This is a genomic window from Salinisphaera sp. RV14, from assembly GCF_052044135.1.
GTDB lineage: Bacteria > Pseudomonadota > Gammaproteobacteria > Nevskiales > Salinisphaeraceae > Salinisphaera.
In genome coordinates, this window is sequence record NZ_JBQDYF010000019.1 from 1 (window position 1) to 57671 (window position 57671).

Below are 57671 nucleotides of genomic sequence, written 5' to 3' on the forward strand. Positions count from 1 at the left end.
GGATTTAGCCATGAACCTGGCCGCCTGTGAATGATGGGGTTTGTGGATCGCTTACGATGGCTCGCGGGGTCATCAGTTTTGTTCAGGTGTCGGAGACGAGCTGCATGCACGATATATCCGAGGCACTCAGACTTCCCAACCGCGAAACGCTCCCGCCGAGGATTGCCTTCCTTCGCGAGCATTACCCGAAATCGCGATGGCAGGTGCATGGGAATTACGGCGAGCTTGCCGCGTTCTGGCTTGAGGTTCATGACAGCCTGCGCGCACAAGGCGGTGCCTTGCAGCGCATGACCCGCGAGTTCCGGGAAGGCGAAAGCGGGGGCGCCAGCGCGTTCCAACGTTCATTCATGCCCCGGCTCGGCCGTTACCTGCAGCATCTCGAGGGACACCACCATATCGAGGATGGGCATTATTTTCCGCGTTTCCGTGCCCTGGACAGGCGTATGCGGCTCGGCTTCGACTTGCTCGAGAACGATCACGAAATCATCCACGCAGCGGTGTTACGTGTCGCGGACAGCGCAAGGGCGTTCATGCAGGCCCTGGCGCGGGGTGAGGATGCGGGGCGCTTTGCCGCCGACGACTATATTGCGGGTGCCGATCGATTGCTCACATTGCTCGGCCAGCATCTGACCGACGAAGAGGATCTGGTGATCCCCGCCATGCTCGAACATACCGAGCAGCCGTTGCGGTAGCGCCTGAACACCCGGGGGAGCGGTCACATTATTTGGCGACCGATATGTTATTTTTATTTGCGCTCATTCGCGTACATTTGCGGACAAAATGCCCTTCTTATTCAGTCAGCTGAGTGTCGTATATAATCAAAGGCCAAGCACCCGACTGATGCTTCCGCTACGACGATTCTGAAGGGCGGCCGGGGACGTCGTCAGGGGTTGGTCGCCGTCTGGCCCGGGCCGGGCGCCGCCACGAGACGATTATTCTCGCGCCGCAATCGGGTCGGGATGTCCATCGACAGCGCTTCGAGACCGCCGGTTTCACGCAGCAAGTCGTCGACCGGTGCACGCTCGGCCGGCGCCAATGAGGCATAGAAATCGATGGCCCGTTGCAGCATCCATTGCGGATAGGGCATGAGGGCGCGCTCGGCTTCAGTGCCATTCAACCTGAAACGATGGCTGCCGATTCGCCGTGGCAATCGTTCCCCGGGATGGGCCTGCGCCCACGCGGCCACCGTGGCCACGGTATCCCGAAGCACGGGAAACTGTTCAGCGAATTGCCGGCGCAGGATGGGCAAGAGCGTTTTCGGAATCGCGTCGCCTGGCATCCAGGTCCCGCAGGGTGGGTTGAAGTCGAACATGCGCTCGACCCAGCGAGCCACCGCGGGTGCCCGTTGGCGCATCAGCCGGCCCGGTGCGGGGTCGCGGTACAAATGGGCGTAGAGCGGCGCGATCAGGCCGAAATCGGCGAGGGAGGCGCGGTCCCCCAATGCATAGCGGTGCGCGGAGAAATGGGTTTCCAGGTCATCCAGCAACGCTTCATAGCTGTGCTCGATCGCCGGCACGGTTTCGGGATGGATGCCGAGCGCGGGCAGCATCCCGGCGAACCGGTCGGCATGGCGGCTGGCGATCAGGCGGCGGAGAAAGGCTGGCGCCCAGGGCAGGGCAACGCGGCCAAACTCGGCCAGCAGGAATTTCCGGTTCTGGCGGGGATAATTCCAGCGATAGTGCATGGCCGGAATCAATAGCCATTCGTCGGCGTATAGCTCGAGCAGCAGCGCGGTCAAACGCTGTTTAGGGGTTGGCGGGTATACCGAGCGTGCCGGTTCGCGGGCCTCGATGGTATCGATGATGGCGGTCGTATCCTGAATGAATCGGCCCTCCGGCGTTTCGACCACCGGTATGAAGGCCACACCGGTCTTCGGCACGATGATTCGTTTGTACACCCGTAATGTCGACAGGCGCTCGCGGTAGGCGAGCCCCTTGTATCGCAGGTAGGCCCGCGCCTTCCCGGTATAAAGTGAAAACGCCGTGCCATAGAGCGTGTATGCGGAATCATTCTTTGCCATATCGGGTCCGTGCGTCTTGCGAGGGGGCAGGCCTGCCGTGAAAGCCCGGATACGCCCGTCCGAACGGGCACGGCCAGGCTGGCGGCCGTACCCGTTCGGGCGCCCGGGTGCGGAGCGAATCAGCGCTTGCGATCGGCCGCGTAGGGGTGACCGATGGCGTGCGCATCCGGTCGGTGGAACAGCAGTGTCAGGATGACCGACGATACCGCCAATGCGGTCAACAGGAAGAATGCATCGGCGAAGCTGCCCTGGCTGCCGACCACCCACCCGGTGATGGCAGGTGCCAGGAAGCCGGCAATCGCGAAGCCGAAATCCATGATGCCGAGCGCAGTCGCCGAGCGATCGGGCGCGATATCGACATTCACGGCGTAATAGGCGGAGTTGGCGCCCATCGAAGCCGCCAGCGCGATGGTGATCAGAATGAGTGACAAGGTCAGACTGGATGAGAACGCGACCGGCAGGATGGCGACCGCCGCAATGGCCTGCGTTCCGGCGATCAGATAACTCCGGGCCGGTCGGAGGCGGCGGCTGCGTTTAAGCAGGCGATCGGAAACATGCCCGAGGCTGAACAGCACCACCGCGGCCGCGGCCCACGGAACGACCGAAAACCAGCCGACCGCCGATACGCTCAGGTTAAAGACCTTTTCCAGGTAACCGGGGAGCCAGGTCATGAAGAAAAACAGAAAATAACCGAAAACGAAAAAAGCCCAGTAGTTCGCCAGCAAGGTCGGATTGGTCATCAAACGGCGCCAGGAGGTCGAGGTGGCACCGTCGGCCTCGGCGGGCGCGGTGTCGTCGTTCTCGTCGGTCGCCGAATTGCTGTGCTCGCCCAGGCGGCGTATCTCTTTCAACTCGGCTTCGTTGACGAAGCCGGATTGTTCCGGCCGGTCGCGGAACAGCAGCCACCACAACGGCAGCCAAAGTAAGCTGATTACGGCCAGCACGAAGAACATGCCGCGCCAGCCCAGCCACGCGATCAGGCTGGAGACCACCGGTGCGCCGATGGCCAGCGAGACCGGTACGGCCGTCAGCGAGGAACCCATCGCCCGGCCGCGTTCGCGCGGCGACAACCAGCGGCTGATTGCGCCGGTCATGCCGGGAAACATCGGGCCCTCGGCCAAACCCAGCGCGGCCCGAGCGACCAGGGCCAGCGTGAAACCCTGGACCAGGCCGGTGCCGCCGATCGAGACGACCCAAAGCGCGACCGAGATCGCCAGAACGATGCGCGGGCCGAAGCGATCGACCAGTATGCCGCCAAGGAAGGTGGTCAACGCATAACCGATGCCGAACGCCCCGAGCACCAGACCGCGCTGTGAATCGCCAATGCCGAGTTCCTTCGCCATCGGTCCGATCGCATAGGAGATCGCGGAGCGATCGATATAGTTGATGATGATGATGGCGAAAAGAAGTGCGACCACCACCCAGCGGTAGTGGGTGGCCGCGGGCGCACCCTGCGCTGCCTGTGCCTGACTCATGTCCTGTTCCCGTGTTGGTATCTAACGTGATGAATGGATCACGTACAAGATATCAGCGGGTGGCGACGTGGTGGTTGATTCGGACGCATCTGCCGGCTGCAGTCGCCCGTTCTGTCCGTTGCCTGGCCCCGGACCTGTCGGCGGTCGCGGCGAGTCGCTTGCGCCGTCGCGTCATGACGGCGTGCCGGGCGCGCACTGCAAAAGGCGCCCGGCGCGTGGTATCGACCCCGGCCCGGGCGAGCGCCGCCGCTCACGCCGCGCGATCGGAATAGGCGCTAAGGGGTGATGGCGATCTTGAGCACGCCATCCTGCTGATGCGCGAAGAGATCGTAGGCCGCCTCGATGTCATCCAGCTTGTAGCGATGCGTGACCAGTGGCGCCAGGTCGACGCGTCCCGACGCCACCACGTTGAGCAGGCGGCGCATGCGTTCCTTGCCGCCGGGGCAGAGCGTGGTCACGATGCGGTTATCGCCCAGACCGGCACTGAATGCGCCCAGAGGGATGGTCAGATCCTGGGAGTACACGCCGAGGCTGGACAATGTACCGCCGGGGCGAAGCACGCTGAGGGCAGACTCGAAGGTGTTCTGTGTGCCCAGCGCTTCGATGGCCACATCCACGCCGCGGCCATCGGTCAGCGAGCGGATGGTCTCGATCGGATCGTCCTGGTTGAAGTCGATCACCGTGTCGGCGCCGAGGCGACGGGCGACGGCCAGCCGTTCCGGCACCGTGTCCACCACGATGATTCGCGTGGCGCCCTGCAGACGTGCGCCCGCCGTGGCACAAAGCCCGATCGGGCCCTGGGCGAATATCGCCACGGTATCGCCGATGCGAATCCTGCCGCTTTCCGCGCCGGAAAAGCCGGTTGACATGATGTCCGGGCACATCAGGACCTGCTCGTCGGTGAGGTCGTCGGGAATCGGCGCCAGATTCGCCATGGCATCCGGTACGCGGACGTATTCGGCCTGGCAGCCGTCGATGGTATTGCCGAAACGCCAGCCGCCCATCGTCTTCCAGCCATGCGGCGCGCCGCAGCCGCATTGCGAATGACAGCCATCCAACGAGGCATAGCTCGTACCATCGGGCGTGATTGCACCGGCGATGACCCGCTGGCCTTCGGTATAGCCGGTCACCTGGGCCCCGAGTTTCTCGATCACGCCCACCGGTTCATGGCCGATCGTCAGTCCGCGGGCGACCGGGTATTCACCCTTGAGAATATGTACGTCGGTGCCGCATATCGTGGTCGTCGTGATGCGTATCAACGCATCGAGCGGGCCAATGTCGGGGATCGGCTTGTCTTCGAGTACGATACGGCCGGGTTCGACAAATACGGCGGCTTTCATCTGGCTCATGGCGGGCGACTCCGGGTCTGTAATCGGCAAACACGCCGACAGGGAGTACACGATGCGCGCGATTGCGCCCGCCGCATGTTGATCTGCGTCATCTCGCGCCATGATCGGGCGGCAGTAGCGGCCACGCGGCGTGGCGCCCAGTCGCAGCATCCCGGGGGTTACAGCCCGTCGCCGCGCGTCCTGTCTGGCGCAACATCACGCGGGCGGCGGCGCGGAAACTTACGTTACAGGGCATCAGCCCGAGCCGGTCGGACTGTCCCTGCCAGCGCACAGTGGACGCGGGCTTGCCCGGCCATCGCTCGTGTTATCGCATCAAGCCGCGTCGGCGACGTCGGCGGCTGTGTTTGTCACGCGCCGGCGGCGACGTCCGGGCAAGGACATGCGCAGAATGCGTCGTGCCACACCACCGGCCTGGCGTGCCAGCGAGCCCGTGTTGTAGTTGATGCCGTACTCTGCGCAGAGCGCCTGGACCCGCGGGGCGATCTCGCGATAGCGATGCGAGGGCATATCGGGAAACAGGTGATGCTCGATCTGATAGCTCAAATGGCCGGACAGCACATGAAACGGTACCGAGCCCGTCAGGTTGGACGAGCCCAGCAATTGCCGCAGATACCATTGCCCACGGCTCTCGTCGGTGGCTTCGGCGCGGTCGTACATCTCGACTTCGTCGGTGAAATGTCCGCAGAAGATGATCAGAAACGACCAGATATTGCGTGTGAAATTGGCCGAGAGATTACCCGCCAGAACCGGCGCGAACAGCGGGCCCGCCAGAGCCGGGAACAGCAGGTAGTCCTTGAGCAACTGGCCGCGCACCTTGGCGAGGATCTGGCCGGCCTGGGCGCGCATGTCCTTCCAGCTCTTGTCGCGGCCCAGGCGCTCGAACTCCAGGTCGTGCAGCGCCACGCCCCACTGGAAGAACGCCGCCAGCAGCAGCGCGATGCCGGGCTGGGCCAGGAATCGTGGCGCCCACGCCTGATCTTCGCTCACACGCAACAGGGTGTAGCCGAGATCGCGGTCCAGATCGACGATATTGGTGAACGTGTGGTGCACGTAGTTGTGCGAGTGCTTCCACTGTGCCGACGGGCAGGTGTTGTCCCATTCGTAGGTGGCCGAATCCAGGGCCGGATCGTTCATCCAGTCCCACTGTCCGTGCATGACGTTGTGCCCGATCTCCATGTTCTCGAGGATTTTCGACAGCGCCAGCAACGAGGTCCCCGCCAGCCAGGCCGGCGGCAACAGGCCGGCGAACAGCAGCGCGCGGCCCGCGACCTCGCTGGCACGCTGGGTTCGTAGCACGCGAAGGATGTAACGCGCGTCGCGCTCGCCGAGATCGCTCATGACGTCATCGCGAATCTGGTCTAGCGCCTGACCGAACGCGCCCAGGTCGGCCTCGCTCAGATGGGTGGGCTTGCTCATGACAAAGTGTCCCCGAACGCGCCGGGCGTTCCGTGGTGAAAATGTGAGAAGAAATATTGGCGGATCAGAAATCGATCGCCACGTCGCCCGCGGCGGCGTGGATACAAAGCTGGAGATCGGTGTCGCGCACCTGCCGGACGCGATCGGTGCGCAGATCCCGCACCGTGCCCTCGGCGATACGACATTTACAGGCGTGGCATATGCCCATTCGACAGCCATACGGCGGCGACAGACCGGCGCGCTCCGCGATTTCCAGCAGCGAGCCGTGTTCGCCCGATGCCGCGATATCGCTTTTCAGGAACTGCACCGCCCCCTGGCCGTGTGCGCTGGCCCGTCGGCTGGCCGCGAACTGCTCGCGATGCAACGGCGCGCTCGAACGTGCGGCGATCAGGGTTTCGGCGGTATCCATGAAACCGGCCGGCCCGCAGAGCCAGGTCTCGCGCTCGGCCAGATCCGGCACCCGGGCATCCAGTGCGGCGCCATCGAGTCGCGCGCCGCCGGCGCCGGTAAATACGGTAATCGACTGCAGCCGCGCGTGCTCGGCCGCCAATGCCTCGAGTTCGTCCGCATAGATCATGTCGACCGGCGCGCGGGCGTAATGCAGAAAGACAATGTCGGTCGACGCGCCGTGTGAAAGCCATGTCCGCAGCACACTCATCACCGGGGTGATGCCGCTGCCGGCACTCAACAACAGCGCCCTGGCCGGCGCCTGCGACGGCGGACAGAAATCGCCTTCGGCCGGGCTCAGATACAGCAACTGGCCGCGCTGCGCGTGGTCCACCAGATGGTTGCTGACGCGGCCGGCGCCGTTTCGCTTGACGGTGATTTCGATCAACGGGTCGCCCGGAGCGCTGGCGATAGAAAAACAGCGGCTGTGGCGCACGCCGTCCAGCGTCAGGCCGACCAATACGTGCTGACCGGCGTGATGGCCACGCCAATTGCTGTTCGGCTCGATCGCAAGCGTGACGCTGTCGCGCGTCTGGCGCACGGCGTGCACGACGCGTCCGCGCGGCTCGGCCAGCGATAACCGATCGTCGATCAGCGCCAGGTAGTCGTCCACCGAGGACGGATGGGCGAGGCCCCGGGCCAGCGCACTGCCGAGCATCCGCTTGACGATCGGATTCAAGGGTTTTGCGTCATGTGTGTGTACACATGTGCACATTAAGCGCAATGTCGTGCCGCGTCAATGCGCGTTACGAGGGCGGCGACATCGAGCTGCCGCGCGCGCCGGATGACAGCCGCCGCAATGCCGGCACGCGCCCGTTTGAGGCCTTGCGGGCTCCGGTCACGGCAGCCGGCCGTACCGAAACCGCGCCCGCCGAATGGTTGAAATCCGGCCACGTTGCGCCCGCGATCGATCGGGCCCCGGCTGGCCTGCACGCCAGCTTGATTGACCGCGGCGACCGCATGCCGGGCCGGGCAAGCGGTAAGGGCGGGTTCAGTCGCTGGTGTTGTCGGCTCGATCCAATACCTGGAGCAGGTTGGCGAGTGTGGCGCTCGGATCATCGCGCCGCCAGGCAACGCCAGTGTCCAGTTGTGGCGGATGGCAGGCAAGCGGCACATAACGAATACCGGTGCGGGCCAGATGGCGCAGCGACTCCGGTACCAGCGCGATACCCATGCCGGCGGAGACGAGGCTGATGATGGTCTGCATCTGAATTGCGTGCTGGGCGATATCGGCCGGGCCGCCGCACTCCAGATAATAGTTCGTCACCAGGTCGTGGAACGACGGCGCGACCTGGCGCGGAAACACGATCAACGGCGACGTGACCACGGCCTCCGGCGAAAGCTGTCCCCGGGTCAGCATCAGCCGCCCATTGGCGAGCCATTGCTCAGGCACGGCCGCCATCAACGGCTCCGACATGAGCCGGCGATAAGCCAGCCGGCCCGGCAGCGCGGCATGCGCGGGCGGGATGAGTATGCCGGCATGGATCTCGCCGCCCATCAGAGCCGTGATCTGTACATCGCTGGTGGCTTCGGTCAGCGCCAGGTCGACGTTGGGGTAGAGCGTGCGGAAACGCTGGACCAGAGCCGGCAACAGGCTGTAATCGGCGGTGCTGACGAACGCGAGGTTCAAGCGGCCCGTTTCGCCGCGCCGGATGCGACGCGCGGTTTCCGGCAGCGCGTCCACCGCCGCCAGCGCCCTGCGCACGGGCTCCAGCCATGCCTCGCCGAAAGGCGTCAGCGCCACGGACCGTTTGGTGCGCATGAACAGTGCAGCCCCGAGTTCGCGTTCGAGCGCGCGGATCGACTGGCTGAGCGGCGGCTGCGTCATATGCAGCCGCTCGGCCGCCTTGCCGAAATGCAACGTCTGGGCAACCGCCACGAAATGCCTGAGCCGTCGCAAATCCATCTGTCATATCCTGTGCGACTTAATAAAGCATAAATAATATATTTCAAAAACCGACGAGCGGAAAATAGCATGGCCGGGTGCGATGAACCGGAGGAACATCATGCCCGTCTATCGATCCCGAACCAGTACCCACGGCCGCAACATGGCCGGTGCCCGCGCCCTCTGGCGCGCGACCGGCATGGGCGACGACGATTTCGGCAAGCCGATCATTGCCATCGCCAACAGCTTCACCCAGTTCGTGCCGGGGCATGTGCACCTGAAAGATCTGGGCCAACTGGTCGCCGGGGAAATCGCCGAAGCCGGCGGCGTGGCCAAGGAATTCAATACCATCGCGGTGGACGACGGCATCGCCATGGGCCACAACGGCATGCTGTATTCGTTGCCGTCGCGCGAGTTGATCGCCGACAGCGTGGAATACATGGTCAACGCGCACTGCGCCGATGCGCTGGTGTGCATTTCCAATTGCGACAAGATCACGCCCGGCATGCTCATGGCCGCCATGCGGCTGAATATCCCCACCGTGTTCGTCTCCGGCGGGCCGATGGAAGCGGGCAAGGCCGTCATCAAGGGGAGCAGTCGTTCCTTCGACCTGGTCGATGCCATGGTGGTCGCGGCCGACGACAGCTACAGCGACGAGGACGTCGCGACCATCGAGCGCTCTGCCTGCCCCACGTGCGGCTCCTGTTCGGGCATGTTCACTGCCAACTCCATGAACTGTCTGACCGAGGCGCTCGGCCTGGCGCTGCCCGGCAACGGCTCGGTGCTGGCCACCCACAGCGATCGCGAGGCGTTGTTCCGCAACGCCGGTCGGACCATCGTGGATCTGGCGCGCCGTTATTACGAACACGACGACGAAAGCGCCTTGCCCCGCGGCATCGCCACACGTGCCGCGTTCGAAAACGCCATGAGCCTGGATATCGCCATGGGCGGGTCGACCAACACCGTCCTGCATCTGCTGGCCGCGGCCCGGGAAGGCGAAGTGGATTTCTCCATTGCCGAGATCGACGCACTCTCGCGTCGCGTGCCGTGCCTATGCAAGGTCGCCCCGGCCAAGGCCGACGTACATATGGAAGACGTGCATCGCGCCGGCGGCATCATGGCCATCCTCGGCGAGCTCGACCGCGCCGGCCTGCTGGATACGTCGCGGCCAACCATCCATTCGCCGACCCTGGGCGCCGCCCTCGCGCAGTGGGACATCATGCGCACCGAAGACGAGGCGGTGCGCAAGCTGTATCGCGCGGGCCCCGGCGGCATCCCGACCCAGACCGCATTCAGCCAGTCGACCCGCTGGGAAACGCTGGACACCGACCGCGAGACCGGCGTCATCCGTTCGGCGGATCATCCGTTTTCCGCCGACGGCGGGCTCGCCGTGCTGTTCGGTAACCTCGCGCCCGAGGGCTGTATCGTCAAGACCGCCGGCGTGGATGACTCGATCCTCAGCTTCACCGGCGCGGCTCGTGTCTATGAAAGCCAGGATGCGGCCGTGGCCGGCATTCTGTGCAACGAAGTCGCCGCGGGCGAGGTGGTCGTCATTCGCTACGAAGGCCCGAAGGGCGGCCCCGGCATGCAGGAAATGCTGTATCCGACGAGTTATCTAAAATCCAGGGGGCTCGGCAAGGCTTGCGCGCTGATTACCGACGGCCGTTTTTCCGGAGGTACTTCGGGCCTGTCGATCGGCCACGTCTCACCGGAGGCCGCCGAAGGCGGGCTGATCGGTCTGGTCGAGACCGGCGACGCCATCGCCATCGACATCCCCAATCGCACGATCGAACTCCAGGTCGACGACACCACGCTGGCGGCTCGGCGCCAGGCGATGGAAGAGCAGGGCGCGGGCGCCTGGAAACCGCGCAACCGTCTGCGCAAGGTCTCACCGGCGCTCAAGGCCTACGCTGCCCTGGCGACCAACGCGTCGAAAGGTGCGGTACGCGACGTCAGCCAGATTACGTTGTAGATACAAGCGGCCATGGTCTCGACCCCAGAGCGCCGAGACCGGCCGGCTTCAATGCGAGCAGGGTACCGCTGCCCGCCGGCGGGTCGCTCCGAGCCGGCGTTTGCGCGCACAATGCGCGACTTGCGTGGTGTGTGCCGGAAGGGAAATTCATGGAACAGACGGTCCTGTTGCTGATCGCAGCCCTGGTCGTGGGCATGTCCAAGGGCGGGTTGGCCTCGGCGGCGGCGATCTCGGTGCCGATGCTGTCGCTGTTCATGAACCCGATCCATGCTGCGGCGCTCTTGTTGCCGGTGTACATCGTTACCGACTGGGTCGCGGTGTGGCTGTACCGGCACGAGTACTCGGGCCGGAATCTCGTGATCCTGATTCCGTCCATGCTGCTCGGGGTTGCTGTCGCCACGGTGGTCACGCCGTATACGCCGGAAAGTCTGTTGTTGATCGTCACCGGCCTGATCGGTCTGTGGTACTGCCTGCGCACCTGGCTCCGGCGCGGCGTGGCCGAGCGGACCGAAGCCCGCGTGTTGCCCGGTGTGTTCTGGGGCACCATCACCGGGATCACCAGCTTCATCACCCATTCCGGTGGGCCGCCGGCGCAGGCTTATCTCCTGCCGCAACGGCTGCCGAAACTGAAATTCGCCGGAACCATCGCGATCGCGTTCGCGGCCTGCAATCTGGCCAAGTTGCCGGCGTACTGGGAAATCGGTAATCTGCACGACCTGAACTGGCAGACCACGCTGGCGCTGGCCGCGACCGGGATCGTCGGCACCCGTATCGGGCGTGCGATCTCGCTCGTACTCTCCGAGAGCAGTTATCGGCGGGTGATCGAAACCATGCTGTTTCTGCTATCGATCATCCTGCTGGGCAAGGGCGGCTGGATGCTGCTGCACCCAACGCTCGCCTGAGTGTGACACCCGGCGTCCAACGACAGGATTCCGCGGCCCGGCCCCGAACGATGCGGTCGTCGCCTGCCGGAGATGCAGACTTGCAACGTCGCATCGGCGAATGGGTGGCCAAACCGCGGCGACTGGGGTGTGAGGCCGTGTCGTTCCCGATGCCATCGACCCTTTCTGGGGTTTGAAGGATACGGGTGCCGCAACGAAGGTTGACCGCTTATTGGGACGGGTTCGTGACGTCCGCTCCGGGGCTGGCACGCCTGCGTTTGGCCAGCCGGACCACGACCACCGTTGCGCTGGCTCTGGGTGCGACCTATCGAAAGGCTGGCCGATCGAATCGGTGGAAAACAACAACTACCGGCGAGAAAACAGCAGTTGCCGCGCAACGTCCGATCGGCTCGCTTGGAGCACGAGAGGGCGCAGCAATAGGCTGCGCGAGCGGCCTTGCAGCGTATCGATCAGATCGTGCCCAACCTGGGGCGTGATTTTTTCAGCCGCTGACTGCGGGGTTTTCCTGCGTTGCGGCATCGCCGCGCTGGGCGCGCACAGGCCGGGCCGGGTAGGCATCTCCTGTCGATCCTGGATTACCGGGCCGGTCTATGTCGCGAAAAGCTGGCCGCGATCCTTGAACGCCTTGAATTCGAGCGCATTGCCGCAGGGGTCGAACAGGAACATCGTCGCCTGTTCGCCGGGCTCGCCCTTGAAGCGGATATACGGCTCGATCACGAACTCGGTGCCGAGCGCGCGCAATCGTTCGGCCAGCGCTTCCCATTCGGCCCATTCGAGCACGATGCCGAAGTGGGGCACCGGCACGTCGTGGCCGTCGACGGCATTGGTATGGGCGTGTGCCTGGGCGGGCGTCTTCGGGTGCTCGTGAATCACGAGCTGGTGGCCATAGAAGTCGAAATCCACCCACTGATCGCTGGACCGGCCCTCGCTCAGGCCGAAGGTCTCGCCATAGAAACGGCGCGCGGCGGGCAGGTCGTGAACCGGTATCGCCAGGTGAAAGGGGGAGAGCGCCATGTTGCCGCCTCGAGTTGACTGGGCCTCTGAGTGTAGCCGCAAGTCAGGGGCGCGACACGAGAACACATGCGTCGATCGGCGCGCTCAGGCGATCTTGGCTACGATGTCGTGAAGCACTTCCCCGGCTCGGGCCACGCGGTCCGCGCCGTTGGACATGTGCCGATACACCTCGCGGCGTTTGAGGATTTCCAGAACGAAGCCGACCGCCGAGCTCACGGCCGATGTTTCCCGCGCATTCAACTCGCCGGTCAGAACCGCCAGCGCGTCGGCGCTGCGTTGTTGTTCCGGTGTCAGGGTTGCTCGGTAGTGCTCGGCGTCGAACAACTCACCGAGAGCGCGGCGATAGACTTTTTCGGTGGCACGCTCGGTTTTTCGAGCCGCGTCGGCATGCTGCTCGGCCGTCAGCGGGTCATCGGCAAGGCAGGCAAAGCCCTGCTGCAGCGCCAGTGCACCGCGGTGCATCAGATCGGCCATGGCACGAGTGTGTTCGTCCGGCTCGAGCTGGAGCACGCGCATTTCCTGAACCGTTGCCTTGGCATAGTTGAGGATCTCATCGATCGCGGCAATCGAGCGGTACACATCCTCGCGATCGATGGGGGTGGCAAATGCGCGATGCAGGGTGGTCATGTTGTCGGCCTTGAGCGTGTCACCTTGCTTTTCCAGGGCGAGCACACGCCGGGCGACGTCTTCATCGGCGCCTTGCATGTAGGTGACGAAGACTTCGGTTGCGGCCACGGCAAGGTCGCATTGGGCATTCAGCCGGGCATAGAAATCCGGGGTGCGCGGGAAAATGCGCGCCAACCAACGGCGGGTCCGAGATTCCGTATCATTGCCCATGATCGTATGTCGTTGCGCTCAATGTATAACCGTCAATGCCAGCCAGCATACGCTGGCGCCAGCGAGCGCCGCGCCCGGCAGGGTGATTACCCAGGTAAGCACGATTTCGCGTGCCTTGAGCCAGTGTACCCGGCGCACGTGCTCCGACGCGCCGATGCCCATGATCGACGAATTCACCACGTGTGTCGTCGACACCGGCCCGCCGAACAACGACGCGCCGAACACCACCGCGGAGGACGTCATCTGGGCGTCCAGGCCGTGGATGGGGCGCAGCTTGTAGATGCCGAAACCGACGGTGCGCACGATTCGCCAGCCGCCGAGGACCGTGCCCAGGGTCATGCACGATGCGCTCAGCGCGATTACCCAGACCGGCACCCGAAACGCCGGCAACACGCCGGCCAGCACCAGCAGCAACGTAATGATGCCCATGCCTTTCTGGGCGTCGTTGGCGCCATGCGAGAAAGCCAGCGCTGCGGCCGTCAGCCATTGGCCCTGGCGTAGTCGTCGATTGACCGAGGGATGTGCGGCCCGCAGCAGAAATCGCATCAGCCGATGAACAAGCCAGCCGATGAGGAAACCGGCCGGCGGTGACAGCAGCAGGGACAACAAGACCTTGGTCACCCCCATCATCTGGCCGTGTGCCAATGCGTCCATGCCCCAGTTGACCGCGCCGGCGCCGGTGCTGACCCAAACCGCACCGACCAGACTCCCGACCAGGGCGTGCGTGGATGACGACGGCATCGCCCACCACCAGATGATGACGTTCCATACCACCGCTCCCAGGACGCCGCAGACGACCACGAGGACACCGAGCGAGCGCGGCAGGCCGCCGAGGTCGACGAACCCGCCGATCGTATCGGCCACCGCGGTGCCGGCGACGATCGGGCCGGCGAATGTAAACAGGCCCACCAGGATAACGGCCTGCAGCGGCGTCATCGCCCGCGACGCCACCAGGGTCGCGACCATGTTGGCGGCATCGTTGAAGCCGTTGGTGAAATCGAAGGCGAGTACCACGGCAATACCGGCGACCAGGAGTATCGCGAGCGTTGTCATGGGCTCCTGTGGCGGATAACCGGCCGGCTCGGGGCGACGGGGAGCGCGTCGGGTCGACATCCGGGCCGCGATTGGCGACAGCGCGCCCGCCGGCGCGCCAGTGCCGCGCAAGCCTTGGCGTTCTCAGTTCGCAACACGGCGGGTTTGGCGAGCGATGGCGGCTTGCTTGCGGGGCATCAGGCCGCGATCATGCCGTTTTTCAGGCACGCTTCATCGTAGGTGAACACCACATCGGGATTGGGTAGAACCAGGCTTTCATCCTTGCCGTCGTAGTCCAGTCGCAGCAGCAGATCCTTGATGACATTGAGGCGCGTCACCCGCTTGCGGTCAGCCCGAACAACGGTCCACGGCGTCAGCGGCGCATGGGTGCGCGCGAACATTTCATTGCGCGCCTGGCTATAGGCGTCCCAGTGCCGGACTGCCTCGGCGTCGATCGGGCTGATCTTCCACTGTTTGAGCGGGTCCCGGCGACGCTCGTCCAGGCGTTCAGTCTGCTCGGCCTGACTGATATCAAGATAGTATTTGAAAAGTTTGATTCCCGAGCGGACCAGCATGTGCTCGAAATCGATGACCGTGGCCATGAATTCCTCGTACTGGTCGTCGTCACAGAACCCCATCACTGTCTCGACACCCGACCGGTTGTACCAGCTGCGGTTGAACAGAACGAATTCTTCGGCGATCGGCAGATGTGCCACGTAACGCTGAAAATACCAGGCACTGCGATCGGCCTCCGACGGGCGCCCCAGCGCGACAACGCGCGTCTCCCGCGGGCTCAGGTGCTGGACGATGCGCTTGATGGTGCCGTCCTTGCCCGCGGCATCGCGGCCCTCAAAGATAACCAGAATCTTGTCGTGGTAGCGAATGAAGTGGCGTTGCAACTTCACCAGTTCAATCTGCAGGCGGCGCAGCGTGTGCTTGTACTCTTTCTTGGGGATCGCCGCGACCGCCGGTGCGGTCGGTCGGGCCGGAGAATGCTTTGTGCTCACGAACTCGCTCCCTTCACGGCGCGTTGTGCGCGGTATCACGAATGCCGTGTGCGCTGGCCGTCAGGTTCGATCATAAGCGACGCGCCGCATCGACGTCTTCCCGGCGCGACTCACCCCGGCACCGAATAGCCCGCAGGGCCGGTCTTACCCGGTGGCCGGATATGGGTCACTGGGCATTTTCGGCCTCGCGCGACGGCCCCGCGCCCGTGACAAGGGCCGCCTTATCTGCCGGCGGATGTCAGTGCGTTGCCCGGTCGTCGCGACCGGGCGCGGGCGATGCGGCCTCAATATTAATCCGGCATCAAAACAGCTGACTTCATCCGCTGTTTTCAACGCCTTCAAAAATAAAAGCCGGCGCCTGTCCGTCTTTTATTTTCAGAGGCTTCGCGGCCAATGGCCGTGGCGAGCATGCGGTCGCATACGCGCGCTATTAACCCAAAAAATCATCTATTTTTGTGCCGGACTAATAGTAGCCGTAGGCGCCCAGATCCAGGGCGAGGGCGTCGGCGATTCGGCGATTGCCCTCGGCATAGTGTCGCCGGATGGTTTCGGCGGTATCGGCCCGCAGTTCAATCGCGGAACCGCGCCCGGTCAGCCTGGGGGGTATGGTGATTTCGAACTCCCCACGCGGCGACTTGAATGCCAGCAGTGGCCGTAGCGCCCAACGGTCGCGCCCCATCGAACGGGTATTGGAAGGGCGCCGGTTGAGTTCCGTGTCGATCGCCGGCGCATTCAGAAATCGCCGAACCGTGTGGGCGAATTCGTCAAAGGCGCTCGCCATGCGCTCAATCGGCAGGAAGCACACGTCCTCCGCTGGCAGCACGCGGGTCAGGCATTCGTGCAGCGTTGCATACTCCATCGGATAGAACATGTTCCCCGCGCCGGCCGGTCGGCCGGTGAGCAGACGCGCGACCCGGCGTTCGAAGTCTTGTTGCGATGCGCCGATGATCTTGCGGGACAACTGCACATAGCTTGAGGCCAGCAGCAGATCCTGGCGCCGAATCATCAGCAGGATGCGAACGCGCGCGAAACCCAGTCGGCGCGCTCCCTGGTCGAATGCCGCGAGATTGTCGCGCAACCGTCCGCGTTCGAACGCATCCGGCATGGCGCGGATGCCGAAATGATTGAGCCGCGTGATCGCCTCCTCGGAGATCAGCACCGATCGTTGCGCGCGCCCCTGTTTGAGAAAGGGCGACAGGAATTGCTGCAGAAAGGCGTCGCCGTGGTCGCGCCAGAACCCGGGGTCCTTTTGAAATGCATCGGAGAATCGGCGAACCCCGTAGCGATTGCGGCGATAGCGATAGGCCGGGAGCCTGGCGTTTTGCGCCCCCGGCATCAAATACTGCCCGGGCATGAGGTGGGGGAAGACGTTGCCGTGCAGATACGAACTGGCCGCCTTGGGCAGACCGATATGCAGATACAGTACCGGTTCGGATGGTGGCCCGCTCGCGTCCGTGGCGGCGGTGTGCTGACTCGTCGTATCGGCGTCCATGCAGGCGGCCTGCGCCAGGGACTGGTCGCGGTTCATTTTTACCCGAGGAAAAGTCGATTATCAATTTTCGCGATTATCTCAGCCATGGGTGTGCGCGATGTAACAAAAAAAAGACGCAATAAACTGAAAATACGGCAGTTATATGGTAGTTACATTTAAACCTGCGAAGATGCGATGCCACGTTTCAGGCTGCGATATCCCGTGTTGCGCCCGGATGTCTGGCCGGATATATCAGAAGGCCTGCGCGCCGGCACAACACGCGTGACGCTGTCGTGGCGGTCGCCGATGGACGCATTGGGCGCCGATCACGCAACACGAGCCCATGCGCGATCGACGCGCATGGGCGGCGTGAAGGAGAGTCTGCTTGTGGCTCAGCGCGCTTTCTTGTCGCGGTACATCGCGGCATCGGCGTGATTCAATAGCGACTGCTCGTTCGGGCCGTGCTGCGGGTAAATGGCGATCCCGATGCTGACACCGAGCGTCACCCGCTTGCCGCCCAGGAAAAACGGCTGGCTGAGCACACGGCGAATGGCGCCCGCCACGCTCTCGGCCTGGTCGACGTGGTCGCTCCCGCGCAGCAGCACCACGAACTCGTCCCCGCCATAGCGGGCGACAATATCCGATTCGCGCACGCAGCGCAGCAGGCGTTTGGCAGCCAGACGAAGCACACGGTCGCCCGCGCCGTGGCCGTGAAGATCGTTGATGGGCTTGAAGCGATCGAGATCGAGATACAGCAGTGCCATGTTTCGACCGCCGTTGCAGGCCGCACCGAGCAATGTCTTGAAGCGCTCATGGAAGAATCCGCGGCTGACCAGGCCGGTGAGCGGGTCGTATTGCGCCATGCGTTGCATGCGGTCCAGCATCTGTTTACGTTCGATGGCGCTCGCGATCTGCGTCGAGACGAATTGCAGCAATGCCCGTTCGGTGTCGCCGTAGATACTGCTATCGCCATGGCTCTTGATCACGAGTACGCCGATGGGCCCCTGGCTTGCCGCCAGCGGCACGCCCAGCCAGTAACGTGCTTCGCACTCGGCGGCGGCCTGAAGGTGCGCCGGCAGCCCGGCCCGCAAGTCCGGGGTGACCAGCAATTCCCTGCCGCTGCGAATCACTTCAGCGATCAGCGAATCGGGCGCCAGTGGCCCGATCGGCGCTGCCGATTCGGGTTCGTCGACATGATACGGGAAGGTCACGCTGTCATCCTCGGCGTCGTACAGGGCGACGAGAAAGTTGGGCGTGCCGAGCAGTTCGTCGATGATTGCGTGTATGCGGCGTAACAGGTCGGTCAGATCACCCGCAGCATGCGCCGCCTCCGAAATCGCGTAAATCGCTGTCTGGCGCGACTCGGCCTGCTTGAGTTGGGTGATGTCCCGCGCCAGCCCCACGCGCACCTGGTCCGCTTCCGACCAGCGCGCCGACCACATGATATGCGCGATGCTGCCATCCTTGCGCCGGTAGCGGTTTTCGAAATGGGGCTGGAGGGCCCCGTTCATGATCCGCTGCGCGATTTCACGGGTGCGCTCGCGGTCTTCGGGGATCACCAGATCCAGTATCTGGCGCCCTGCCAGCTCCGCGGGGGTATAGCCGAAGATCCGCTCACATGCCGGGCTCGCCGATACGATGCATCCCTGCGCGTCCACGATGCATAAGGCATCCAGCAGCAAATCGGAATAGTTCATCACGCCGGCTTCACACCCCGAACGTTTATGCGGCATGACAAAATCAGTCCTGCCGTGTGTGCCGAAGGCAGCACATGGGGTGCGATGTAGCCACGACGAACGGCGCGATGAATCGCTCCGGGCCGCGAGCAGCGGGTACTCTGCAAACGGTCAAACCCATCCCCCGGAACGATATGATCGAACGCGGACCATTGAGCGGTGCGCCTCCAGCTTAACCCGCGGCGCCGCTCCGGTGAAGATTGCCGGCCTGGGTTTTCGATGAACGGGGCCGTGCGGTGCGGCGCACTCACGACCCCTGAGTTGGTCCACAATCCTATCCATCGGCGCGGCATTGTTGCGCGCCGCGCGGCCCGAATTCGCATAATCTGGCGCGTTGGCCGGGCCCGGCGTGGATCGCCCGGCCGGCAGTGCTAGGCTGGTGCATCTGCGAGGCCAACCGGTGCGGTAAGCGGGATTTTATCCGGGCTTCGAGCCGTCGACGCCCGGGCGGCCTGTCTCAATTCGGCGCGAGAACCAGTCATGTCCATTTACGACATCCAGGTCGCCACCATCGACGGTCGGCGTATTCAGCTCGATACCTACCGTGGCTGCATTATGCTTATCGTCAATGTTGCCAGCGAATGCGGCTTCACCCCGCAGTACGCCGGCCTGGAGGCGCTCTACCGGCGCTACGCCGACGACGGTCTCGCCGTACTCGGTTTCCCCTGCAACCAGTTCGGGCAACAGGAGCCGGGTGGTGCATCCGAAATCCGGAATTTCTGCGCAACACGCTACGACATCACGTTTCCGCTATTCGCCAAGATCGATGTCAACGGATCCAACGCGCATCCTTTGTATCGGCACCTCAAAGCCGAGCGACGGGGTTTGCTCGGCCGGCGGATCAAATGGAATTTCACCAAGTTTCTGGTCGATCGTGACGGCGATGTACGTGAGCGTTATGCGCCTACCGACAAGCCGGAAAAGATCGAACACGACATAAAAGAGTTGTTGGCCGGCAATCGATGAAACGATCACTCGATCCACAGTGACGTTTCGCCGCGCCAGCCGCGTGGCGAAACGGCCCGCACCGAATAACGGCCCCGCTGGCGAATTGCCGGCGGGGTCGCCTCAACGGGCTATCGAGCAGCCTTCAGCAGATCCCGCAGGGCCTCGCCCACGCCGGTGGCCGACTGGGGGTTCTGCCCGGTGACCAGTCGACCGTCGACGACCACCTGAGTCGCCCAGTCGTCGGCCGGCTCATGCACCGCGCCGCGCTCGACCAGCCGGCTGGCCAACAGGAACGGTACGACGGTCTCCAGCCCGACCGCTTTTTCCTCGGCGTCGGTGAATGCGCTCACGCGCCGGCCATCGACCAGATGGCGACCATCGCCGAGCGTCACGTCCACCAGCGCCGCCGGCCCGTGGCAGACCGCGCCGACGACGCCGCCCGCCTCATAGATCGCGCGGGTCTTGTCGTTGACCGCCGGGTTGCCCGGGAAATCCCACATCGCGCCGTGGCCACCGGCGAAGAAAATCGCCGAATAGTCGGACGGATTCACGTCCGCCAGCTTTTGCGTACTGCGGATCGCCGCCCGAAACATGGGATTGTCCCAGTAGCGCCGGTTGGTCTCGTCGTCGAGGTCGAAGCCGTCGACCGGCGGCTCGCCGCCCTGGATCGAGGCGAAGGCCACGGGGATATCCGCCGCATCGAGCACCGACACGGGGTGGGTCACCTCGCCGAGAAAGAAACCGGTCGGATCGCCCGATTCGCCCTTGGTGCCGTGACTGGTCATCACGACGAGTACGGGTTTGATCGATTGTTCTGTGTTCGCCATGGAATGCTCCACTGGTTCGGCCCGGACAACCACCGGGTCGTGAAAGACAACGCTCAAGAGATGGCGTCGATCGCCGCAGAATCAACCGAAGCGGCCCTGGCCGGTTCGGTTTGGCGTGGCTTGGTCGATCCCGGCCTCGGATGCGGGCGAGGGCATGGCCGGCATGATGATTGCCGCACCGGCCGCTCCCTCAGGGCAGGACTTCGGGGCTCGATCTGCGCCGCCATATGGCTCAAACGTCAGTGTCACGGGTTTGATAAACCGTGGCTGTTACCCCGCAATGTCAGCAGACATGTCCCGGCCGGGTGCGCGTCGGCCGGTGGTTTGCGCGCGGCTGGGTATGCCCCCATATCCGCGACTGGGAGCCTATTGCTGCAGGCTCTGAAACGGCTGGTTGCGATGGGGCGCCGGCGCCTGTCGCGGTGCGATACGAGGGCCTAAACTACACGACATGTTCGATTTTCTTCAGGGGTTTGCATACGGGCTGTTTTTGTCCTGTCTGCCGTGGTTTCTCGCCGGCATGCTCGATCCGCGACTTGCCGTACCCGCCGAGCCGCCAACGCGCTGGCGCGTCATCCTGCGTTATGTCTTCGGTGTTCCGTTTCTGGCGTTCGTGCTGTGGCTGACCTCGCTCTGGGGCGGCTTCTCGCCGAGCTTTCTCGGCTGGGTTGCCGGGTTGGCGGCGCTGGCGGTGGAGATCCCGGCGGAACGCGGTTGGCGCCGTTGGCGCGCCCGGCGCGAGGCAAGACGGCGTCAGGCGGTGGCACAAGCCCGGGCCCGCGAGCAACGCGCCGATGCCGAGCGCGCCCGGCGCGAGGCGGGCGTTGCCGAACTGGATCCGGCCGCGCCGCCGGCGGACGCCGACGACGTCGTGCTGGCCCTGTGTGGCGCCAAGCGGGCGCTGCTCCACGCCCGGCGCGCCGATCTGGCCGGTCATGCCGATCGTGTGTATACGCGCTACACCCGCGTGCTCGACGTGCTGGCGGATAAATTCGATGCACGCGAGGTGACCTTCGATCGCTCGCGGGCCATGGTGGTGCAGGTTGGGCTGACGGCGGCGGATAACCTGCGCGCCATGGGCGCGCTGGCGGCCGGCGTGGCCGGTATCGATGCCGCCTATGTGCGCCGGCGCCTGGCCGAAATGGGCCCGCGCGGCGTCGCCGATGAACGCGACGCGCTGCAACGCCGGCTCGATCTGGTGGCCGACACCGAGCGCCGCCTGGCCGAACGGGCGGCGACCAACGAAACCGCACTGACCACACTGGACAACGCAGTGGTGGTGATGTCGCGGGTGAACACCGACCGGCCGCGGGCCGAAGTTGGCGCCGAGCAGGCGCTCAACGATCTCAAACGCTTCATCGACAAGGCAGAGCGCTATGGACACAACACCTGATCGAGACCGTGGCGCGCATGCGCCGCGCAGCCCGCTGAGCCTGTCGCTGCCGGTCGACGAGATCGCCAGCGAAATCGAATCGGAAAGTCGGCCGCGCCCGGAAGCCGAGGCCGAGGACCCCGAGTTGGCGCGCACCGCGGATGCGTTCGTGGCGGATGTGCTGGCCATGGACGAGGCCGAAGCCGCGAGCGCGCAGGCCAAGCGCGAAGCGGTGGACGGGATGGGCGCCGAGGTGCAGCGTCAGGCCGCCCACCGCAGCGCCATGCTCGACACGCCGATCCGCCAGCTCGCCGGGCACGGGCGCGACGGCGGGCCGGTCGCCCAGGCACTGGTCGGGCTGCGCACGCGTATGGAAGCGTTGAACCCCAATCGCCACAAGCTCGCCGATGGCCGGCTTGCGCGTACTTTTTCGTTCATCCCCGGTGTCGGTAATCGCCTGGCGCGTTATTTCCAGAAGTTCGAGACCGCACAGGAAGCCATCGATGCCATTATCCGCGACCTCGAATCCGGTAAGGATATGCTGCGCCGGGACAACCTCACGCTGGCCGACGATCAGGATGCGCTGCGTGAAACACTCGGCCAGCTCCAGCGCCAGATCGAGCTCGGCCGACTCATCGACCGGCGCCTGAAAGCCGCGTCCGAGGAACTGTCCGAGGACAACGCCAAGCGCCGGTTCATCGAGGAGGAGCTGCTGTTTCCCCTGCGCCAGCGCATCGTCGACCTGCAGCAGCAACTCACCGTCAGCCAGCAGGGCGTGCTCGCGCTCGAGGTGGTCATCCGCAACAACCGGGAACTGATGCGCGGGGTGGATCGCGCGCTCAACGTCACGGTTTCGGCGCTCAACGTGGCGGTCACGACGGCGCTGGCACTGGCCAACCAGCGGCTCGTGCTGGACCGTATCGAATCGCTCAACCAGACCACCTCGGACATGATCGCCGGCACGGCGAAACAGCTGCGCTCGCAGGGTGTGGACATCCAGAACCGCAGTGCCTCGGCCATGCTGGACACGGCGCAGCTCGAAAACGCCTTTGCTGATGTCATCGGCGCCATCGACGAAGTCTCGCGTTACCGGCGTGAAGCGCTGCCGAAGCTCGACGAACAGATCCGGCGGCTCGAGGACATCGGCCAGCGTGGCAAGCAGGCGATCGACGAACTCGATCGCGGCAACGCCGCGGCCCGCGCCGAGAACGCCGTGTAGTCGCTGTCATCGGGCCGCTCCGTGCGCCGCGCGTTCCGAATCGGCGCCGCTGGCCGGCTTCGCGCCGACAAAGGCCGGCGATGCCGAGTACGTCGCGGGCCAGGGCAGGGCCCATCGCTTACGGCGTTTTGGGTTTCGGCCTGGGTTTGCCCTTGTTTTTGGACGCCGCCTTCTTCTTGGCCGACTTCTTGTGGCGCGGTTTGTCCTTGGCGCCGGCCGGTTTCGCCCGCGGGCCCGGGGCGGCGCTGCCGAAGCTGTTCTTCACCCGGCTGATCTCGAGCTGGCGATTGGCGACCCAGACGGTTTTCAGATGCGCGAAGACTTCTTCCGGCATACCCCCGGGCAGGTCGACGAGGCTGAAGTCGTCCCGGATTGCGATCCGGCCGATGTCCTTGCTGTCCACGCCGGCTTCGTTGGCGATTGCGCCCACGATGTTGCGGGGCTCGACCCCGTGTTCGCGACCGACCTCGATGCGGAAGGTTTCCATGCTCAGGGCGCCGGCCACGGGTTGTTTCCGGCGTGCCGGCCTGTCGCTGCCGTCGTTGCTCTCGTGAAAGGCCTGTCCGGCCGATTTGGCGACGGGCGCGGCCTGCAGTGAGAGCGGTTCCCCGCCCTGGGCGAGCCGAGCCAGGGCGGCTGCCAGCCGGGTCGGGTCGACGTTGTGTTCCTGGCGGTAGGTTTCGACCAGTTCCGCGAACGGCTCCAGGCCGCCCGCTTCGAGGGTCTCGGTGATGCTCTGCTTGAAGCGTTCGACGCGCTGCGCGTTGACGTCGGCCATGGTCGGTACGTCCATCGGCTCGATGGCCTGGCGCGTGGCCCGTTCAATGTTCTTGAACAGGCGTTTCTCGCGCATGGTCACGAACAGGATCGCATCGCCCTGACGGCCCGCGCGCCCGGTGCGGCCGATGCGATGCACGTAGGACTCGGTGTCGTGCGGGATATCGAAATTGATGACGTGGCTGATGCGATCCACATCCAGTCCGCGCGCCGCGACATCGGTGGCGACGATGATATCGAGCTGCTTGTTCTTGAGCTGGGTGATCGTGCGCTCACGCTGCGCCTGGACGATATCGCCATTGAGCGCGGCACAGGCATAGCCGCGTGCCGAGATCTTCTCGGCCAGCTCGTCGGTGGCCTTCTTGGTCCGCGCGAACACCAGCATGGCGTCGAACGGTTCGGCCTCCAGCAGCCGGGTCAGCGCCTCGAGCTTGCTGATGCCGCCGCCCACGATCCAGTAGCGCTGCCGGATATTGTCGGCGGTGGTGGTGCGGGTCTTGATCGTGACTTCCTGCGGATCGCGCAGGTGTGTCTTGGCGATCCGGCGGATGGCGCTCGGCATGGTGGCCGAGAACAGCGCCACCTGCCGCTCGGGCGGCGTGTTTTCAAACACCCATTCGACATCGTCGATGAAGCCCATGCGCAGCATTTCGTCGGCTTCGTCCAGCACCAGCCATTCCAGGCTGTCCAGTCGCAGTGTGCCGCGCTTGAGATGATCGATCACGCGGCCCGGCGTGCCCACCACCACGTCCACGCCGCGCTTGAGGGCGGCCAGCTGCGGCCCGTAGCCCTGGCCGCCATAGATCGGCAGCACATGGAAGCCCGGCATGAACGAGGCATAGCGCTGGAATGCTTCGGCGACTTGAATCGCCAGCTCGCGCGTCGGTGCCAGCACCAGCGCGCGCGGTTGCTTGCCCGCTTCCTTGCCAAAGGGCAGGTTCGACAGGATCGGCAGGGCGAACGCCGCTGTCTTGCCGGTACCGGTCTGCGCCTGGCCAAGCACATCGCGCCCGGCCAGCAGGGGGCCGATCGTGGCGGCCTGAATGGGCGAAGGCGTTTCGTAACCGACGTCGGCCAACGCCTTCATGACCGCATCGGAAAGGCCCATGGCCGAAAAGGGTGTGCGATCGTTTTCTGGTGTGCTGGGGGAGGACATTCAAAGCCTGCAGACTCGGGCGCCGTGTCGCGCCGGGAAACCGCCGCGCCGGTTCGGCGCGGAAGCGCCTAGTTTAACGGCTCCGGCGCCGCCGCGTGTGTAATGTTCGCACGCACCCCATGTCGCCGCGGCCCTGCAAGCGTCGCGCGGCGGCCTGGTCCGGGATCACGCCCCTCTTCGTCGCGCGCACGGCATTGTGCGCGGGCCCGGCACGACGCTGTGGTAGCCCGCTGCGGTTGTCATCATCCGTACCGGCGTGGCCAGCTGGCATCCGTGAATTCGGACATTGACGCCAGAGCGCCCGTCTGTCGTGATCACGCCAGTCTGGACACCGCCCAAACGACGGGGCGGTATACGGTCCGCGTCGACAGCGCGGCCTCGGCGACCGGTCGGCGCGAAGGATTCGGGCTGCCCTGCGATCCGCCCCCTTTCCTGTCGAGGGGCGTTGTATCATTCCCGGCGTGTTTGTCGTCGCCGGCCAATCCCCCGGCCGGGGGGCGGCCGAGCGCCGACCCGGGACCCGCGAACCCGGCGGGCCCGGCCCCGGGCCGCGTCCATTGCGCGCCGAGCGCACCTGAAAATAGAAGGGCGGGATCAGGTCTTGTATCGTCAGCCTACGGCCGGATGGCACGGGGCCACGCTCTATTGTTTGCGATTTCGGGGTAACGACAATGCCGAGGTATGTTGCGAATGGACGTTACTTCCATACCGCGGTTACGACCATGCTTTCGCTGGCCCTGTTTGCCTCGGCCAGTGCCACGCTGATGAACGTGCTCAGCGCCCCGCATCGCCCGCTGGATCTGATCGTCCCGCCGGTGATGTGTGCGCTGTTCGCCGGACTGCTTATCGCATTGCTCCGGCGTCCGCGGTGGTTATTGACCATCGCCCGAATCGCGCTGCTCGCTTCGGGTGCCGCATTGATCATGCCGACGTGGTTTTACACCGCCCAGGCGATCATGACCTCCGGGCTGCAACTGGTCACGACGCTGCCGCCGATATCGGCTCTTCTGCTGGTGCTGATCGTCATGGTGATGATCTTCTTCCCGGGGCGGCAGGCGATCGGCATGGCTTTGCTTGCCTGGATCCTGGTCGGGGGCCCGGTTCTGCTGTATTTGTTCGGCCATCCCGGTGAGATGTGGACGCCCCGCGGTAGGGCGCTGGTGATGACCTATGGCCCGGCGGCCGTCATGCTCGTGGTCCTGTTGCCGATCCTGCGCGGCATGAGCGGAACGATAGAACGCCTCGTCTCCGACCGCGTATGGATGGAGGCGCTGATCAACCAGGACCCCTTGACCGGCATCCACAACCGGCGCGTGGGCGAGCAGATACTGCGCGACTGTCTTACCAAGCAGGCTGGGGCAGGTTTGATCATGTTCGACCTGGATCGGTTCAAGGCAATCAACGATACCTACGGCCACATCATCGGCGACCAGGTTCTGACCGTCGTCGCCGACCGGTGCAAGCAATTGTTGCGAGCCGACGCCTGTGTCTCGCGATGGGGCGGCGAGGAATTCCTGGCCGTTATCCCGGGTGCGGATATCACGGGCGTATGCCGTTTGGCGGAACGCCTGCGCGAGGCGATCGCCAACGCCCCGATCGGTCCCGTGCCGAGCGTGACCGCGTCTTTCGGCGTCACCATGCTCGCTCCCGGCGACACGCTGGCCATTGCGGTGGAACGCGCCGATCGGCGGCTGTACGAAAGCAAACAGCGGGGCCGTAATTGCGTGGTGTCGAGCGCGGCGCTATCGGCGGGTGCGCAACCCACGCCGGCGACACCCCTGGACGGCGGCAGATAGATCCGACGGCGACCGGGTACGTCGCAGGCCGCCGAATCGCGGTGATTCGCACCCCCGGGGCCCGCGTGTCCGATCGTGTTGCAGCAGAAGACAACGCGCCTGAGGTCGCCGCCTGCCTTGAAAAACCGGTCGGTTAACGGCAGGTAGACAGGGAACGCATTGGCGTACGGTCGATCATTGTCGACCCGCTTCGCGCCCAATCCAAAATTCTGGAGTTCCGTATGACGGCCACCGTCAAGAGCATCAATCCGGCCAATGGCCAGACCATCCGTGAATTCGACACGATCACGGACGAACAACTACAGCAGAAGATCGAGCAGACCCATGAGGCGTTTCTCGACTGGAAACAGCGTTCGTTCGACGAGCGCGGTGCCATCGTCCGCAAGATCGGCGAACTGCTCGTCTCGCAAACGGATCGATTGTCGCGTCTGATGACCGACGAAATGGGCAAGCCCATCAGTCAGGCGCCGGGTGAGCTTGAGCTCTGCAAGGGCATCTGTGACTACAGTGCCGACCATGCCGCCCAGGTGCTGGCCGACGAGCCGCGCGACCTGCCCGGCGGCCGCGCAGTGGTCACGCATCAGCCGATCGGCGTCATCTTCGGCATCCAGCCCTGGAACTTTCCGTTCTATCAGGTGATTCGCTATACCGTCGCCAATCTGATGGCCGGCAATACCGTGTTGCTCAAGCACGCGCCCAACGTCTGGGGCTGCGCCGAGGCGCTCGAGCAGATCTGCCGCGAGGCGGGGCTGCCCGAGAACGTGTTCAACGTGCTCTATATTCACGATGAACAGGCCAGCCAGGTCACCAGGCATCCGCGTGTGCGCGGTGTCACCTTCACCGGCAGTGCGGCGACCGGCCGCAAGATTGCCGCCGACGCCAGCCAGCATCTGAAGAAGACAGTGCTGGAACTGGGCAGCAACGACGCTTTCCTGGTGCTCGAGGATGCCGATATCGACAAGGCTGTGGATGCCTGTGTCACCGGTCGGATCAACAACAACGGCCAGACCTGCGTGGCAGCCAAGCGCTTCGTAGTGGTCGACGCGGTGTACGAGAAGTTCCGCGATGCTTACGTCGAAAAGATGAAGCAGGTGGAATTCGGCGATCCGGCCGACGAAAACACCCAGCTCGGCCCGCTCGCGCGCGAAGACCTGCGCGACAAGCTGCACCAACAGGTCAAGGAATCGGTCGCCAATGGCGCGACCTGTGCCATCGGCGGCGAGGTACCGGATGTCGAAGGTTTCTTCTATCCGGTCACTGTGCTGGAAAACGTCAAACCCGGCATGCCGGCCTATGACGGCGAGTTGTTCGGCCCGGCCGCCTCGCTCATCCGGGCGAAGGACGAAGCCGATGCCATTCGTATTGCCAACGACTCGGTCTACGGCCTGGGCGGCGGCATCTTTTCGGAAGACGAAAAGCGTGCCGAACGTCTGGCGCGGGACCATTTCGATACCGGCATGGTCAGCATCAACGGCTACTACATCGCCCAGCCCAATCTGCCATTCGGCGGCGTCAAGGACAGTGGTTACGGCCGCGAACACGGCGGCTTCGGCATGCGCGAATTCATCAACAGCAAGTCGCTGATGATCGCGCAGTAGTCGCGGGCCAATACGCCACTTGACCCGGTCGCTGCTTTCGGCGACCGTCGCAAAACCCCGGTCTTCGGCCGGGGTTTTTTTGCGTTGGACAATCAGGCCGTCAGGGGTGGCTGATTTCCCTTGCAGCCCAAGCTTGTTTTTCGACGTGACAATGGTTCGATTGTGACGTATCGCCCCGCGAGCGGCGGGCGCTGTGTCTGTTCACCTGCGGCGGGCCTGCGATGAGCGCGGTCTGGCGCGAAATGTCCAACCGGCGCCGGTTGAGGGCGAACCGGCGGCCGCCGGTGGACACGGCGGCATGATGCCGCGCTGGCCGCCGTGGGCAACACCATCAAGCGCGGCGAGGCCAACGTCGATATGCAGCGACTGACGCGTTAGCGGGGACAAAGCGGGGCGTGGTGTGCCTGGCCCGGCGCGAGCCGAGCGATCATGGCCTGGACGAAAGCCGCCCCGATGGTTTTGTCGCGATCCATTCGTTCGGCACGTGCGCGCTTATCGAACCCGGATACGGGCCAATAGCGGGCCAGAATGCCCTGGGCCGCGGCTCGCTCGGTGGCCCTGGCTCGCCACCGGCGTTTGTTCTGGCTTGGCAATCGATTTGCACGAAATCGACCACAGCCGAATTCAATTCGCCTATAGTTATCGCAAGGCCGCTTTCTATCAGGCGTGCCGTTGGGAGGGGGGTAATCCGGTTCCTTACCGTCCGGCCTCGATGTGAGGGGCGGCCTCCTCCTGCGTGTCGTCTCGGGTACGTGCCCGGATATTCGACAGGCAATTCAAGCCGGGTTAACAAGCCGGGTTAACTAGAATGAGATCAATCGAGGAGAACAACAATGCGCAAATCATTAATGGCAGCACTGCTGGTGGCCAGTGCCGTGCTGCCCGCCGCGGGTCTTGCCCAGGCCAATACCCTGACCATCGGCTTTACCTCGTCGGAGACGGGCAAGCTCAACGCCGACGCCACCCCGCAGCTGCGCGGCTTCGAGATGTGGCGCGATCAGGTCAACGCCAACGGCGGCATCAAGGCTGGCGGTACCGACTACAAGATCAAGCTCAAGTACTACGATGACCAGTCCAAGGCCGGCCGTGTGCAGCAGCTGTATAGCCGGTTGATCCTGCAGGATAATGCCGACTTCCTATTCAGCCCGTATTCCTCGGGCCTGACCTCCACTGCGGCCGTGGTTTCCGAGCAGTTCGGCAAGATCATGCTGACCACCGGGGCCGCCGAGGGCAAGACGTACAAGCTCGGCAACAAGTATCTCTTCCAGATGTATACGCCGGCCGCGCAATACCTGAAGAGTGCGCTGGAGGTGGTCAAGGCGAACAACCCAAAGGCGAAGATCGCGCTGGTCTACTCCAACGACGGTTTCTCGCAGGGGGCAGCCGCCGGCGCGGCGGATGCGGCGAAGTCGATGGGGCTGAATATCGTACTCAACCAGTCCTATTCGCCCGACACCACGGACTTCGGCCCGATCATCAACAAGATCGTGTCCTCGGGCGCGAATGTGTTGATCGGCGGCGGGCACTATGCCGATGGCAGCACACTCGCTCGCCAGCTCTACGACAAGAAATCCAATCTGGAATTCATTTCCCTGCTGGTGGCGCCGGACATTCCCAAGTTCGCATCGCTGGGCGAAGCGGCCGAGGGCGTGACGGTGCCGTCGCAGTGGGAGCCCAGCGTGGCCTATAAGCCGGATTTCGGGCCGACCGCGTCGCAGTTCACCACGATGTTCCAGAACAAATACCACACCAAGCCCGGCTATCATGCCGCCGGCGGTTACGCGGCGGGTCTGGTGCTGCAGCATGCCATCGAGCAGGCAGGTTCGATCAAGACGGATGCGGTCGCCAAGGCGCTGAATGCGATGGATGCGACCACGTTCTACGGTCATATTCATTTTGCCACCAAGCCTGACGAGCACGGGCTGCAGATTGGCCACGACATGGTGCTGGCACAGTGGCAGCAGGGTAGCGACGGCAAACTCGAAAGCAAGGTGGTCTGGCCGAAGTCGGCCAGCAATGCCGCGATCGTGTATCCGCTGAAGAAATCGCACTAAATCCGGTTTCGGATCCGGGTCGGGGCCGGTGCGGGCCCCGACCCGGTGGCGTCATCCACGGCAGAGGCCGTCACAATGTTCTATGACTTGATCGCTTCGTTGGTCAACGGGGTGCTCGTGGGCGCGATCTATGGGCTCGCGGCCATCGGGCTCACGCTTATTTTCGGCGTGATGAACGTGATCAACCTGATGCACGGGGCCACGATCGCCCTGGGCATGTTCGCGCTGTATTTTCTGGCAACGGCGGCCGGACTCAATCCTTATTTGTCGATTCCCGTGGTGCTCGCCGGCGGATTCGTGTTCGGGGTGGGGGTGTACTGGATTGCGGTCCACCGGGTGATTGGCGGTTCCGATCTGATGACGCTGCTGGCGACCTTTGCCGTGAACATGATCATCATCGGTATCGGCACCGCGGTCTGGAGCACCAGTCCGTACAATGTCGACGTGAGCGTGCCGCAGCTGACGGTGAGCCTGCATGGCTACACCATTCCCGGTACCCAACTGGTAGCGGCGGCACTGGCCGTGATCCTGGCCGGGCTGCTGTACGCCTTTCTTTATTACACCCGGCTGGGTAAGGCGATCCGCGCGGTGGCCAACAACCGCCAGGCCGCCGAGCTGATGGGCATCAATACCCAGTGGGTGCTGGCCATCTCCTTCGGGATCGGCATTGCGGTGGCCGCAGCCGCCGGGCTGCTGATCGCCACGCTGTTTCCGTTCACCATCCTGTCGGGCGCGAATTACGAGCTCAAGAGCTTCGTGGTGGTCGTGCTCGGCGGTTTGGGCGATCCCGCCGGCGCGTTGCTGGGCGGCATCCTGCTGGGGTTGATCGAGGGCGTGAGCGCGCCATTCGTCGATGTCAGCTGGACCCCGGTGATCGAATTCACGCTGTTCGTGCTTATTCTGGTGCTCTTCCCGAAGGGCCTGTTGCGTTTCGGGCGGGGTAAGCGATGATTCTCAAGCGACCCACATTTTGGATCATCCTGCTGGTTGCGGCGGCATTCGCGCTGATCCCCGCGGTCACCGGTGATATCGCCCTGCGTGAAAGCCTGTTGCTGGGCGCGGTGTACATCATCCTGGCGTCGAATCTGAACCTGATGATCGGCTACACCGCCTACGTCAATTTCGGCAATATCGCGTTCTTCGGCCTCGGCGGCTATATCGGTTTGTATGTGGTCAACACGCTGCATTGGTCGCTGTGGCCGGCATGCCTGATCGCCGGTTGCGTGGTGAGCCTGTTGGCGCTGGTGCTGGGCAGCGGCATCCTGCGGCTGCGTGGTGCCTATTTCGCGCTGGCCACGATCGGCGTCAACGAGGCGGTCAAGGCGTTCGTCACCAATTTCCAGCCGTTCGGTGGCGCCAGCGGGATGTATCTGTCGTTTTCGAGCTTCAACGCGTTGGGTGGGGCCCGGCACGCGCTGTGGCTGGCCTATTTCGCCATGATTGCCCTCATGGCGCTGTCCATGATCCTGAGCCTGGTGATCAAGCGTTCGCGCTTCGGGCTGGGCCTGTTCGCCATCCGCGAGGATGAGGACGCGGCACAGGTTCTGGGTGTGAAAGCCCCGCTGTACAAAAGCCTGACCTACGCCGCCTCCGCCTTTATTCCCGCCATGGCCGGCACGATCTATTTCTTCAAGAACGGGGTGATTCTGCCGGAGCAGGCGTTCGATCTGACGTTGTCGATCGAGGCCATCGTGATGCTGATGCTCGGCGGCCAGGGCACGGTCCTCGGGGTGGCATTGGGCGCGTTCGCCTACGAGCAGTTCCGCGGCTATCTGCTGGTGTCGTCGACTTTTTCTCAGTTCCAGCTGGTGGTGGCCGGCATCCTTTTGCTGCTGATCGTGCTGTTCCTGCCGGAAGGCTTCATGGGCTGGGTCTATCGCCGCGTGCCCCGGTTACGGAAGGTGATTGAATGAGCGCGATACTGCAAGTCAGCGGTCTGAGCAAACGCTTCGGGGGCGTTCAGGCGGTCAACGGTGTCGATTTCGAGATCGCCGAAGGTGAAATATTCGGCCTGATCGGTCCGAACGGCGCCGGCAAGACGACGTTGTTCAATCTGATCAACGGTGTCATTCCGCCGGACACCGGCGAGGTGGTGTTCAAGGGCGAGACGATCACGGGTATGGCGCCGTATAACGTGGTTCGCAAAGGGCTCGCTCGCACGCATCAGATTGTGAAACCGCTCAACGATATGACGGTGCTGGACAACGTCACCGTCGGCGCCTGCTTCGGGGCCGAACATCTGTCGCTCAAGGCGGCGGCCAAGGCGGCCCGCGAGAGCCTTGAAACCGTGGGGTTGGCCGATCGGGCCGAAATGCTGGCCGGGCATCTGAACATCGCCAGCAAGAAACGGCTGGAAATCGCGCGCGCTCTGGCCGGGCGGCCGCAGTTGTTGCTGCTCGATGAAACCCTGGCGGGTCTGAATCCGACCGAAGTCGAACACATGATCGGCGTCATCCGGCGCATCCGCGAGGAGCGCGGTATCTCGATCCTGATGATCGAACATCTCATGCAGGTGATCATGCAACTGTCGGATCGGATCATGGTATTGAACTTCGGCGAGAAACTGGCCGAAGGCCAGCCGGAGGAAATCGCCCACGACAAGATTGTTATCGAGGCCTATCTCGGCGATGCCGACCTGGCCAACCGCCTGATGGAGGAGTCGTGAGCAAAGCCCTATTGCAACTCGAGGATGTGGAATCCGGTTACGGCGAGCTCCAGGTGCTCTGGGGCGTGAGCCTGCAGGTGCAGCCGCATGGCATGACCACATTGGTCGGCGCGAACGGCGCCGGCAAGACCACATTGCTGCGTGCGGCCACCGGTAGTATCAGCGCCTGGCGCGGTCGGGTGCGTTTCGATGGCGAGGATGTGACGCGTCTGTCGGCGCACGACAAGGCCAGCCGTGGGCTGATTCTGGTGCCCGAAGGCCGGCAACTGTTCAATGACATGACGGTCGAGGAAAACCTCGAACTGGGCGCCTACGCCAAGCGTGCGCGGCAGAAATTCTCGGCCAGTCTGGAGCGTGTGTATAACTATTTCCCGCGCCTGAAGGAGCGCCGCGACCAGAAGGCGGGCACGTTCTCCGGCGGCGAGCAGCAGATGCTGGCGGTCGCCCGGGGCCTGATGGCTGATCCCAAGGTGCTCATCATCGATGAACTGTCGCTCGGACTGTCGCCGTTGCTCACGCAGCAACTGTTCGGGACCCTGCGCGAGCTGAAGTCCGAGGGGCTGACCATTCTGCTGGTCGAACAGAACCTGCACCTGGCCCTGGCGCTGTCCGATTATGCCTATGTACTGGCCGAGGGCCGGCTGCACAGTCAGGGCCCGTCGCGGGACGTCGCCCGCGATCCGGAGGTGCGCAAGGCCTATATGGGGGTGTGATGGGTTGCCTGGCCTGCGTAGCGGGGCCTTCTGGAAGAACGTTGCTCGGTGCGGACACGCACGCCGTGCGGCCATGACCGGCGCAACAGTTCCGGCGGCCGTGTGCATAACCCGATTGCTTTAATGGCGCCGTGCCCGGGAGTTGGTAGGCTGGGTTGTGCGGACAATGCCAACCCGAGACTGACCGGTGCGACAAGGCGAGCGTTCGGAAACGTCGCTTGTCCAGGGTTTGATTTCGACAGTTAACGGCCCGGATTCGAGATTCAGCCATGCAGCCAGAACAACGCGCCGAGCAACACGACGACATACTCCTGGAAGCGTGTGACGACCGGGGGATTCTCCGGCTGACATTGAACGATGTCGCTCGCCGCAACGCGCTCTCCGAGGCCATGCTCACCCGCCTGCGGGAGACGCTGGACCGGGCGGCGGCGCACGAATCGGTCCGCGTGATCGTGCTGGCGGCTCATGGCTCGGCCTTTTGTGCCGGGCACGATCTCAGGGAGATCACGGCCGCGCGGCAGGCGCCGGATCGTGGCCGCGCCTATTTCGACGGCCTGATGGCCCGGTGCTCCGGCGTGATGCAGGCGATCGTAAACAACCCCAAGCCGGTCATCGCCGAGGTCACGGCTGTGGCCACCGCCGCCGGTTGTCAGTTGGTTGCCAGCTGCGATCTCGCGTACGCGGGCCCGCAGGCGCGTTTCGCCACGCCCGGTGTTCATATCGGCCTGTTCTGCGCCACGCCAATGGTCGCGCTGTCGAGAAATGTGGCGAACAAGCACGCGATGGAGATGCTGCTGACCGGCGATCTGATAACCGCCGAAAGGGCAGCCGACATCGGGCTGGTCAATCGAGTCATTTCGGCGGATGAGCTGACGGCGCACGTGGATGGCGTGGCGCGTCAGGTGGCTGCGAAATCGGGCCTGACCGTCGCGATCGGCAAGAAGGCGTTCTATCGCCAGCGCGAGATGCCGCTGGCACAAGCGTACGAATACGCCGCGGGTGTGATGGTCGGCAACATGCTGGAGCACGACGCCGAGGAGGGGATCAACGCCTTTCTCGACAAGCGCGCCCCGCAATGGTCCGACCGATAGTGCCCAGGCCCAGGAGCGATGCCGTGACTCACCCCTTCAATATCGATCTCGACCGCAACCCGGCCAATTTCCAGCCGCTGACACCGCTGACCTTCCTCGAGCGTGCAGCGAGCGTGATGCCCGATCGCCTTGCCATCATTCATGGCGATTTGCGCTACACCTACGGCGAGTTTTATAGCCGCGCCAGACAGCTCGGCTCTGCATTGTCCGGAAAGGGCGTGGCCCGGGGCGATGCCGTTTCCGTTCTGCTTCCGAACGTGCCGGCGATGCTCGAAGCCCACCACGGCGTGCCGATGTGCGGCGCCGTTTTGCATGCGATCAACACACGCCTGGATGCCAAAACGCTGGCGTTCCAGCTCGACCATGCGGGTTCGCGCGCCCTGATCGTCGACGGCGAACTGTTGCCTCTGGCCCGGTCGGCGCTCGATCTCACGGTGGCGGTGAAGCCGACGCTGATTGTCTACGATGATCCCGAGGCACCCGGCGCGACGGAGAATACGTCGAACGCGCTCGACTACGAGTCGTTTCTTGCCACCGGCGACGCGCACTACGAATGGCTCATGCCCGAAGACGAGTGGGACGCGATCTCGATCAGCTATACCTCCGGAACCACAGGCGATCCCAAGGGCGTGGTCTACCATCACCGCGGCGCCTATCTGCTCGCCCAGGGCAACGCCCTGATCTCCAACATGCCGCGGTATCCGGTGTATTTGTGGACGCTGCCCATGTTCCACTGCAACGGATGGTGCTTCCCGTGGACGATGTCGGTAGTCTTCGGCACGCACGTATGCCTGCGCCAGGTCCGCGCGGAACCCATATGGCGGGCGATCGCCGAACACGGGGTCACGCATATGTGCGGGGCGCCGGCCGTGATGTCCCTGCTGGTCGCATCGGCGCCGGGGCGGGCGCGCCCGGGCGGGCAAACGGTGGAATTCTTCACCGCCGCGGCGCCGCCGCCGGAGAAGGTGCTGGCCGAAATGGAGAGCGCCGGCTTCAACGTGACGCAACTCTACGGCCTGACTGAAACCTATGGCCCGGCTGTGGTCAACGAGTGGAAGCCGGACTGGGATGCGCTCGATCCCAGGGCGCGAGCCGCACGAAAGGCCCGCCAGGGCGTGCGCTACCCGCCACTCGAAGGGCTCGAGGTGATGGACCCGGAGACGATGGAAATCGTCCCGCGGGATGGTCAAACCGTCGGCGAGGTGATGTTTCGCGGCAACGCGGTCATGAAGGGCTATTTTCGTAACCCCGAGGCCAATCGAAAGGCGTTTTCCGGCGGCTGGTTCCACTCGGGCGATCTCGGCGTCGTGCACCCGGATGGCTATATCCAGCTCAAGGATCGATCCAAGGACATCATCATCTCCGGCGGAGAAAATATCTCGTCAATCGAGATCGAGGAGGCCCTGTACAAGCATCCGGCGGTCGCGGTGGCCGCCGTCGTGGCGATGCATCACGACAAGTGGGGCGAGACGCCCTGCGCGTTCATCGAATTCGCCGCGGGGCAAACAGCCACCAGCGAGGAACTGGAACAACACTGTCGAAACACATTGGCCTCGTACAAGATCCCGCGCCGCTTCATTTTCGAAGAAGTGCCCCGAACCGCCACCGGCAAGATCCAGAAATACGAATTGCGCAAGCGCCTGACCGGCGACCCCGAAACATAAACCGCGCCACGGGCGTTGCCGCCGCCGAGGCGGACATCGACGCCCGCCGGTAAGCATCCCGTGCTATGACCGAATCCGGCCCGGCAATACAAACGCATGTCGGCGCGCGGTCGGCTCCCCGGGGCTCGCGCGCCCGCGCTGGCTACCAAAAGCTATAGCGCTTATCCGCAGCCAGCGCGACCAGCGGGGCCCGGGCTACAACGCGCGGCCCCAGTTTCACGACCAGGTGCCCGATCGATTGCCCTTGCTTGACGGGCGCCATGATCGAACCGGGCAACTTCACGCTCGCCTTCAGCTGGGCGTATTGCCCGCGCGGTACCGTTACGTAAAGCGTCTTTCGCAGCCCCAGCGGGACCTTGTCCTGGTCTCCGTGTTTAACGGGCGCCTTGAATACGGACTGTCCCGCCGCGTACATCTTGTGCGTGGCGTAATTGTGGAAGCCATAGTCCAGCAGCGAGCCGGTCACCTGTGCCAGGTTGATGTAGTTCGCCGCACTCGATGCCTTGGGCTTGTCTGCGCCCATCACCACACCGATCAGCCGCATGCCATGGCGCTTCGCCGAAGCCGCCAGGTTATATCCCACCGCGCTCACATAGCCCGGTTTCAATCCATCGACACTCGGATCGCGCCACAACAGCTTGTTGTAGTTATTCTGATGGATGTTGTTCCAGGTGAATGATTTCAGGGCAAAAAAGCGCGCGTATTCGTCGGGGAACCGGCGAATGATCGCGCGCGACAACTTGGCCAGATCGAGCGCCGAGCTATGCAGGCCGGGGCGGGGCAGGCCGTTGGGGTCGGTGTAATGCGTGTCGTGCAGGCCGAGCTGGCGGGCGTCGCGATTCATCCGGGCCACGAACGCCTGCTCGCTACCGCTGACACCTTCGGCCAGCGTCATTGCCGCGTCGTTGCCCGAGGGCACCAGCATGCCTTTCAGCAGATTATCGACGCTCACGTGCGAGCCCACCTTGAGGAACATCCGCGAGCCGCCCTCATGCCAGGCCTTCTTGCTCACGCGGAACTTCGTGTCGAGCGTGATCTGCCCACGCTTGAGTTCCTGGAACACCACGAACGCGGTCATCAGCTTCGTGGTACTCGCGGGCGCCAGCTCCTTATCCTTATTCTTCGCGGCCAGTATCCGGCCCGTTCGATAGTCCATCAGCACATAGGACTTGGCGTCGAGCGGCGCCATATGCGGCACGATCACCGGCGGCGCGGCCGGCGTATCGGCCGCCTGCGCCGTTCCGGTGACGACAAAGACAAAGAGCAGGCACGAACAGAGAACTGACTTCCGCATGAGGCGATATGACCGTAAAAATGAAGGGGTTGAGGGGGGCGTGGATAATCGTCGGAGCCGGGGATTCTACATTCACGCCGCGAGATGTACCGTAAGCGTCCTGATCGGTCGCTGGGATAGCCGCCCAATATCCTCTCGCTCGGCGGTCGGCAGCGCCGGATCCGGCCGAGCGATCCGTAGGGTATGCGAGCCGGCGCAGCGGGCGAGTTGTGAGCTGGCCGAAAAATCAGGCCTCGGCGCCGAGTGCGTCCCCGCGTGCCACGCTTCAGTTGCTTTGCGAGTTGTCCAACGGAAACTGCCCGGCGATCATTGCCACGCGTTCGCCATAGCGGCGTGCCGTTTCGAGATCGCCGGGTGACATCGCGGCGGGTGGTGCATTGGCATGGTCAGTCTTGCTGCGTCAACGCGCGCGATGCGTGCCGGACGGTGAACCTGCGGACAAGGCATGGCCGCACGCGGCGCGAATCAATGGTGCAGCACGCGGGCGAGGAACGACTGCGTGCGTTCGCTCTGCGGATCTGAAAAGAGCTGCTCGGGGGTACCTTCCTCCACGATGGCGCCGTGGTCCATGTAAATGACCCGTTCGGAGACCTCGCGTGCGAAGCCCATTTCGTGGGTCACCACGATCATGGTCATGCCGCTCTTGGCCAGTTCGCGCATCACGTCGAGCACTTCGCCGACCATTTCCGGGTCCAGCGCCGACGTGGGCTCGTCGAATAGCATGACGTTGGGATGCATGGCCAGGGAACGCGCGATCGCAAGCCGCTGCTGCTGGCCGCCGGACAGCTGGCCAGGATATTTTTCCGCCTGATCCTGAATACCCACGCGTTCGAGTAGCTCCATGGCTTCCTGGCGTGCCTCCTGCTGCCCGCGGCCGCGCACCTTGATCGGCGCCAGGGTGATGTTGTCGATGCAGCTCATGTGCGGGAACAGATTGAACTGCTGAAACACCATGCCGGCGTCGCGCCGAACCGAGCGAATCGATTGCTGGCCACCGGCCCCCATCTTGCCGTGGGGCAGGAGTTCGATGCCGTCGACCACGATGCGGCCGGCCTCGAAATCCTCGAGTGCATTCACGCAGCGAATCAATGTCGATTTGCCCGAACCGCTGGCACCGATGACCACCACCACTTCGCCCGTGCTGACCGTCATGTTGACGTCGCGGAGCACATGTAGGTCGCCGAAATGCTTGTGGACGTTCTCGATCTGGACGATGGGGTCGGCCATGAAGTATTCCCGGAAGTTGATATAGGTTTCGATCGTCGCGCACCGGTAGCCGTGCTCGGCCCGAATCATCGGTGGTGCGCTTCCCCTTGACGCATCCTATCGTTTTTTGCCGCGCACGGTGGGGGATTACCGCCACCGGGTGCGGCGGTCGATGTATGCAATACTGGAAAAGGGGATCGTCTAGAGCGATCAATTCAGATCAAATAGCGCGACGTTGAACGCCGCCGCTGCGCGACTACGCGCCAACCAGGGAGATCGTCCGCGTGAGTTTTCCGATCAGTATCAGCGATATCGAATCGGCAATGCCGCTCCTGCTGCAGGGGCTGCAGCTAACGCTCGAGATTACGGTCTTCGGTCTGATTCTGGGGTTTGTCATCGGCTTGTTCGTCGGCCTGAGCACACTCAGCCCGACGCGCTGGCTACGCTGGCCGGGTACGGCCTACATGGAGTTTTTCCGCGGCACACCGATACTCGTGCAGGCGTTGTTCATATTCTATGGTCTGCCCGACGTCATCGGCCATCCAATTCCGGCGTTCGCGGCCGGCGTGGCGGCGATCGCGCTCAATTCCGGGGCCTATATCTGTGAGATCGTTCGCGGCGGGGTGAAATCCATCGAGAAGAGTCAGCGCGAGGCCGGGCTGGCGGTCGGGTTGTCCAACGCCCAGACCTTTCGCTACATCATCTGGCCGCAGGCGCTGCGTCGCATCGTGCCGCCGCTGGGTAACCAGGGCATCATCAGCCTGAAAGACACGTCGGTTTTTTCGGTGATCGGCGTTGGCGAACTCGTGCGCCAGGGGCAGGTGTACATCGCCGCCACTTTCAATGCCTTCGAGATCTACTTCGTCGTGGCGATCATGTACCTGATCATCACGCTCACGTTTTCCTTCTTCCTGCGTAAGTTGGAGAAGCGACAGAACCGAGGATATGCCTGAGACGGGATAGGGCCGCATAAAAAAGGCCGCGCAAAAGCGCGGCCTTTTTCATTACCCGCCCGGGGCAGGGTTACTGGGTCAAGTCGGCCGGCGGTGCCTTGTCGAACCATTTCTTGTAGATCTTGGTGAACGTGCCGTCTTTCTTAATCTGCGTCAGCGCCTTGTTCACCGGCTGTACCCACTTGCTGTTCTGCGGGAAGGCGATGCCGTACTGCTGTCCGGCATACGTCGGGCCGACCGCCTTGACCTTGCCGTGCCCCTTGGTCTTGATGAAGTACAGCACATTGGGCACATCGTAGAACGCCGCGTCCACGTTGCCGCTGATCAACGCCATATACATTTGCGAGGTGCCCGGATACGGCACTACCTTGCCGATCCCCGGGACCTTGTGCGTCAGATAGTCGTAGCTGGTACTGCCGATCTTGGTGGATACCGACTTGCCCTTCAGATCCTTGATCGTCTTGATGGTGTTGTTGTCGGCGCGCACCATCAACTTCAAGCCCGAGTCGTAATAGGGATTGGAGAAGTCGACCTTCTGGGCCCGCTCCTTGGTGATCGTGATGCCCGCGATGGCCATGTCCACGCTCTTGGCCTGCAGCGCCGGGATAATGCCGTTGAAATCCATCGTCCGCAGATGGACCTTGAAGCCGGCGCGTTTCGCGATCGCATGGATGATATCGATATCGTAGCCGACGTGCTTGCGCGTCTTGATATCCAGCGACTCGAAGGGCACGAAGCTCGGGTCGGTGGCGACCGTCAGCGTCGGTTCGGCCGCCAGGGCCGAAGGCGCCGCACAGAACACGGTGGCAGCGGTCACCGCCGCAGCGAAGGCGCCGCGCAGACATCTTTTGATGGGCGTCATTATCAATAATCCTCGTTGTGGTTTTTGTATACCCCAAAGTCCGCGGGTGCGGACCATTCCTTACGAACAATGACCAGCGGTCAAAGCGCGTGTCAACTGACGCGCCTAGCCGCAAGAGCCGAATGCCGGCCGAGCTGGCGCAATTCAGCGTTGGAGAAATAATACGCCAGCGCAGGTAAAGCAACGCAGCACGATCTCAAGTGTGCCGCAAGCGGGCACGTCATCCTGGCTGGCGAAGACGGCGGCGTCGGACGAAGAGCGCCGGTCGATACAGCGCGCGCTTTGCCGGGCGTTTCAAACCGTGAGTTGAAGCGAGGTTCGCTTAACCCGTACGTTGAGGATGGCGGAGAATAGGCGCACGGCGTCGAGTGACCGACCTACGCGGAAACTCGGCCCATCTATACCCCGGGGCTGTTCATGGGTAAGTAGTGAGCGCTGCCGATCCCGGCAGCGGCGATCCGTGTGCTTCGGGTCGCTTCATTATTAACCCGGCACAAAAATAGATGATTTTTCGGGTTAATAACGCGCGTATGCGACCGCATGCTCGCTGCGGCCATCGGCCGCGAAGCCTTTGAAAATAAAAGACGGAAAGTCGCCGGCTTTTATTTTTGAAAGCGTTGAAAACAGCTGATGAAGTCAGCTGTCTTGATGCCGGATTAATAGGCTTTTGCTCTGTCCGGGCCGGATGCCTGTCACTGGTCGCATCGGCGTCGGTTTTGTTTCGGATCGTCCGGCGGCGTCTGCTCATGGTGTCATGGCCAATCGTGTGTCCGGCCTGTTGATCGGGCCGGCGTTCAGGACAAGCCGCGTCGCCCGGGCGGACAGGCGGCGGCAAGGACCAAATTGCGGCCGCCGATCGAGCGCACTACACTACTAGTGCCGCACCCCCGTTTCGGGCCGGGGGATCTGACGAGGACACGTTTCCAAGTCGCCGGCGGCGACCTTGTGAGTCGTGCCCGCCGGCGAAGTTGCGGCCCGGCGTATCAACCGGAATTGGCGGTACCGTAATCCATGTTGCGCAAGTCCTGCATGAGACCAGGCCCGGTCGGCGTCCAGCCCAGCCGGTCGCGGGTCAGTGTGCTCGAGGCCGGCAGGTCCATGGCCACGAAGGCGCCAAGCCAGCCGAAATGCGCTGTGGCCTCGTCGGTCGACAAGGATTTTACCGGCACGCCGAGCCCAGCGCCGATGGCCTCGGCGATGTCTCGGGCCGGCACCCCTTCCTCGGCAACCGCGTGCCAGCGGGCACCTGCCGCATGCTTGTCGAGGGCCAACCGGTAGAGCCGGGCGACATCATGTACATGCGCCGCGGGCCAGCGGTTGGTGCCGCCGTCGATGTACGCCGAGACGCCTTTCTCGCGCGCAAGCGCGATCAGTGGCGAGATCAGCCCCTGCCGAACCGTGTCGTGAACCTGCGGCAGGCGCACCACAGCAACGGATACGCCGCGCCCGGCCATGTTCTCGCCGGTCAGCTCGGACAGCCGGCGCGGATTGGGGTTATTACGGTCGAAAACATCTTCGGTGGCCGTCGCGCCGGGCGCGGCGCTGCCCATGCCCGTTCCGGAGGTAATAATCAGTGGTCGGTCCGAGCCGGCCAGCACGCCCGCCATCGCTTCGATCACGCGACGGTCTTTCTCGCAATTCTCGGCGAACCGCGAAAAGTCGTGGTCGAAGGCAGTGTGGATTACCGCGTCCGCTGCCGACGCACCGCGCGCCAGGCTGTCGGGGTCTTCGAGCGTGCCACGGTGCATCCCGGCGCCAGCTTGCGCAAGCCATCGCGCGCCGGCATCGGAGCGCGTCAGCCCGAGTACCTGATGCCCGGCGTCGATCAGTTCGTGCACGATCCTGGAGCCGATGAAACCGGTCGCGCCGGTGAGGAATACACGCATGGGAGGTCTCCTGTGTTGTCTTGGACCTCATGCTGGCTGATATTCGCTCCTGTTAAAGTAGTGATCGTATCCCGGTATAAGAACCAACAGGGTCACCATGGCTGCCACGACCGGCAATAGGCTCGGCACGTATCTGCGCGACCGCCGAAGCCGCCTCGATCCTGCCGCGTTCGGCTTTGTAACCGGTCGTCGTCGTACACCCGGTCTGCGCCGCGAGGAAGTCGCGCTGCGCGCGCATATCAGCCCCACCTGGTACACGTGGCTGGAGCAGGGCCGTGGTGGCGCACCCTCGGCCGACGTGCTCGACCGGATCGCAACCGCGCTGATGCTGACCGAGCCTGAACGCGAGCACCTGTTCATGCTGGGGCTCGGACGTCCGCCGGAGGTTCGCTACAGGCCGGTTGACGGCGTCAGCCCGCGCCTTCAGCGCGTGCTGGACGCGCTGGAGGTGAACCCCGCCATCGTCAAGACGGCCACCTGGGATGTCGTAGCCTGGAATCGTGCCGCGGCGATGGTGTTTACCGACTACGCGAAACTGCCATCCGGCCAGCGCAATATCCTGCGGCTCATGTTTGCCCATCCACAGGCACGGAGTCGTCAGGAAGACTGGGACAGCATCGCCCGTGTCGTGGTGGGCTCGTTTCGCGCAGACGTCGCGCGTGCCGGCGCGACCGCCGCCATCACCGAGCTTGTCGACGAACTGTCGCGAACGAGCCCCGAGTTCGATGTGCTCTGGCGCGACCACGACGTGGTCGCACCCGGCGAGGGGGTCAAGCGCCTCCACCATCCCGACCTCGGCTTGCTCGAGCTGGAGTTCTCCGCTTTCGCGATCGATGGCCGGCCGGAGTTGGGCATGATCGTCTATAACCCGGCGACCGACGCGCTGGCGGCACGCATACGCGCTCATATTGCGAAGTGAGCGAGAGCCATCGCATACCCATCATGGGACGGACCGAGACCCGCGGCGCTTATACGGTGCTCCGGGTCACTGGTATTGGCGGCACGTCAAGGTCCGATCGTGCTCACTGGCGGATACGCTTCAACAACCGGCTTCGGTTTCGCGCGCTCCGAAAGGCGAATAGTCGGCTCCAAACGGGCCGTCTAAAGCGAATTTTTTGTCGATCATGTGAGGGTGTAGACAAACCCTTATTCCGTTTGCCGATTGTAAAAACAATGCCTTGGCGGCAGGTCGGAGTAGCGCGCAGCGCATAATCCGACGCTCAATCGGCGAGTTCCGGGGATCGGCTGTCGGATTACGGTGCAAGCACCTGATCCGACCCACGTAAGGATCTGATATTGCGTTTATCACCGGCGGTTGATTTGTCGACACCCTCTGTGCAAAGTTCGGTCAACGGCCTGACGCCGCGATTGGTCTCGCACCTGAAGCAGCATAGCCTTGATCTTCCTGATTATTTGCATTCATTCGCGTGCATTGGTGGACAAAATGCGCTCTTGTTCAGTCCGATGCGTGTCGGGTCTGATCAAGATCGGTTTTGCATGCTGCTACTCAATACCGACCCGGGCGCCACGACGCCAAATCCGCTCCGCGCTGCTTTTAGCGGCGGCGGGTGGCCGTGAGGGCTGAGTCCACGTGTGGCGTAGGCCCGGTCATGTCGTGAAGGTGAACATGACAGCGAGCAGGGCGAGGCCGAACACCGAGACCGCGAGCGCAAAGAACGTGGCCAGATAAGGGCCGTGCCGCGCCGGTAGCTTGTAGCTCCGTTCGTAGGCCCAGGCGTAGCGCACAAAGCGGAGACCCGTGACCACCGACATCAGTACACCGAAGCTCACCAGCGCCAGGCCGCACCAGCTGGATAGGTCGTTCGAATGGACCAACGAACCGGGTGGCTTGCCCGGCAGCCGTGAGATCAGCAGGCTGAATCGGTCGATTGCCATGCCAAAGACCATCAGGGCGAGCGCCGTGCGGATCCAGTTCGACAGGGTGCGCTCGGTATTTTGATAGCAGCGTTCGGCGGACATCCTTGTACGCTGGGCCGACATGGCGACCAGCTGATGCATGAGTCTGATCTGTTCGGGCTGTTGCGGCTGCTCGGGTGGTTCTTCTGCCATGGTCTGAATATTGTAAATGTGGCGATCTCCCCGCTTGGATCACGAGTGTACATCGGAGGCGACACCACGGTCAGGTCTCGATCATGCGTGCGCAGTGGCGGGATTCGTGCCCGAGGTTCGCGATACAAAGCGCGATCTGACCCCGCGGGCTGCAAGTCCACCTCGCAGAGCCGCCTGTGAAACGGCGCCGGGCCGCGGCCGGTGCGACGAAGACAGCGGCGCTTCATGTCATCTGTGCAATTCGGGGTCGCGTACCACGAGTACCGGGCAATGCGCATGTCCCACCACGGATCCGGAAATACTGCCCAAAAACATATCGGCCAGCCTGGGGTCGTGTGCGGCCAATACAACCATGTCGGGATGTGTTCTGTTGATTTCGTCGATCAAATATCGCGGCATACGCCCGATGAGCACGCTCGTGGCGGAGTCGAGATCGGCCGGGATGTGCTCGGCCGCCACCTCGTCCAGTCGATCCTGAGCGGACTGACGCGATTCCTCGGTGGCCCGTACCGCCACATACGGATACATGCCGGCATTAATGTCCGGCAGTACGGTCACCAGGTGCACAAAGGCATCGCGCGCTCTGGCCCACTGCACAGCATAGGGCAGGGCCATTGCAATGGCATCGGGCTGGGAAAGATCGAGCGGCACGAGTATTTCGCGTGACATGGCAGTCTCCGTTGCAGTCGCCGGTGCAAAGACGAAAGGCGATTACGCCTCCCTGTCTGCAGCATGGCGCCGTCTAGGCGTCAGCGCCTTGACACAAGTCAACGAACGGGCCCGGGCGTTATTCGCGGCTAACGATAGGTGTTATGGGGGCATGCGAGCGGCAGACGGAAACGGTGCCACGCCAAGCACCACAAGCACCTGTCGGCGGCAGGCCGATCGCGGCGTGCATCCGTATCAAATCGTAACTTCAAGGCGTGCAATGACAGCCGTGGATGCGCGGCAGCACGCCGATATATCCTAACCCGGCGCCATTCGGGCCTGTCCGTCGTCATTTTGATGTCGGGACAGGCACTGTCGCGCCATCCGGCGCCAGTGTGCCTGCAACAAGCGCTGGCGATGCCCGCGCATATCGTCTCCGTCCCGATCGGGTCGTGGTTTACTGCCCTCGAAACCCCGCCACAGCTCGCGGTTATAGCTTGCGGTATTGAGCTGGTCCTGCACCTTGAAGTCTTGATCGCGCATCGTCGTCGCCCAGTACGTGGCACTCCGGCGCGACTGCGCAAAACAGTGATCCAGAATGCTCGCCTCGGCCGATGGCGGCTGTGCGTCGCTCGGAGCCGCGGGCACAGCCGTCTTCGGCAGGGGGAGTGTGGTACGGCGTAAAACGGCAGGCACAACCGCGTGGTAGGTCCAGCGTTTCTGATGAATGTCGAAAACCGCCGTCATGGGGGCGGCGAGTTCGTCGTTCAGCCCCATGGGCTGGAAGCCCAGGACATCCTCGATGGTCCGCAGCATGTTCACCGTGGTGTAACGCCGGGATACCACCGCGCCCTGTTTTACGTACGGACCGACCACGAAGGCCACGCTGCGGTGGGCGCTGACGTGGTCCGCGCCGGATTGCGCGTCGTCCTCGACGATGAAGACCAGCGTGTTGTCTTTATACCGACTATGCGCCACCCGCTGGACAAGTCGCGCCACGGCATAGTCGTTATCCGCCACCTGAGTAGCGACGGTATTCACGCCATCGATGGCGCTGGAAAAATTGCCGGTGTGGTCGCGCATCAACCGAACCTGTATCAGGTTGGGAAGATTGTCGTGGGCCACGTACTGGCTGAATTCCCGCGCCCATTCCTGCTCGCGCCAGTAGTCCGGATAACTGTTGTCGAAGCCGCGGAAATACGGGTCGCTATATTTCATCAGGGCCGGCTTGGTCGGGAAAAACTGGCGAACGCCGGCCGCGTGAGGATGTCGTGCCAGCGGCACGAACGCGGGATTTTTCGGCGATACGTAATAGCGCGACAGGTCGCCGAAAAAGCCGTAGTTACGAAGTGTCAACCCGGCCTTCAAGGCCTGATTCCAGATATACCCCTGGCCGTTATCGTGGTCGGTATCGGGCCCCGGGCCCTCGAGCGCCGCCACATCCACGGCGCCGGGCAGGAGGTTGGGTTTGTCCGGGACCGCGGGATTGAACTGCTGGCGTTTGGCCAGCGTCGCCAACCCGACGTTGACGTTACGGTTGGTGCCTTCCTGGTCGTAGGTAAAACCGCGGCCGGCATAGTTCATCGGGCCGGTCTTCTCGGTGTAGTCGTTGGTTCGCGCGGCTGTCGACCAGTCCCAGCCCATGTTGCTGCTTTCGCCGCTGTCGTAGAAATTGTCCAGGTCGACGAACTGGCGGGCCCAGCGGTGGTGGTTGGGCATGTAAGGCGCCAGAAACGCCAGGCTCGGGTCCCCGTTGCCCTCGGGCAAATCCCCCAGAACCTGATCGTAGGTGCGATTCTCCTTGACCACATAGATCACGTGTCGGATGTGGCGATGCAGAAACCGCATCACGGCTCGTTCCCGCCCGTAATCTTTCTGGTTCATGAAGTGATCGTTGTAAGCCACCTGGCGGGTGAGGCGGCCCAGCGCCCGTGGGTTGGGCGTGGGCATTGACAGCAAACCGGCTTTTTCGAGTTGCCAGACATATTCATTGGACCGGTGACAACTGCCGGACGGATGCGTGTTCGGTTTGTGCCCGCAATGGTCGGCATTGCCCCCGGGGGCGCTTTTGCCGTTGGCAATATACAAATGGCGACCGTCCGCACTCACGTTGACCGACTCGGGATACCACCCGGTGGGAATAAGCCCGATCACGCGACTCTGCTGATCGTGCGCATCCGTGGCATCTGCATACGATGCGGTGCCCGGGTCGTTCCCGGGTCGCGCGTCAGGCGTGTCGTCGCCCGGTCGAGCTCGCCGTGTCGGGCCCAACCCCGCGCCGGCCAGTTGAATGACGGCCACCGAATTCATGCCACCGTTGGTCACGAAAAGCCAGTGCCCGTTGGGCGAGAGCCGTACGCTGTTCGGCCCGGCCCCCTTGAATCCACCGCTGTTCTGGAAAACATGCGGCGGCGCCACCGTGGGAATGCTTTGCACGATATGGTCGGTCGCCGTATCGATGACCAGCACGCGATCGCTGTTGTCACTCGCGACATACAGGCGGTTGCCGCTCCGGTTCAGCACCATTTTGTTCGGCTGGCCCCGTGTTGGAATACGGGCGCGTACCCTCAGCCGCGGGGCATGCCGCGCGATGGCGAGCACGTCCAGCTCGCGGTCACGCTGGCTGCTCACATAAGCCTTGTCGTTGCCGTCGAACTGCACGGCTACCGGATATTCACCGCCGGGTACGCCGCTCCGGGCCGGGTCGATGATGCCGGGCCGCAGATCCTGCTCCGCGACCACCGAACGCGTGGCCAAATCGATCAGGCTGACGGAATCGTTTTCCAGATTGGCGACAAGCAGCCGTGTGCCGTCCGGACTCACCGACAACCCGGCCGCCATCGGCCGCACCTTGCCCAGTCCGTTGCCCCGGGTATGGCCCAGTTTGATCGGCGCGCCACTCGCCACGTACTGCCCATCCCGAAGCGTGTAAGCGTGAATATCGTCATCCACGCCGCCCGACACATAGAACGTCGGCCGTCCGGACTTCGGTTTCGGGTTCCAGGCGATGCCGAGAAAAGTATTGGCGACCTTGATCACCTGTGTCTTGCGTGGCATGCCCTGGCTGATGTCGTAGACGAACACGTATTCATCGGAGGCCGAATCGATCCGATGCCCCTTTGCGTCGTCCAGCCGATCATAGCCGCTGGTCAGCACCAACAATGTTTGCCCATCGGGGCTGATCGCCGTACTGGCCGCGTGATCGACTCGATAAGCGGGGTGGTCGGCCAAGCCAGGGTTGAGCTCATGGAATGCAGCGCCTCGCGCGGCGGTGGGTGTAATGGCGTAGCCGGTCGGCAAATACTGGCCGTGAATGAGGCCATCGTCCGGCGAGCGCGGGTGCGAAACGTCTTGCACCTGCGCCGTCGCGTAGCCGCAAACGGCCAGTCCGCCGACAAACAACACAGCCCAGCGGGCTGCGCGGGTTTTGCGTCTATATTTCATTTGCGAGTGTCCTGCCGGCAACGCGTCTGCAACTGATACCGGAACAGTAATAGCCCGACGTGACGCGGGTGTGATCAGGAAAGAGTGTTTTTCCCTGAGGACAAAAGCGGGATAGCAGGACCGTAACGATCGGCCGTGGTCTGCCGATATCATGGTGAGTGTTGTGCCGAGCATGTGACGCCGTGCCCGGTATAGTCGAGGTGACGAGTGGCGACCCTGTCGAAAGCCCCGCGTGCCGCGATCATCATTATTACGGCTATAAAACGCGCATTGAACGACAACGATTACAATACCGGGCTGCGGCGCACTCGGCAGGCGTCGCCGCAACATATCGAGCAAGGTCGCGAACAAGCCCGGTGCAGAATGCAGGGCTGTCGTGTGAGCAGTGTCCCAATCAGATGATGACGATATTGATGATTAGTATGCGCAGTGGTTTGCTGGCAATCGGTCTGACGCTTCCGGCACTGTTTTCGACCGGTGTATTCGCTACGGTTTCGGCAAAAACTGCGACGTCCACGGCGCCCGAGCATGACTCGACGTGGCAAACGATCAGGGTTCGCCGCGGCGGTACGCTGTCCGGCGCTTTCGCCAAAGCCGGGCTCGGCACGCAATCCTGGCGGCATGTGCTCGCGTTGGGCGGGCCCACCCAGTCGTTGACGCGACTGCACCCCGGCGACCTAATCCGGCTGAAAAAGAACAGCGCCGGCGAACTCACCCATCTGCGCTATCGCATGGGGCGACTCAAGACGCTGAGGGTCGACCGCCGCGGTGGCCGCTTACGCGCCCACATTCACAAGATCTCCCTGCATGTAGAGCGCCGCATGGTGGCCGGCACGGTGGGGACATCCTTGTCGGGCTCCCTGGCGGCGGCGGGCGTACCCGCCACGATTGCCAATAAACTCAGCCAGGTTTATCGGCCGCGCATGGATTTGTCCCGCCATATTCAGCGCGGCGATCAATTCCGCGTTCTTTACAAGGTGCGCTATGAAGGCGGCAAACGCCTCGGCCCGGGTTCCTTGCTGGCGGCGCGTTTCACCGTCGGCAAGCGCAAAGTGCGGGTTTTTCGTTTCCGCGAGCCTGATGGCCGGGTGCGCTATCTGAACGCCGACGGCAAGAGCTACAAGCTGGGGATCTCGCGCCATCCTGTCAATTACACGCGAATCAGCTCACCGTTCATGAAGGAGCGCATGGACCCGGCGATTCACGTGCTCCAGCCGCATAATGGCACCGACATGGCCGCACCGATCGGCACCCCGGTGCGGGCGGCGGCAAACGGCACGGTCAAATACATCGGCTGGGCCCGGGGCTATGGCCGCGTGATTTATCTGCGCAATTTCGACGGCTACACCACGCGCTATGCACATCTCCACAGCTTTGCCCATGGTCTGGCCAAAGGGGACCATGTGAAACAGGGGCAGCGCATTGGAACAGTAGGCAATACCGGCTGGTCGACTGGCCCGCATCTGCTGTTCGAGATCCGCAAGAACGGCGTGCCGCACAACCCCATGACCATGCCGTTACCCTCCGCTCGACCGTTGACCGGCAAACAGTTGGCCCAATTCAAAAAACGTATTGGCCCGCTTGTCGCGATGGTCGATCAACCGGTTCATTCGCGCGGATACGCCAGCGTTCTTGGTCAACACAAAGTGTGTTCAAGCCGTATCGTCGGCCCCGCTGGGCAGGCCACAAGCCCGGGGCGTGCGAGTCGCTCGATCTGTGTCGCCGGCTCGGGCCGATCCAGCTAGGAGCGCCTGGGCCGCGCGTTCAGGAGGGGCAGGGCCTGATTTGTGGGGAACCCTCCGGGTCGGTTTACGCTCGTGGCATTTGGGCGCCGGCCTTTCGTAATCGGTCCCCAGGGGGCGGGCCAACCATTGGCTTGATGCCCGGTAAGATGCCGACCCGTGAGAATTGGGGGGACGACCACGGTTTCATATGAACCCGATCCGGGGCTGATTGACGAGATTCGGAAAGCGACGAACGGCAACTATGTTGTAGGCAGCGACCGGTTCGAGGCCGAAGTAGCGGCGGCGCTGGGGCGCCGCGTGAGTCGCGGTAAGCCGGGGCGGCCGAAGAAGGAATCGAGCTAGGCGAGGGTGTCGGGAACCGTGGTCTGCCCCGGATTGTTCCGTGTCCCCGATGGTTCCTCGCGATTGTTCGGGTCAGTCGCGGTGTGTTGGGGCGGGCGAGCAAGGGGGCGAATAGCGCAGGGTGGCTGGAGGCCATGGTCATCCTCTATTGTGTCGGCCCCTGTTGTTTCTGCACCGACCGAGGCTCGCTTGTTGGCGTAGCGAACTGGCAGTGAAACACATGATCCCGATCGCACTGGCATCGTTATGACTGGCCAGCGTCAAAAGCGCTGAAAAGTGTCTTCCGGGTTTTGCAAGAACAGAATCCTACGCCGACTCAATCGACCTCATCATTTCGCTGATTCATCCCGCATTATGAAAACACCCAAAGCGCTGCTTCCCTTGTTTCATGACGGCATTATCGATGCGGTGGTCAGCCGGCTTCAGAGCGGCAAGGAAGCGACGGTTTATATTGTGACCAGCGGTTCAGAAACCCGCTGCGCCAAGGTTTACAAACACGCACAGCAGCGCAGCTTTCAGAAAGCCGCCGAATATACCGAGGGACGCAAGGCCCGGGGCAGTCGCAATGCGCGTGCTGCCGGCAAGCGTACCCATTACGGACGTAAGGTCCAGGAAACCGAGTGGAAAAACGCCGAGGTTGATGCCTTGTACAAGCTGTACGGTGCGGACGTTCGCGTCCCGAAACCGTTTGGCGTGTTCGACGGGGTGCTGCTGATGGAGCTCGTACTCGATTCGGACGGGCGTCCGGCGCCCAGGCTTGGCGAAGTCGAGATGACGCCCACGCAAGCGGTCGAATGGCACACGTTCATGATCCGGCAAATCGTGCGCATGCTCTGCGCGGGCCTGATTCACGGCGACTTGTCGGAATACAACGTGCTCATCGGCCCGGACGGCCCGGTTATTATCGACTTGCCGCAGGCCGTGGACGCAGCCGGCAATAACAATGCTTTTCGCATGCTTGCTCGGGATGTGAACAACCTACGCGCCACGTTCGGCAAGGTCGCGCCCGAGTTGCTGGAAACCGAATATGCACTCGAGATCTGGGGTTTGTACGAGGCGGCGGAACTCGCGCCGGACACGCCGCTGACCGGGCTATTCACGCGCGACGAGACGGCAGCCGACGTGGGCGCGGTTCTGGATCAGATCGAAGAAGCGCGGCGCGAAGCCGAAGCGCGCCAGCGTGGGCGCGAGCAGGCGCAGGACGATTCCTAGCCTGCATTGCATGTGTTGCCACCTGGGTGGGGGGCACCGAATACCGGAGGGTCAAGGGCACTCGAGAACCTGGATTGAACTATTCAGCTGAAGCTCGGCGGGCAATCGAACGTATTCAGCGCGAACTGCAATCTTATTGTGTCGACCACGACGCTTTGAAGCGTACCGGCCAGATCGATGCGCAAAGCGCAATGGCGCGAGCCATCGATTTGCTACGCTCCAGCATGGGCGCCATGGCGCGACAGCGGGCGCTCGATCTGATGAACCATTACACGCGACAAGCGATCGCATTCGGCAGCGTTAGCAAAGCGGTGGGCGATTTACTGTTCTATGTAGCCTGCGGCTGGACCGGCAAGCGATGCGGCAACACGAACCGGTCAAAGTAGTTGACGTCGGATAGGCCAGCTCAGCCTGACCCAAACCCATGTTATTCCCAAGGCCGAAATACCGATGGCATGAATTGAAATTCGACGAGGATCCGAGTCAAATCATGCGGAGAATGGCTATTAGTGTCATGTCTCGCAAGTAACCTTACACTGCGCGTGGCCCTCAGCGCGTCTGGCCGCGTTGCGAAACCCAGCCGTATGGGGCCCGATACGACGGGGTCTCGCGCCTTGCCAGCCACGCCGATGGCTCACGCTCGTTGGATAAGAAACTTACGAGACAGGACACTGGCGTTGCATTTCGACGCGTGACGCGCCTCCGGCTATGAGCTCGGCCGTGGCGCGCGCGATGGTGAACAGCTCACTTCGACGGGCGCCGGCCCGGGCGCGAACGGCCAAGCTGTGCAGAACGCTGGTTGCGATCCGCGCTAAAACGCCCGCATCGTCGTCCGTGCAATGATCCCCCTCGGCCTGAGCCTTGGCGATTCGAATAGCCATCATGGAATCGATTTCGGCCAGTATTGCTGCGAGCGTGGACCGAATCTCCGGATCCCCAGTGGCCTCACTAACCGCCGTGCAGATGACGAGGCAGCCGCGCGGGGTCTCATTGTCCGATACATAATCCTGGATCGCCCGCGCATAGAAAGCTTCAAGCGCCTCGCGAAGCGAGGGCTTTTCCAGGGCCTGCTGCAATTCGCGCCCTGACTCGGCTGCGAACATCCGAAGCGCCGTGAGGTACATCTCGCGTTTGTGCCCAAAGGCTCGATAAAGGCTTGGCCGATTCATGCCCGCGGCAGTGGCGATGTCGTCGAGAGATGTGGCCGAGAAGCCTTGATCCCAGAAGACGTCGCGGATAGCGCCAAGTGCCACGTCGCGGTCATAGGATAGCGGTCTGCCACGTCGGCGCGATTTTTTTGTACTGGTCGGCATAAAAAGTATTGCTATATTGTGTTCGATACGGTACAAAAATAACAGAAGGTGGCTGTGCGTACGAACCTGCGCGCCGCCGGCCTTGGCTGTTGACCATTGCCCCTGCTCACGTATGACCGTTGATCTCGCCACCCGGAGACCTCATGCCGTCCCTCACCTCGAGCCTCGCCGCCATGAGAATCAAATTCGCCAAGACGCTGCCTGCCAAAGCGAGCGCGGTGACCAACGCGCACTTCGAGCATCTTCGCGCCCAGGCCATGGATGGCATTAAAAAGATTGGCGATCGGGCGCCGACATTCGAGCTGCGTGATGGAACTGGCCAGATGGTCTCGTCCGCGGCATTGCTGTCGAACGGGCCTCTCGTGGTCAGCTTCACTCGCGGATCGTGGTGTCCCTACTGCACCGAGGAGGTGAAGGCATTGAACGCTGCTTATGAGCAGTTCCGCGCGCTCGGAGCCGAACTGGTTGTGATTTCTCCCCAGACTCAGGAACGCGCGGCGAAGCAGACGCAGGCGATGGGTCTGAAGTTCAGTGTCCTGTCCGATGAAAAGAATGCCACTGCGAAGGCCTTCGGCTTGGCGTATCAGCTGCCCGACGACTTGAAGGACGTGTATCAGCACGTCTTCAAGATCGATCTGTCGCGCGTTAACGCCGGTGCGGAGTGGACGTTGCCGATTCCGGCGCGGCTCGTCATCGACCGCCAGAGCGTCATTCGTGACATCAAGGCCGACCCGGACTATCGGTATAGGCCGGAGCCCTCGGACACCGTTGCGGTGCTCCGCGCGCTCTGATTGATTGTATCAAGCGCGAACGCACCGGCGATCGATGCTGAAAAATCAAGGGGAGATTGCAAAATGACGCAGACCGTCGAACCGGAAGCCACGCCCCCTTGGGATGCGGCGCAGGTGAAGCTTACATCGAAGGAACTGGGTCCCGGCGTATTCGCGGTCATGCCTGAGGACGTCTTCACGAAGGACCATGTCGCCACAACGGCAGGCTTTGTTATCGGCGAGCGCAGTGTTCTTGTCATCGAATCAATGTTGAATGGCGATCTCGCCTCGCAACTTATCGGGCTTGTACGCCAGAGAACGAAGAAACCGATCCGCTTTCTCGTCAACACCAGCTATCACGGTGATCACGCTTACGGGAACTACCTGTTTTCCGACAGCACCGCCGTGATCCAGCATCCGGCGACCAAACGCTACATGGAAGAACATTTCGAGGACGATCGCCGTTTCATGATCGGCCTCATGGGTAAGGGCAAGGGCATCGAACGCGTACAGGCACGCACCGCCGATATCACCGTCGCGGACATGCTAAGCGTGGATCTTGGCGGGCGCCGGGTTGAAATTCGCCACTTTGGGTTCGCGCAGACGCCCGGTGATCTCGTGATATGGGCGCCAGAGGCCAAGGTTCTTTGGGTGGGTAACATGATCCAGGCGCCGGCTCCGGCCCTACCGTGGCTTCTTGAAGGGCGGCACAGTGAGACGATGGCGACGCTCACCCGCGTGCGCGAATTCCTGCCGGAAGACGCAATCATCATCCCCGGTCACGGCAGGCCCATGCGCCCGGCGGACATTGAGTTCCCGCTTAACTATCTTCGCGAACTCGATAGCGCCGTGCGCGCGGCGATCGACGCGGGCTGGTCAGCCGAAGCCACGCTCGAGGCTGTCGACATGCCCCGTTATGCCAAGTACAGCCTGTTCGAGTGGGCCCACAAGTCTGTCAATGTGCCGGCTGCGTACCAGCACGTGCAAGAGTTGCGCGGCAGGACAACATAGGAAGAACAGACATGCCGGCACGCGAGACAGCAATCGTTTTCGGGGTAGGGCCCGGCCTGGGTTGGGCTCTGGTACAGCGCTTCGTAACGGCGAACATGCAGGTTGGCGTGGTGGCGCGCGACGAAGCGAAACTCAACGCCCTGATCCACGCCGTAGACAGTCAGGATGTCCGACCTTATGCGGCCGACGTTTCGAACGGCGAAGAGGTTCTCCGTGTCTTCGACCGTGTCGAACGCGACTTCGGGGTTCCCGACGTCGTCGTGTTCAACGCGGGCGCTTTCCAGAAGAACAATGTTCTCGATATCGATCCCGCCGATTTCGAGCGCTGCTGGCGCATCGGCTGTTTCGGCGGGTTTCTCGTCGGGCAAGCGGCTGCACGGCGCATGGCAGAGCGAGGACACGGCACGATTATCTTTACCGGCGCCACTGCAGCGCTGCGTGGTAGCGCCGGCTTCGCCAACCTGGCGGTTCCAAAGTTCGGTTTGCGCGCGCTCGCCCAGAGCATGGCCCGCGAGTTGTGGCCGCAAGGCGTACACGTCTGTTTCGTCGTCATAGACGGACAAATAGAGTCCGAACGCTATGAGTCTCTTATCGACGAACGCGGCGAGGATTCGTTACTCGCGCCGCCCGCGATTGCTGAATTGTATTGGCAGCTGCATCGGCAGCCACGCAGCGCCTGGTCCCAGGAAATCGATGTTCGCCCATGGGCGGAAAAATTCTAGGCCGCGGCTTCGCCCGGGGAGATAGCTATGGGTAGGAACTCCTGATGAATCACGTCATAATATTCTGGATGCAACTTCTGGTGAGCTGCGTTGTCCTTGCCCTCATCGCGGCGTGGTACGTATGGCCGTTGCTCACCAGGCTGTCACGTAATTCAGCACTAACCCTGCTGCTTTGGGTGCATGTGCCCCGCTATGTGGGAATGACCCTATTGGTTACGGGGATGGTCGACCCGAAACTGCCCAGCGACTTCCTGTCCGCTGCGGCTTACGGTGATCTCTTGGCAGCGGCGCTCGCACTCACGTCGATCGTTGCTCTGCGGAGCAACTGGCGAGGTGCTGTCCCGCTGGTGTGGGTTACCAACACGTGGGGATTCGTGGACCTTCTCAACGGCGTGCGCGGTGTCTTTCAGTTGAACGTTCCGAGCTTCGATCTCGCCACCTTTTGGTATATCTATACCTTTTACGCTCCCTTGGTACTGGTTTCGCACGTGATGATTTTTACGGTTCTGCTCAAGTCCCGTTCCTGGGAGAATCGGGCTTTGAAGGCCACGTCGCCGTCGAGTACGAATGTGGATATCCCAAAGCTGCGGTCCTGATGGCTGTGGGAGTGAAGTCATGGCTCAGCGTGTCGATGCTGCCGCCCGCAGCACAGACAAAAAGAACAGGCCAGAACGGCGCTAAGTTAATTAAGAGTGGATTCAATTTCAAGCTGCAAGGAAGGCCGCCTTTCGAGGGCCTCGCGAAGCGTTCGAAGTTGAATCTACCGCCTTTCTGATGACGATTGCCCGTGCTGTCCGCTGGGGGGAGCGCGCGGTCGGTTGCGCGAACGCAATCCGGCTAGTCGTTTCTCCATTCGTGGATCATGACTACGACCCCGGAGTCAGACCCTGACGTGTGACTGGGCCAGTCCAGTCTGTCCCGGCCTATTCGTGTTGCAGCAGAGAGTTCAGTCGACCTCGCGCCGCGCACATCGCAAGACCTGCCCCTGAGCGTCCGAGTCTGCATGAGATGGATGACCCTGGCAGGGGTTCACCACACTTGTGGTAAAATTTCATTGTTAGCGGTGGACGTACGGCAATGCGTCCCTCGTGTGATCTGCGGCCATGCAGGAGGTCGGTTATGGCTACTGAAAGTGTTCGTCTATCACGCGCCATTCTAGGTCAGGCGCGCAAAGAGGCGGGCGTGATGTCTCGCACCCTTCAAGCGCAACTGGAGCACTGGGCCCGCGTTGGCCAGGCGATCGAGAATGCGCCGGGGTATGACCGTAGCAAGGTCAACGACGCGCTTCGCGGGCGTATCTCTCCCGACGATCTGGACCCTTATCAGCGCGCCGTATACGACGTCGAACATGAGGCCATCATGGAGAAGGCGGGCGACGAAGAGCGCGCATTTTTTAAACGGCTGGCAGAGAAGCAGCGTGCCGAAGGCATCAAATCGGAAGATCTAGGCACCTGAGTTGGAATCGAGGCCGACGATGTACGTGCTCGCCGGCCCGAACGGGGCGGGCAAGTCGACGCTCTATGAGCAACGGGTTCGCCCGATCACTGACGCCCCATTCGTGAACGCCGATGAGATACGCAAGGAAAGACAGGCCCAGGGCGAAGAACTGGATGCCTACGAGGCCGCGCGACTGGCGGCGGCGAGGCGCGACACGTATCTGAACGAGAAGCGCTCGTTTGTCACCGAAACTGTATTCTCGCATCAGAGCAAGCTAAATCTCATCCGGAATGCCAAGGCCCAGGGTTTTCGT

General features: G+C 63.0%; 48 protein-coding genes and 1 pseudogene (1 of these 49 running past the window's edge). 26 read left to right on the forward strand and 23 right to left on the reverse strand.

Annotated elements, in window-relative coordinates; translation table 11 throughout:
• Positions 1 to 104: 104 nt before the first annotated feature.
• Positions 105 to 692: a hemerythrin domain-containing protein gene (locus ACS8Y6_RS15145; RefSeq protein WP_440855925.1), complete on the forward strand. Its 588-nt coding sequence runs from the start codon at positions 105 to 107 to the stop codon at positions 690 to 692.
• A 191-nt stretch (positions 693 to 883) separates the two neighbouring features.
• Here the strand turns inward: ACS8Y6_RS15145 and ACS8Y6_RS15150 are convergent, their stop codons facing one another.
• From ACS8Y6_RS15150 to ACS8Y6_RS15175, 6 genes are all read right to left on the reverse strand, one after another.
• A complete protein-coding gene (locus ACS8Y6_RS15150) occupies positions 884 to 2020 on the reverse strand; it encodes a glutathione S-transferase family protein (RefSeq protein WP_440855926.1) in 1137 nt (378 codons plus the stop codon).
• Positions 2021 to 2139: 119 nt separating this feature from the next.
• Positions 2140 to 3495 (reverse strand): MFS transporter, encoded by a 1356-nt coding sequence (locus tag ACS8Y6_RS15155; protein ID WP_440855927.1) that lies wholly within the window; start codon positions 3493 to 3495, stop codon positions 2140 to 2142.
• Positions 3496 to 3770: 275 nt separating this feature from the next.
• Positions 3771 to 4844: an NAD(P)-dependent alcohol dehydrogenase gene (locus tag ACS8Y6_RS15160; RefSeq protein WP_440851249.1), complete on the reverse strand. Its 1074-nt coding sequence runs from the start codon at positions 4842 to 4844 to the stop codon at positions 3771 to 3773.
• A gap of 312 nt (positions 4845 to 5156) precedes the next feature.
• Positions 5157 to 6260: a fatty acid desaturase family protein gene (locus tag ACS8Y6_RS15165; RefSeq protein WP_440855928.1), complete on the reverse strand. Its 1104-nt coding sequence runs from the start codon at positions 6258 to 6260 to the stop codon at positions 5157 to 5159.
• 64 nt (positions 6261 to 6324) lie between these two features.
• Positions 6325 to 7386 (reverse strand): ferredoxin reductase, encoded by a 1062-nt coding sequence (locus ACS8Y6_RS15170; RefSeq protein ID WP_440855929.1) that lies wholly within the window; start codon positions 7384 to 7386, stop codon positions 6325 to 6327.
• A gap of 312 nt (positions 7387 to 7698) precedes the next feature.
• Positions 7699 to 8613, reverse strand: coding sequence for a LysR family transcriptional regulator (locus ACS8Y6_RS15175; RefSeq protein ID WP_440851246.1), 915 nt, complete (start codon positions 8611 to 8613; stop codon positions 7699 to 7701).
• Positions 8614 to 8713: 100 nt separating this feature from the next.
• Between ACS8Y6_RS15175 and ilvD the strand changes: the two genes are divergently transcribed.
• Together ilvD and ACS8Y6_RS15185 are read left to right on the forward strand one after the other, a co-directional pair.
• Positions 8714 to 10564, forward strand: a complete 1851-nt coding sequence (ilvD, locus tag ACS8Y6_RS15180) for a dihydroxy-acid dehydratase (protein ID WP_440851245.1) — start codon at positions 8714 to 8716, stop codon at positions 10562 to 10564.
• 149 nt (positions 10565 to 10713) lie between these two features.
• Positions 10714 to 11466, forward strand: a complete 753-nt coding sequence (locus ACS8Y6_RS15185) for a sulfite exporter TauE/SafE family protein (RefSeq protein ID WP_440851244.1) — start codon at positions 10714 to 10716, stop codon at positions 11464 to 11466.
• A 588-nt stretch (positions 11467 to 12054) separates the two neighbouring features.
• Here ACS8Y6_RS15185 and ACS8Y6_RS15190 read toward each other — a convergent pair.
• The 6 genes from ACS8Y6_RS15190 to ACS8Y6_RS15215 form a co-directional block, all read right to left on the reverse strand.
• Positions 12055 to 12480: a VOC family protein gene (locus tag ACS8Y6_RS15190; RefSeq protein WP_440851243.1), complete on the reverse strand. Its 426-nt coding sequence runs from the start codon at positions 12478 to 12480 to the stop codon at positions 12055 to 12057.
• An 84-nt stretch (positions 12481 to 12564) separates the two neighbouring features.
• Positions 12565 to 13317: a DUF47 domain-containing protein gene (locus tag ACS8Y6_RS15195; RefSeq protein ID WP_440851242.1), complete on the reverse strand. Its 753-nt coding sequence runs from the start codon at positions 13315 to 13317 to the stop codon at positions 12565 to 12567.
• An 18-nt stretch (positions 13318 to 13335) separates the two neighbouring features.
• Positions 13336 to 14370, reverse strand: a complete 1035-nt coding sequence (locus tag ACS8Y6_RS15200) for an anion permease (protein ID WP_440851241.1) — start codon at positions 14368 to 14370, stop codon at positions 13336 to 13338.
• A gap of 176 nt (positions 14371 to 14546) precedes the next feature.
• Complete coding sequence (gene ppk2, locus ACS8Y6_RS15205; RefSeq protein ID WP_440851240.1) at positions 14547 to 15356, reverse strand: polyphosphate kinase 2; 810 nt, start codon at positions 15354 to 15356, stop codon at positions 14547 to 14549.
• Between the two features lie 463 nt (positions 15357 to 15819).
• Entirely contained in the window at positions 15820 to 16884 is a 1065-nt protein-coding gene (locus tag ACS8Y6_RS15210) for a hypothetical protein (RefSeq protein WP_440851239.1), read from the reverse strand.
• Between the two features lie 335 nt (positions 16885 to 17219).
• Complete coding sequence (locus tag ACS8Y6_RS15215) at positions 17220 to 18560, reverse strand: diguanylate cyclase domain-containing protein (protein WP_440855930.1); 1341 nt, start codon at positions 18558 to 18560, stop codon at positions 17220 to 17222.
• 483 nt (positions 18561 to 19043) lie between these two features.
• On the opposite strand from ACS8Y6_RS15215, the gene ACS8Y6_RS15220 reads away from it, so the two are divergent.
• On the forward strand, positions 19044 to 19529 hold the full coding sequence (locus tag ACS8Y6_RS15220) for a glutathione peroxidase (protein ID WP_440851237.1): 486 nt from the start codon (positions 19044 to 19046) through the stop codon (positions 19527 to 19529).
• 110 nt (positions 19530 to 19639) lie between these two features.
• Here the strand turns inward: ACS8Y6_RS15220 and ACS8Y6_RS15225 are convergent, their stop codons facing one another.
• Positions 19640 to 20338 carry a type 1 glutamine amidotransferase domain-containing protein gene (locus ACS8Y6_RS15225; RefSeq protein WP_440851236.1) on the reverse strand — a complete coding sequence of 233 codons (699 nt, stop codon included), beginning with the start codon at positions 20336 to 20338 and terminating at the stop codon, positions 19640 to 19642.
• A gap of 451 nt (positions 20339 to 20789) precedes the next feature.
• Between ACS8Y6_RS15225 and ACS8Y6_RS15230 the strand changes: the two genes are divergently transcribed.
• Positions 20790 to 21731 carry a cobyrinic acid a,c-diamide synthase gene (locus ACS8Y6_RS15230; protein ID WP_440855931.1) on the forward strand — a complete coding sequence of 314 codons (942 nt, stop codon included), beginning with the start codon at positions 20790 to 20792 and terminating at the stop codon, positions 21729 to 21731.
• Positions 21715 to 22929: a toxic anion resistance protein gene (locus ACS8Y6_RS15235; protein WP_440851234.1), complete on the forward strand. Its 1215-nt coding sequence runs from the start codon at positions 21715 to 21717 to the stop codon at positions 22927 to 22929. Before ACS8Y6_RS15230 ends, ACS8Y6_RS15235 begins: the two co-directional genes overlap by 17 nt.
• 118 nt (positions 22930 to 23047) lie before the next feature.
• Here ACS8Y6_RS15235 and ACS8Y6_RS15240 read toward each other — a convergent pair whose 3' ends face one another.
• On the reverse strand, positions 23048 to 24862 hold the full coding sequence (locus ACS8Y6_RS15240; RefSeq protein WP_440855932.1) for a DEAD/DEAH box helicase: 1815 nt from the start codon (positions 24860 to 24862) through the stop codon (positions 23048 to 23050).
• 671 nt (positions 24863 to 25533) lie between these two features.
• On the opposite strand from ACS8Y6_RS15240, the gene ACS8Y6_RS15245 reads away from it, so the two are divergent.
• From ACS8Y6_RS15245 to ACS8Y6_RS15285, 9 genes are all read left to right on the forward strand, one after another.
• Positions 25534 to 26658 (forward strand): diguanylate cyclase, encoded by a 1125-nt coding sequence (locus tag ACS8Y6_RS15245; protein WP_440855933.1) that lies wholly within the window; start codon positions 25534 to 25536, stop codon positions 26656 to 26658.
• A 221-nt stretch (positions 26659 to 26879) separates the two neighbouring features.
• A complete protein-coding gene (locus tag ACS8Y6_RS15250; RefSeq protein WP_440851231.1) occupies positions 26880 to 28256 on the forward strand; it encodes an NAD-dependent succinate-semialdehyde dehydrogenase in 1377 nt (458 codons plus the stop codon).
• An 833-nt stretch (positions 28257 to 29089) separates the two neighbouring features.
• Positions 29090 to 30310, forward strand: a complete 1221-nt coding sequence (locus ACS8Y6_RS15255) for an amino acid ABC transporter substrate-binding protein (protein WP_440855934.1) — start codon at positions 29090 to 29092, stop codon at positions 30308 to 30310.
• Between the two features lie 75 nt (positions 30311 to 30385).
• On the forward strand, positions 30386 to 31261 hold the full coding sequence (locus tag ACS8Y6_RS15260; RefSeq protein ID WP_440855935.1) for a branched-chain amino acid ABC transporter permease: 876 nt from the start codon (positions 30386 to 30388) through the stop codon (positions 31259 to 31261).
• Positions 31258 to 32223: a branched-chain amino acid ABC transporter permease gene (locus ACS8Y6_RS15265; protein WP_440851228.1), complete on the forward strand. Its 966-nt coding sequence runs from the start codon at positions 31258 to 31260 to the stop codon at positions 32221 to 32223. Before ACS8Y6_RS15260 ends, ACS8Y6_RS15265 begins: the two co-directional genes overlap by 4 nt.
• Complete coding sequence (locus ACS8Y6_RS15270; RefSeq protein ID WP_440855936.1) at positions 32220 to 32975, forward strand: ABC transporter ATP-binding protein; 756 nt, start codon at positions 32220 to 32222, stop codon at positions 32973 to 32975. The genes ACS8Y6_RS15265 and ACS8Y6_RS15270 overlap by 4 nt, the downstream gene beginning before the upstream one ends.
• Positions 32972 to 33688: an ABC transporter ATP-binding protein gene (locus ACS8Y6_RS15275; protein WP_440851226.1), complete on the forward strand. Its 717-nt coding sequence runs from the start codon at positions 32972 to 32974 to the stop codon at positions 33686 to 33688. Before ACS8Y6_RS15270 ends, ACS8Y6_RS15275 begins: the two co-directional genes overlap by 4 nt.
• Before the next feature lie 269 nt (positions 33689 to 33957).
• Positions 33958 to 34779 (forward strand): enoyl-CoA hydratase, encoded by an 822-nt coding sequence (locus ACS8Y6_RS15280; RefSeq protein WP_440855937.1) that lies wholly within the window; start codon positions 33958 to 33960, stop codon positions 34777 to 34779.
• On the forward strand, positions 34764 to 36443 hold the full coding sequence (locus ACS8Y6_RS15285) for an AMP-binding protein (protein WP_440855938.1): 1680 nt from the start codon (positions 34764 to 34766) through the stop codon (positions 36441 to 36443). The genes ACS8Y6_RS15280 and ACS8Y6_RS15285 overlap by 16 nt, the downstream gene beginning before the upstream one ends.
• Positions 36444 to 36585: 142 nt before the next feature.
• On the opposite strand, the gene ACS8Y6_RS15290 is transcribed toward ACS8Y6_RS15285, so the two are convergent.
• The 3 genes and pseudogenes from ACS8Y6_RS15290 to ACS8Y6_RS15300 form a co-directional block, all read right to left on the reverse strand.
• The gene (locus ACS8Y6_RS15290) at positions 36586 to 37737 is read right to left on the reverse strand and encodes a D-alanyl-D-alanine carboxypeptidase family protein (protein ID WP_440850964.1); all 1152 of its coding nucleotides are present in this window, start codon (positions 37735 to 37737) and stop codon (positions 36586 to 36588) included.
• 265 nt (positions 37738 to 38002) lie between these two features.
• Positions 38003 to 38119 (reverse strand): annotated as a pseudogene (locus ACS8Y6_RS15295) (NADPH-dependent FMN reductase); the annotation flags it as partial.
• 83 nt (positions 38120 to 38202) lie between these two features.
• Entirely contained in the window at positions 38203 to 38964 is a 762-nt protein-coding gene (locus tag ACS8Y6_RS15300; RefSeq protein WP_440855960.1) for an amino acid ABC transporter ATP-binding protein, read from the reverse strand.
• A gap of 302 nt (positions 38965 to 39266) precedes the next feature.
• Between ACS8Y6_RS15300 and ACS8Y6_RS15305 the strand changes: the two genes are divergently transcribed.
• A complete protein-coding gene (locus ACS8Y6_RS15305) occupies positions 39267 to 39896 on the forward strand; it encodes an amino acid ABC transporter permease (RefSeq protein ID WP_440850967.1) in 630 nt (209 codons plus the stop codon).
• A 70-nt stretch (positions 39897 to 39966) separates the two neighbouring features.
• On the opposite strand, the gene ACS8Y6_RS15310 is transcribed toward ACS8Y6_RS15305, so the two are convergent.
• The gene (locus tag ACS8Y6_RS15310) at positions 39967 to 40758 is read right to left on the reverse strand and encodes a transporter substrate-binding domain-containing protein (protein ID WP_440850963.1); all 792 of its coding nucleotides are present in this window, start codon (positions 40756 to 40758) and stop codon (positions 39967 to 39969) included.
• A gap of 983 nt (positions 40759 to 41741) precedes the next feature.
• Entirely contained in the window at positions 41742 to 42644 is a 903-nt protein-coding gene (locus ACS8Y6_RS15315; RefSeq protein ID WP_440855939.1) for an SDR family oxidoreductase, read from the reverse strand.
• A gap of 97 nt (positions 42645 to 42741) precedes the next feature.
• On the opposite strand from ACS8Y6_RS15315, the gene ACS8Y6_RS15320 reads away from it, so the two are divergent.
• Entirely contained in the window at positions 42742 to 43563 is an 822-nt protein-coding gene (locus ACS8Y6_RS15320) for a helix-turn-helix transcriptional regulator (RefSeq protein WP_440855940.1), read from the forward strand.
• A 689-nt stretch (positions 43564 to 44252) separates the two neighbouring features.
• Here the strand turns inward: ACS8Y6_RS15320 and ACS8Y6_RS15325 are convergent.
• The 3 genes from ACS8Y6_RS15325 to ACS8Y6_RS15335 form a co-directional block, all read right to left on the reverse strand.
• A complete protein-coding gene (locus ACS8Y6_RS15325) occupies positions 44253 to 44714 on the reverse strand; it encodes a YidH family protein (protein WP_440855941.1) in 462 nt (153 codons plus the stop codon).
• 228 nt (positions 44715 to 44942) lie between these two features.
• Positions 44943 to 45383: a universal stress protein gene (locus ACS8Y6_RS15330; protein ID WP_440855942.1), complete on the reverse strand. Its 441-nt coding sequence runs from the start codon at positions 45381 to 45383 to the stop codon at positions 44943 to 44945.
• Positions 45384 to 45680: 297 nt separating this feature from the next.
• Positions 45681 to 48806 carry a bifunctional YncE family protein/alkaline phosphatase family protein gene (locus ACS8Y6_RS15335; protein WP_440855943.1) on the reverse strand — a complete coding sequence of 1042 codons (3126 nt, stop codon included), beginning with the start codon at positions 48804 to 48806 and terminating at the stop codon, positions 45681 to 45683.
• A 182-nt stretch (positions 48807 to 48988) separates the two neighbouring features.
• On the opposite strand from ACS8Y6_RS15335, the gene ACS8Y6_RS15340 reads away from it, so the two are divergent.
• The 3 genes from ACS8Y6_RS15340 (at position 48989) to ACS8Y6_RS15350 (ending at position 52491) form a co-directional block, all read left to right on the forward strand.
• Entirely contained in the window at positions 48989 to 50551 is a 1563-nt protein-coding gene (locus ACS8Y6_RS15340; protein WP_440855944.1) for a peptidoglycan DD-metalloendopeptidase family protein, read from the forward strand.
• A 696-nt stretch (positions 50552 to 51247) separates the two neighbouring features.
• Positions 51248 to 52105, forward strand: coding sequence for a PA4780 family RIO1-like protein kinase (locus ACS8Y6_RS15345; RefSeq protein WP_440855945.1), 858 nt, complete (start codon positions 51248 to 51250; stop codon positions 52103 to 52105).
• Positions 52106 to 52179: 74 nt separating this feature from the next.
• Positions 52180 to 52491, forward strand: coding sequence for a hypothetical protein (locus ACS8Y6_RS15350; protein WP_440855946.1), 312 nt, complete (start codon positions 52180 to 52182; stop codon positions 52489 to 52491).
• Positions 52492 to 52761: 270 nt separating this feature from the next.
• On the opposite strand, the gene ACS8Y6_RS15355 is transcribed toward ACS8Y6_RS15350, so the two are convergent.
• Positions 52762 to 53550 carry a TetR/AcrR family transcriptional regulator gene (locus tag ACS8Y6_RS15355; RefSeq protein WP_440855947.1) on the reverse strand — a complete coding sequence of 263 codons (789 nt, stop codon included), beginning with the start codon at positions 53548 to 53550 and terminating at the stop codon, positions 52762 to 52764.
• An 11-nt stretch (positions 53551 to 53561) separates the two neighbouring features.
• Here ACS8Y6_RS15355 and ACS8Y6_RS15360 point away from each other — a divergent pair, with 11 nt between their 5' ends.
• The 6 genes from ACS8Y6_RS15360 to ACS8Y6_RS15385 all read left to right on the forward strand — a co-directional run.
• Complete coding sequence (locus tag ACS8Y6_RS15360) at positions 53562 to 54209, forward strand: peroxiredoxin-like family protein (protein WP_440855948.1); 648 nt, start codon at positions 53562 to 53564, stop codon at positions 54207 to 54209.
• A gap of 63 nt (positions 54210 to 54272) precedes the next feature.
• Positions 54273 to 55199 (forward strand): MBL fold metallo-hydrolase, encoded by a 927-nt coding sequence (locus ACS8Y6_RS15365; protein ID WP_440855949.1) that lies wholly within the window; start codon positions 54273 to 54275, stop codon positions 55197 to 55199.
• 11 nt (positions 55200 to 55210) lie between these two features.
• Positions 55211 to 55921, forward strand: coding sequence for an SDR family NAD(P)-dependent oxidoreductase (locus tag ACS8Y6_RS15370; protein ID WP_440855950.1), 711 nt, complete (start codon positions 55211 to 55213; stop codon positions 55919 to 55921).
• Between the two features lie 44 nt (positions 55922 to 55965).
• Positions 55966 to 56517: a hypothetical protein gene (locus ACS8Y6_RS15375; protein ID WP_440855951.1), complete on the forward strand. Its 552-nt coding sequence runs from the start codon at positions 55966 to 55968 to the stop codon at positions 56515 to 56517.
• A gap of 523 nt (positions 56518 to 57040) precedes the next feature.
• Positions 57041 to 57376, forward strand: a complete 336-nt coding sequence (locus ACS8Y6_RS15380; RefSeq protein ID WP_440850949.1) for a TA system antitoxin ParD family protein — start codon at positions 57041 to 57043, stop codon at positions 57374 to 57376.
• A gap of 19 nt (positions 57377 to 57395) precedes the next feature.
• Positions 57396 to 57671, forward strand: partial view of an AAA family ATPase gene (locus tag ACS8Y6_RS15385; RefSeq protein ID WP_440850948.1) — the beginning only. 288 nt of this gene lie beyond the right edge of the window; only the first 276 of its 564 coding nucleotides appear in the window; it begins with the start codon at positions 57396 to 57398; the stop codon falls past the right edge of the window.

Excerpts from the sequence above, each read along its gene's own strand:
- ACS8Y6_RS15315 (WP_440855939.1), bottom strand. The coding sequence starts at position 42,644 with ATGCGTGTATTCCTCACCGGCGCGACCGGTTTCATCGGCTCCAGGATC.
- ACS8Y6_RS15360 (WP_440855948.1), top strand. The coding sequence starts at position 53,562 with ATGCCGTCCCTCACCTCGAGCCTCGCCGCCATGAGAATCAAATTCGCC.
- ACS8Y6_RS15190 (WP_440851243.1), bottom strand. The coding sequence starts at position 12,480 with ATGGCGCTCTCCCCCTTTCACCTGGCGATACCGGTTCACGACCTGCCC.
- ACS8Y6_RS15265 (WP_440851228.1), top strand. The coding sequence starts at position 31,258 with ATGATTCTCAAGCGACCCACATTTTGGATCATCCTGCTGGTTGCGGCG.
- ACS8Y6_RS15235 (WP_440851234.1), top strand. The coding sequence starts at position 21,715 with ATGGACACAACACCTGATCGAGACCGTGGCGCGCATGCGCCGCGCAGC.
- ACS8Y6_RS15195 (WP_440851242.1), bottom strand. The coding sequence starts at position 13,317 with ATGGGCAATGATACGGAATCTCGGACCCGCCGTTGGTTGGCGCGCATT.
- ACS8Y6_RS15175 (WP_440851246.1), bottom strand. The coding sequence starts at position 8,613 with ATGGATTTGCGACGGCTCAGGCATTTCGTGGCGGTTGCCCAGACGTTG.
- ACS8Y6_RS15160 (WP_440851249.1), bottom strand. The coding sequence starts at position 4,844 with ATGAGCCAGATGAAAGCCGCCGTATTTGTCGAACCCGGCCGTATCGTA.
- ACS8Y6_RS15145 (WP_440855925.1), top strand. The coding sequence starts at position 105 with ATGCACGATATATCCGAGGCACTCAGACTTCCCAACCGCGAAACGCTC.
- ACS8Y6_RS15375 (WP_440855951.1), top strand. The coding sequence starts at position 55,966 with ATGAATCACGTCATAATATTCTGGATGCAACTTCTGGTGAGCTGCGTT.
- ilvD (WP_440851245.1), top strand. The coding sequence starts at position 8,714 with ATGCCCGTCTATCGATCCCGAACCAGTACCCACGGCCGCAACATGGCC.
- ACS8Y6_RS15305 (WP_440850967.1), top strand. The coding sequence starts at position 39,267 with ATGCCGCTCCTGCTGCAGGGGCTGCAGCTAACGCTCGAGATTACGGTC.
- ACS8Y6_RS15165 (WP_440855928.1), bottom strand. The coding sequence starts at position 6,260 with ATGAGCAAGCCCACCCATCTGAGCGAGGCCGACCTGGGCGCGTTCGGT.
- ACS8Y6_RS15280 (WP_440855937.1), top strand. The coding sequence starts at position 33,958 with ATGCAGCCAGAACAACGCGCCGAGCAACACGACGACATACTCCTGGAA.
- ACS8Y6_RS15225 (WP_440851236.1), bottom strand. The coding sequence starts at position 20,338 with ATGGCGAACACAGAACAATCGATCAAACCCGTACTCGTCGTGATGACC.
- ACS8Y6_RS15320 (WP_440855940.1), top strand. The coding sequence starts at position 42,742 with ATGGCTGCCACGACCGGCAATAGGCTCGGCACGTATCTGCGCGACCGC.
- ACS8Y6_RS15365 (WP_440855949.1), top strand. The coding sequence starts at position 54,273 with ATGACGCAGACCGTCGAACCGGAAGCCACGCCCCCTTGGGATGCGGCG.
- ACS8Y6_RS15255 (WP_440855934.1), top strand. The coding sequence starts at position 29,090 with ATGCGCAAATCATTAATGGCAGCACTGCTGGTGGCCAGTGCCGTGCTG.
- ACS8Y6_RS15330 (WP_440855942.1), bottom strand. The coding sequence starts at position 45,383 with ATGTCACGCGAAATACTCGTGCCGCTCGATCTTTCCCAGCCCGATGCC.
- ACS8Y6_RS15155 (WP_440855927.1), bottom strand. The coding sequence starts at position 3,495 with ATGAGTCAGGCACAGGCAGCGCAGGGTGCGCCCGCGGCCACCCACTAC.
- ACS8Y6_RS15370 (WP_440855950.1), top strand. The coding sequence starts at position 55,211 with ATGCCGGCACGCGAGACAGCAATCGTTTTCGGGGTAGGGCCCGGCCTG.
- ACS8Y6_RS15220 (WP_440851237.1), top strand. The coding sequence starts at position 19,044 with ATGTCCATTTACGACATCCAGGTCGCCACCATCGACGGTCGGCGTATT.
- ACS8Y6_RS15250 (WP_440851231.1), top strand. The coding sequence starts at position 26,880 with ATGACGGCCACCGTCAAGAGCATCAATCCGGCCAATGGCCAGACCATC.
- ACS8Y6_RS15240 (WP_440855932.1), bottom strand. The coding sequence starts at position 24,862 with ATGTCCTCCCCCAGCACACCAGAAAACGATCGCACACCCTTTTCGGCC.
- ACS8Y6_RS15245 (WP_440855933.1), top strand. The coding sequence starts at position 25,534 with ATGCCGAGGTATGTTGCGAATGGACGTTACTTCCATACCGCGGTTACG.
- ACS8Y6_RS15200 (WP_440851241.1), bottom strand. The coding sequence starts at position 14,370 with ATGACAACGCTCGCGATACTCCTGGTCGCCGGTATTGCCGTGGTACTC.
- ACS8Y6_RS15380 (WP_440850949.1), top strand. The coding sequence starts at position 57,041 with ATGGCTACTGAAAGTGTTCGTCTATCACGCGCCATTCTAGGTCAGGCG.
- ACS8Y6_RS15345 (WP_440855945.1), top strand. The coding sequence starts at position 51,248 with ATGAAAACACCCAAAGCGCTGCTTCCCTTGTTTCATGACGGCATTATC.
- ACS8Y6_RS15270 (WP_440855936.1), top strand. The coding sequence starts at position 32,220 with ATGAGCGCGATACTGCAAGTCAGCGGTCTGAGCAAACGCTTCGGGGGC.
- ACS8Y6_RS15335 (WP_440855943.1), bottom strand. The coding sequence starts at position 48,806 with ATGAAATATAGACGCAAAACCCGCGCAGCCCGCTGGGCTGTGTTGTTT.
- ACS8Y6_RS15230 (WP_440855931.1), top strand. The coding sequence starts at position 20,790 with ATGTTCGATTTTCTTCAGGGGTTTGCATACGGGCTGTTTTTGTCCTGT.
- ACS8Y6_RS15310 (WP_440850963.1), bottom strand. The coding sequence starts at position 40,758 with ATGACGCCCATCAAAAGATGTCTGCGCGGCGCCTTCGCTGCGGCGGTG.
- ACS8Y6_RS15290 (WP_440850964.1), bottom strand. The coding sequence starts at position 37,737 with ATGCGGAAGTCAGTTCTCTGTTCGTGCCTGCTCTTTGTCTTTGTCGTC.
- ACS8Y6_RS15300 (WP_440855960.1), bottom strand. The coding sequence starts at position 38,964 with ATGGCCGACCCCATCGTCCAGATCGAGAACGTCCACAAGCATTTCGGC.
- ACS8Y6_RS15260 (WP_440855935.1), top strand. The coding sequence starts at position 30,386 with ATGTTCTATGACTTGATCGCTTCGTTGGTCAACGGGGTGCTCGTGGGC.
- ACS8Y6_RS15215 (WP_440855930.1), bottom strand. The coding sequence starts at position 18,560 with ATGCCGCATAAACGTTCGGGGTGTGAAGCCGGCGTGATGAACTATTCC.
- ACS8Y6_RS15285 (WP_440855938.1), top strand. The coding sequence starts at position 34,764 with ATGGTCCGACCGATAGTGCCCAGGCCCAGGAGCGATGCCGTGACTCAC.
- ACS8Y6_RS15210 (WP_440851239.1), bottom strand. The coding sequence starts at position 16,884 with ATGAACCGCGACCAGTCCCTGGCGCAGGCCGCCTGCATGGACGCCGAT.
- ACS8Y6_RS15150 (WP_440855926.1), bottom strand. The coding sequence starts at position 2,020 with ATGGCAAAGAATGATTCCGCATACACGCTCTATGGCACGGCGTTTTCA.
- ACS8Y6_RS15185 (WP_440851244.1), top strand. The coding sequence starts at position 10,714 with ATGGAACAGACGGTCCTGTTGCTGATCGCAGCCCTGGTCGTGGGCATG.
- ACS8Y6_RS15325 (WP_440855941.1), bottom strand. The coding sequence starts at position 44,714 with ATGGCAGAAGAACCACCCGAGCAGCCGCAACAGCCCGAACAGATCAGA.